We start from the raw sequence: 56,944 nt of genomic DNA, 5'->3' as shown, positions 1-56,944 counted from the left end.
CCACGTAGTTGCTAGCATTTTTGTAAACCCCACACAATTCAATAATGCAGCAGATTTGGAAAAATACCCCCGCACCGTGGATGCAGATTTAAAACTACTCGAAAGCCATGGCTGTCATGCCGTTTTTGCACCCTCAGAACAAGAGGTATACCCAGAAAAGCCATCCATTTCGATAAGGTTCGGATCACTTGAAAGCGAGTTGGAGGGAAAATTCAGACCGGGGCACTTTAGCGGAGTTGGCTTAGTGGTTTCTAAACTGCTAAACATTGTAAACCCAGATTTTGCCTTTTTCGGCCAAAAAGACTTACAGCAGTTCTTTGTAATAAAAGCATTGGTTGAGCAACTCAACTTCAAAACACAACTCCGAATGGTGCCAATTGAACGTGAAACTAGTGGGCTTGCCATGTCATCACGCAACATGCGCTTGTCTGAAGCAGATAGAGCAGAAGCATCACTTATTCATAAAGCGCTAACCCAATCTAAAAATCGGTTACTTCGGGGGGACTCAGTTCAGTCAGTCAAAAATCAAGTAACCGAACTATTTAAAAGTTCCGATCGTTTTACGCTTGAATATTTTGAAGTAATAGATACGAGCGATTTTAAGCCCTTAGAATCCATTAATTATAAGGAAAACACGGCTTTGTGCATAGCTGCAGAGATTGGTCAAGTACGATTGATAGACAACTTAATGTTAATTTCTTAGCTTTGCGCTCGTTTTGACGGAGGAGAAATGCAGATAGAGGTATTTAAATCGAAAATTCATAGAGCAAAGGTAACCCAAGCCGAATTGCACTATGTTGGTAGCATTACGCTTGATGAGGCACTTATGGAAGCCTCTAACATTATAGAAAACGAAAAAGTACAGATTGTAAACGTGAATAACGGTGAACGATTTGAGACTTACGTAATTAAAGGCGATAGAGGCAGCGGAACAGTTTGCCTAAATGGCCCAGCCGCCCGAAGAGTACAGGTAGGAGACATCGTCATTATTGTTTCTTATGGAATTATGGACTTTGAAGAAGCCAAAAATCACCAGCCAACCATTATCTTCCCTGATTCAAACAATCAGTTGACATAAGCACTTGAATCAGCAGTTACTTAAGGCCATAAAATTTATTATAATCCTCCTTATTACGGGAGGAATATTATGGTACTTGTTTAAAAACTTGTCCATTGAGCAAATTAAAGAAGCACTTGCTACTTACGATTACTCATGGATTCTTTTCAGTATATTCTTGTCGTTCTTTAGCCACTTTTTAAGGGCTTGGCGCTGGAAACTTTTGCTCGATTCGAGCGGCAATAAAATAACACTTTACAACAGCTACTTCGCGGTTATGATTGGCTATTTGGCCAACTCACTCTTTCCTCGGTTGGGAGAAGTAACCCGCTGCGGAATAGCCAACCGTACACACGGCATTTCTGTCCCCTATTCGCTAGGTACAGTTGTTACGGAGCGAATTATCGATCTCATTCTATTATTGCTCATTACTGCAGCCACCTTCCTATTGCAGTTCAACTTATTAGAACCCCATTGGAAGGCTGGCCTAGCCAGCTTCGAAACTATAGTAGCCGAAAAATGGTGGGTAGGCTTAGTTTTAATAGGATTGGCCATTGGCTTGTTCCTTTACCTTCGAAAGCAAAAAAAGAAAGAGCAAAAAGGTATATTAGGAAAAATCAATGAACTGATTATCCAGGGAATAGAAGGCGTAAAAAGTGTAAAGAAGGTAAAGAACCCCGTAGGTTTTTGGGCTGCTACTTTAGGCATATGGCTGCTCTACTTCTTAATGCTTTATGTCATCACATTTGCCTCTCCTTTAACCAAAGACCTAGGTGTTCTAGCTGGCTTATCCATACTTGTAGTAGGCAGTTTTGGCATGGCAGCACCCACCCCAAGTGGCTTCGGGGCGTTTCATGCCTTTGTGGCAGGAGTTTTAGTACTTTATGGCATTAAAGAAGATGACGGCAAAATTTTTGCGCTGGTTTTGCACACATCGCAGTACATCACCATATTGGTGTTCGGATCAATAAGTTTGATCTTAGTGAATGTGATGAACAAGTCGCAAAAGTGGAAAGAACAGCAAGCAAAATAAAAGATCGTCAAGGCCTAAAAAATTGGGTCGAACGAATGCATCAAAAAGGAGACAAAGTCGTATTTACCAACGGCTGTTTCGATATTCTTCATTTAGGACACATTGATTATCTGGAAAAAGCCAAAGCACTAGGCGATAAGCTGGTGGTTGGTCTGAACTCTGATGACTCAGTAAAAAGATTAAAAGGAGAAACCAGACCTATAAATGGAGAGTTTGCCAGAGCACGCATGTTAGCCGCATTAGGCTTTATTGACGCAGTTTGTGTTTTTGGAGAAGAAACTCCCAAAGAACTAATCGAATTTATTCTTCCTGACGTTTTAGTTAAAGGTGGAGATTACACCATTGACACAATCGTTGGGGCAAACGCAGTATTAAAAAACGGAGGCCATGTACAAACCATCGATTTGGTTGAAGGCTACTCCACAACAGGTATTATTGAAAAATTAAGCAAATAGATATGGGACTTATTCTTGTTATCGGAATCATGATTGTTAGCCTTATTGTTCAACAAAGGCTAAAACATAAATTTAAAAAGTATTCAAAGGTCGGGCTTCAAAATGGCCTATCTGGCAAAGAAGTAGCAGAGTTAATGCTACGCGATAATGGCATTACTGATGTTCAAATTCTATCGGTTCAAGGAAGGCTCACCGACCACTATAACCCAGCAGACAAAACAGTTAACCTAAGCCCTGACGTTTATAATGGCCGCTCGGTTATGGCTGCTGCAGTTGCCGCTCATGAATGTGGTCACGCTATACAGCACGCCACAGCTTATGGCCCATTAGAAATGAGGTCGACCTTGGTGCCAATACAGCAAGCCAGTGGCAAATTGATCAACTTTATGTTCATGGCGCTACTTATAGGCTCTTTTGGTTTGGCACTTTTCCCTGTGGAATGGGCTATGTTAGGCATTATTGCAGCTTACACTATTTTCACTTTGTTTGCTTTTATAACCCTTCCTGTCGAATACGATGCCTCAAAAAGAGCTTTAGCGTGGGTTGAGACACGAAACATTACGACAAGCGAAGAGCATGACATGGCAAAGGATGCACTGAATGCTGCCGCAAGAACTTACCTAGTTGCTGCACTTGGTTCGCTAGCCATGCTACTTTATTATGTAAGTCTATTCTTAGGTCGCGACTAGTATCTTTTATCAATTTGATTAAATTTGCCTAACAAACGTTAGTTAAGCATAGATATGAATTTCGAATTGACCGAGGAGCAACTGGCTGTACGCGATGCCGCCAGAGAATTCGCCCAAACGGAACTACTTCCGGGCGTAATTGAGCGTGATGAAAAGCAGCAATTCCCTGCCGAGCAAGTAAAAAAAATGGGCGAGCTAGGTTTTATGGGAATGATGGTAGACCCTAAGTATGGTGGTGGCGGAATGGACACTGTCTCTTATGTTTTGGCTATGGAAGAAATATCCAAAATCGATGCATCTGCCAGTGTTTGTATGTCGGTAAACAACAGCTTAGTTTGCTGGGGACTCGAAAAATTCGGGACAGAAGAACAGAAGCAAAAGTACCTTAAGCCGCTCGCTATGGGCGAGAAAATTGGTGCTTTTTGCCTTTCAGAACCTGAAGCAGGCTCAGACGCTACTTCACAAAAAACTACCGCGGAAGATAAAGGTGACCACTATTTGCTGAACGGCACCAAAAACTGGATTACCAATGGTAACAGTGCCTCTATTTACCTAGTAGTGGCTCAAACGGACAGGGAAAAAGGCCACAAAGGCATTAACTGCCTGATTGTTGAAAAGGACATGGAAGGCTTTGTGGTTGGCAAGAAGGAAGACAAATTGGGTATTCGTGGCTCAGACACACACTCACTAATGTTTACCGATGTAAAAGTACCAAAAGAGAACCGAATTGGTGAAGATGGCTTCGGTTTTAAGTTCGCTATGTCAACTCTAAACGGAGGTAGAATAGGAATTGCCTCTCAGGCTTTGGGAATTGCATCTGGCGCTTATGAGTTAGCTTTGGCTTACTCTAAAGAAAGAAAAGCCTTTGGCAAGCCAATTAGCCAACACCAAGCTATTCAGTTTAAACTAGCCGACATGGCTACCGAAATTGATGCGGCTAGGTTACTTTGCTTACAAGCAGCCTACCTTAAAGACCAAAAGAAAGACTTTGCTAAAGCAAGTGCGATGGCCAAGTTATACGCTTCAAAAACAGCCATGGACGTTACGGTAGAAGCTGTTCAGGTACATGGTGGCTACGGGTATGTGAAAGAATACCACGTTGAAAGATTAATGAGAGATGCTAAAATCACTCAGATATACGAAGGAACGTCTGAAATACAGAAAATAGTTATCTCAAGAGAGTTACTGAAATAATAAGTTTCGTCATATTATTATGTCCATTAGTATAGCCCATATTACTAATGGACATTTTTATTTGTGTTCATCTAAAAAAGTACTACTTTCACAACCCATTCTATAACTATTTTGAGACAAGACTATGGAAGATTACAATAAAATTGTAGAATCCCTTGGTGTTCGTTACATCAAGAGTAGAAATATGAAAGTGGTGAAGCCCGTAACCATCGACAACTTTTACGATGTTGAAAACACTATAATTGTTGTAAACAATGGCGATATCTACTTTGGCGAAGACCAAGAAAAAGTGGGAGAAGGCGATATGCTTTTCATCCCAGGTGGAAAGTCTTTGCAGATTTCATTCGGATCGCCAACAGCCCCGGTTATTGCGAATGACGAATTCATTTCGAACAAAAAGAAGTACCTAGCCAATGCTACAGATGCAGAGGTAAACGACTTTGATGTAGATGGCTTTAGCCAAGTAATGTTCGAAGCGAAAGTATTTGATTCAGTTAACTTCTTTGCTTCACTGAATATCACTCCGTTTGCCATAAGAAAAGCCAGTAAAATTGCTGACTTGATCAGGCTTATTATTGAGGAAGACAACAGCACAAAGGTTGGTAAAAGTCGAGTTATTAAGGTGAACACTGACTATTTAGTAACTGAGGTTATCCGTTACATCTTGGATAATCGTCTGTTTGTTGAGCTATTGGTTACAAACAGCACGTACTTTAAGGATCCACGACTCATCGATATTTTCAACTACATCAAGGAGAATCTTGGTGGTGACCTATCGAACAAAGTATTGGCAAGAGTAGCCAATGTTTCGGAAGATTACGTAGGCCAGTACTTCAAAATGCTAACAGGCATCAACCCGCAAGACTACATTGAATATCAAAGAATGGAGGCCGCGGTTGATCTACTGAGAACAACTAAGAAGAGCATTCGCGACATTGGTCATGAAGTAGGCTACAAAGACACTGCTTACTTCTGTAGAAGGTTTAAAATGATGTTCGGTATTCCTGCCGGAAAAATGAGGCGTAGAGAAACCTTAATTAACGTTTAAGGTCTCATTAGTCAACTGAACTAGTTCAGAAACCTCAGTCAACAGATTGAGGTTTTTTTGTACCCCATTACCTACAACCAACACATCGGCACCTGCAAGCAATGCCTCTTTGGCTTTGGCCGGGTGATTAATACCACCACCTACTATTAAAGGCAGACCCGAATTCTTTTTAACCGCCCTAATAACACGAGGTGAAATAGGATCCTGAGCCCCACTGCCGGCATCCATGTAAATAAGTTTAAGCCCGAGCATTTCTCCCGCCATTGCCGTACTTGCAGCAATACCTGGCTTATCGTTAGGGATTGGCTGCGTATTGCTCACATAAGATGCACTTGTTGGCCTACCAGAATTTACCAACATGTAACCCGTTGGCAGCACCTCTAAACCGCTTCGCTTTACTATTGGAGCCGCCACCACTTGTTGCCCAATTAATAATTCTGGGTTTCTTCCAGAAATTAAGGACAAGAATAGGATCGCATCTGCATTAGCATCAATTTGAATGGCATTACCCGGAAAAAGGATACAAGGTATATTGGAGTTTGACTTTACAAATCTAACCAGCTCAGACAAGTTGTCACTTGTAACTAAACTGCCCCCAACAAAAATAAAGTCAACCTTATTTTCGATAGCATTATTAAGAACACCCGGCAAAGCGGCAGCTTCCACATCATCAGGGTCCAACAACAAGGCGAGCGACTTTCTGCCCTCTGCCAAGTTGCGATCAAAAATTTGCTGGGTCCTATTTTTCTCCATTGTTGTCGCTCTCTTGCAAGAATTTTCTCAACTGATCTGCAGCCAATTTAAGTACAACCAACGCAGCTTGATTTTTCAATTCTCCCGTAAGCATATTCGCCCCCGAAGAGATTTTAGAAGATGCTTTGAACTTCTTCTTTTTAACCTTTTTCTTAGTTCCTTCGGCCTCTTCTCCCTCGTTATTACCACCAAAAATGGCATTAAAAATAACGTAAGCTGCCAAAGTACCTCCTCCCACAATTAAGGCGTATTTGAGCGTTCGCTCAGCACTAACTTTAATATCGTTAATCTGACTGTCAAGGTCATCTAAATAAGCCTTGCTTTCTTGCTGTAGTGCTTCTCTACTCTTCATCAGGCAATTGGTTTTCAGGTTCGTCTTTACCTTTCTTAGACTTAATATTGTCCAAAATCTTTGCATTAAGGCTTTCGCGCTTGGCATAAACAACTCCACCAATGGCCAAGTATATTACTGCTACCAACAAAAAGCCTAAAAAGCGACTATTGAAAAGTGCATTTAAAAACTGAGAAAGGCTGATAGAAATTAAAAAGAGCGCAAAAAAGACGCAAATCACCACAATAACCAAAATGATAGCCTTGGCTATTACCTTTTGAATTTCATCTTCTAAATCGAGCCTAAAAAGCTCAATCTTGGTTTCGAGGTAGCCCGTAAGCGACTCCAACAATCTATCGATATTGAATATTTTCAAGCCTTATATTTCCGGTTAATTTAACGATTAGGAATTAAGGAAACGCGATATAAATCAAACGATTCAAAACTTTTAGGTGCTGAACAAACCACCTGCTTCCGCTAACAAAAATAGTAAATGCTTATTACACCACAACCGTCAAGTGTGTGGCATTAAATATTACGATAGCTGAAACTGGTTTAGAGTGAAACCTCTACTTGAAACTCGAAAACCCAGCGATTGCTGGCCGTGGCAATTTCCCAGTAAGAAATATCGCTTTGTAGTTTTAAACTGTGGCCAACAATGTATTTAGAGAAACCCAATGTATACATCTGCTGGTTAATCAAACCAGAAAATTCTGCATTATCGGGCTTAGTTGAAGTATACCTTAGCGCAACTTCATAGTTATTTTTAAAAAGGTAACCGCTTTGCAAGTTGATAGAAGAGCCTGTTACATACTTTATTGTACCACCATCATCAAGCACTGCAAATTCATTACTTGCCCCATTTTTATTGCCATACTCACCCATAAAAGACCATCCTTGATACTTAAGCATGGCATCGATAAAAACAGTTGAAAGTGTATTTGTAAGTTGCGTACCATCCGACAGGCGCACGTAACGACCAAGTTGCCCACGCTGACGCACAGCATCTACATTTCTGTCGTAGGTAAAGCCAACTGCAAGTTTAGGCTTTGGCTCTCTTGCCAAGTCTGCACCAAAGTAGTCACCCTTGCCCTTAAAATCGCCAAAAGGAAGGTAGTCCATTCTAAAAGTAAAATCGTATCCTCCAGCGTTTGAGGCAATAATATCTCTACCCTCTCCCATCGACACTGAAAGGCCTTTCCTCAGAACCCCATCCTTACCTACATTATTAGTATGCCAAAACTGCACACCAATATCACGGTCCAGATTAAGCGTAGCATTAAGCAAACTACGATCTACAAATTGCATTTTCTGCGAAGAGATTACACGCTCACGGTTTCCGGGTAACTTGGTTTGCCCAAACCATATTGACCAGTGCTCGGTTGCCTGCCATTTTACTACGGCATCTAGAATTATTCTAGGTGTAAAGCCAGTTTCGGCAATGTTGCCGCCTCCATGATCCCTGTTAGAAATACCTAGCTCTATTTTATAGGTAAGCGAGGGGTCAGCTACAAAGCCATCGAACTTCAATCGCGCCCTCCTAATGAGCAACCTATCACTGTAATCTTTACTATCAATGGTGTAATCGCCCCTATAGAGCGTTTGAAACCTGGTGCTGAATTTTATAGAAAAGGATGAATCTGCAGGAGTAAATTTTATTCCCTTGCCAAAAGAAGCCTCCGTGTGGTGCTGAGCATTAACAACTAAACCACCAAACAAGAACACCAATAAAACAAGAACACGTATTTGTGTACTACTCCCCTTCGGATTTCCATTCCGACAATGTAACATCTTGCGCCTCTTTCAATTAAACAGGCGCAAAAGTAAATAATACTTTACGTTAAGTGGAAAGTTTTCCTTACTTCTTTGCTTCTTGAGCTAAAAGACTGATTTCCTGAGGCTCAGTAGCCTTTTCATTATTCGAACCACCTTGCTTATGAAAGGAGATAAGAATGAAAGGCAACAAAAAGAAGGTAACCAAAATATAAACCAAGCCAATCAACCTCCTTTGAGATACCATAAAGCTAAAACGCTTGGTAAAATTGACCATGCCATTTCTGAGTACTGCAGAAAACATAAATATGAACACTCCAGAAAGGTTGATAAGTAAGTGCGCAATTGCAATACTCATGGCCGTAGTAGAGCTAAAACTAGCTGCAATAAGTGCCGTAATTGTAGTACCCAAATTTGCACCAATGATAAACGGAAAAGCTGCATTCAACCGCACCTTGCCGGTTGCCACCAAAGGCACCAAAAGCGAAGTAGACACTGAACTAGATTGAATTGCTGCGGTAATTAACACCCCCCAACCAAATGACTTTCCAGGTTTATCGAATATGTAAGTCCTTAATTTGTCTTTCGACTTTCCGATTACAGTTTTCTGAATAATGCTGGTTAAGAGCTTAATAGAAAGAAACACAAGCACCAGCGACAGCAATAACTGAATTATACTGTTGTTGATGAACCCTGCAATTTGTTCGGTTACACCAAAATCAAAAACCCAATCCCACTTAGCGTCCGCATCGAAAGCACCCGAGCCAAACAAATATGCCTGCAGACTTTCGCACAACCCCGATAAGAACCCATAATAATACTCGAGAGGGAAGAGAATAACCACCAAAAGGATATTGTAAAAATCGTGTATTACACCCGCAGCAAGGGCTTTTCTGAATGCCACCCTGTCAGAAACAAAACCAAAAGCCACAATTGTACTCGTGAGTGTAGTACCAATGTTGGCCCCCATAATTACAGGTATAGCTTCGCCCAGAGTAAGGGCACCAGCAGCCACCATACCCACCACCATAGTACTGGTAGTTGAGCTACTTTGAATAATAGCAGTTATGAGCAAGCCAATAAAGAGCCCGATAAACGGATCTAGCGAAGAGGAAAGTATATTCTCCTGAAAGTAACCCGCAAACTCTCCCAACGATAGCACCATAAATTTGATGCAAAAAAGAAAGAATGTAAGCACTAGCGAGATATAAACTACCCTAATAGCCACAGATGTTCGTTTATCTTTGTCCCCTGCTATTAGTTTCATTAAGTTTATTTCAGACGTTTTTATGGCGTTAAATTAAAGTGCACAAACTTATGGAAAAGACTATTGACATTCTTGTCTTCAACATCAACCAATTATTAACAATTGGCAAACGCTAGTAAAGCATGCTTAACAAAAAGATAACGAACCCATTCAAAAAAGTATAGCTACTTTTACTGCGAAATTTTTCAGCTAACGACAAAAACTGTACTAACGCTCATCAGCAACTAAATTCAGCATATGGAATACGGAATATTGAATATCATAGAGCTTTTAGGAGCTCTCGGCTTTTTCATTTACGGTATGAAGGTGATGAGCGAGGGTATTCAGAAAGCTGCAGGCAATAAACTCCGCAACATTTTAGGAACAATGACATCAAACCGCTACACGGGAGTGCTCAGCGGTTTTTTAATTACTGCCATTGTACAATCATCTTCGGCCACCACAGTAATGACTGTGAGTTTTGTAAATGCGGGCTTAATTACGCTGGTGGAATCTGCCGGAGTTATGATGGGAGCCAACATTGGTACCACCATCACCGCATGGCTTGTCTCATTACTTGGTTTCAAGGTAAAAGTATCGGCTTTTGCCCTACCACTTTTGGCCTTTGCCGTGCCTATGATGTTCTCTAAGAAATCTAATCTTAAGAACTGGGCCGAATTTATGATTGGATTTTCGTTGCTCTTTATGGGACTAGATGCCCTAAAAGGCGCTGTTCCTGATTTAAAAAGCAACCCTGAAGTACTTAGCTTTTTGGCCGAATACAGCAACCCAGGCCTATTTACTAGGCTGCTATTTGTAGCTGCAGGTACGCTATTAACCATTATTGTTCAATCATCTAGTGCGGCCATGTCTTTAACCATTGTGCTTTGTGCGCAAGGTTTACCAATTGAAATTGGTGCTGCCATGGTTTTGGGAGAAAACATTGGAACAACCATTACAGCAGAGCTAGCTTCTTTGGTAGGTAATGTTCATGCGAAAAGATCTGCCAAGATTCACTCCATGTTCAACATCATAGGGGTTACTTGGATGGTTATTTTGCTGCCATACTTTATTGACATGATTCACTATGTGTGGCCTGCTCCAGATGTAGCCGAAGGTGCCGATAAATTTACACTAGCAACTTTCCATACGACATTCAACGCACTGAACGTGCTTATAATGATCTGGTTCGTGCCACAATTAGTGAGACTGGCCATCAAACTTGTTCCTTCTAAGAGTGAGGAAGATGAAGAATTCCACCTTACCTATTTGGGTAGCCAAGGGGCACCTCTTACTGCTGAGGTTTCTATTGTAGAGGCACAGCAAGAGGCTAACAAATTCAGCAAGATTACCATGAAAATGATGGATCTGCTGAAGCAGCAATTAGTGGAGCAAGACGAAGCAAAACGCGCCAAGCTAAGAGAGAAGATTGCTGAATATGAAGAGATGACCGATGAGGTAGAAGAGAACATTGCCAGCTTCTTGGTAAAAGTATCTGAGCAAAGCCTTACTCCTGAAGCTTCGGTTAAAGTACGTTCAATCTTGAGTATCACAACGGACCTTGAGCGTATTGCAGATATCATTTTGAGAATGTCTCGAGACATCTACCGTGGTAACAAGCAAAAGCTCAAATTCTCTAAAACACAGCACGAGAATATTGCTAAAATCTTTGAATTGATAGACCAAGCATTCGTTGTAATGACAAAACACTTGGAAGGCACTTATGGTAAAGTAGATATTTCTGACGCCATTGACATAGAAGAGTCTATTAACCGCATGAAATCGAAGTTGAGGAAGAAACACCTTAAGTCTACCGAGAAGAAAGAGTACGATGTAAAGAGTGGTATTATTTACAAAGACCTATTCTTTGGCGCTGAAAAGATCGGTGACCACATCATCAACATTAGCGAAGCCATTAGAGGCGATTTCGGTAAAGACGATGAGGATGATGAATAATCGCATCATCAGAGCATTAATAAGAATTTAAAAACGGGGGCAAATGCCCCCGCTTTCTTTTATCAATGTAAAGGCAATATTAACAATCACCTTTGTTTAAGATTTTTTGAAAAATTTTTATTAAACTGAATTACAACGAGTTACATCAATAAATAGTAAATCAGATTTTACTTTTGCTAGTAGCTGTAAATACCCTTAGGCCAGAAAATAGATGCAGAAATTATAGCTTTGTCATTCACAAAACGCGCGTGACACCGATTAGCCTTACTAAAGCAACATGTCTCAACTAGAATTCGTGATGTATGCTGGGTTTATTTTCTCGGCATATTCTGTTATCGGCAACGATGTAATTCAGACCCTAGGAACTTTTCTTTCATCCAATGAAAATAAAAAATGGTGGGTACTATGGATCTTCGCTGCTTCTATTCTTACCGCAGTATTGGTTTACGGTTGGTATGTAAATGATGGCGATGTAACCTATGGCCGACTTATTGGCGACCCGCCAGGCAATGGTTTCGACAACCCGAAATACCTAAACCCAGCAGATATTAAAAGCTTTGGATGGGCTTATTTGCTGCCTCCTATTGTACTGCTCTTAATTACAAGGTTTGGAATTCCGGTAAGCACCTCTTTCCTTATCCTCACCTTTTTCAACCCCAAAAACCTTTACGACATGGTGGTTAAGTCCATGTCGGGTTATTTGGTAGCTTTTGCAACAGGCGTATTGGTTTACCTAGCTATTGCCAAGCGTTTTGAAAGATACTTTATTGAACACCCACCAACCAAGAGCCAAATTAAGCTTTGGACGGTGCTTCAGTGGTGCTCTACAGGCTTCCTATGGTCACAGTGGCTAATTCAAGACTTTGCGAATATTTATGTTTACCTACCTCGCCAAGTTTCGGGCGAAACTTTAGTGTTTACACTGATTATCTTCCTAGTACTTTTAGGCTACATTTTCTATTCAAAAGGGGGCGCTATTCAGGGTATAGTAAAGGCCAAAACCAATACTGTAGACATACGCTCAGCCACAATTATTGACTTTTCGTATGCCATAATTCTTTACTTCTTTAAAGAACTGAATAACGTACCAATGAGTACCACTTGGGTTTTCTTAGGCTTATTGGCAGGTAGAGAACTAAGCATAAAATACTTTGCTTATGGCAGCGTACCGAATGAAACACTAAGAGACCTAGGCAAAGATTTAGGTAAAGTGTTCTTTGGTCTTGTGGTAAGTATAGGATTAGTTTTTGCCCTTAAGTTCTTAACCGAAGGGGCCGTTTCATTCTAAGTGAACTAATTAAAAATACAGCAAAAAAGGCTACCCTTCCGGTAGCCTTTTCTTTTACCCAAACTCACGAATTCAATGAATTCAGAGAGTACTTTTATTCACTAAGCTACTGCAACTTTTAACGCAGTCGCCAAGTGTTTAGCTCTTTCCTCAGTGCTCTGTTGCTCAACCAACAACGCCATCTCCTTAAACAACTCCATTTGCTCTTCGGTATGCCTTATGCCCCTTTGCTGAGCTATATCAAAGTGGTAAAACTTAGTCCATAGAACAGCCTTAATATGAGTTTCAGCCTCATTGGTCATAATCATTTCGGCTTGCACATAGCGATCGTTAAAATCAATCATGGCAGTTTTTACCTTTACTTTTTCCATAACGAGAGCCGGCCTCATATAAATCAGGTCGTTGTGCCCAACTACCCATGCCTTCTTTTGCACCTGTGCCATCTCAAAAATATTGATGTCATATTCATGGATTAAGTGGTCTTCGCGCACATTGATCATATAATCTAGATACTTCGAATTGTTCAGATGGCCATAAGGGTCGCAGTCCTGAAAGCGAATGGTTCTTTCTCCTATTGGTTGCTTATTCATAGTTAATGACTTTACAGACCAGTCGGTCTAATTATGGTTAAATTTTTTATGCGTTTAAAATCAATGAGATGTACTTCTTCTGTAGCAAAAGGTATTTCACATCTTTATGTGCTTTGCTCAAAACATAGGCTCCTTCGAACATGGCGTACAGTTCCTCTGCCTTCTCTAGTGCGTTGGTTACTCCCCTTCTCTCTAAATAGCCAGCCAAATCGTTTTGCCAACCTTTAAATACTTTGTCACAGGCCACACGAATTTCTTCCTCAATAATGCCGGCTGCCATAGCTACGGCAGCAATAGGACAAGCATCTTGAAAGTCAGATTTCTCCAGCTCCTCAGCCATCACATCCACCATTGCACTTAATCCTTCCAAGGCTGGCTTGCCTCTCAGCGCATCACCATATTTGCGCATTTGAATCTCTCCACCATAAAGAATCGCCTCGCGGATCAACTCATCCTTTCCCTTCGGAAAGTGGTGGTATAAACTACCCTTTGGCACCGCAACGGATTTTAGTATTTCATTGATGCCCGTACCATAATAGCCCTTCTTTCGAACAAGGTTTGAAGTAGTACTTACAAGGCGCTCACGAGTAGTCATAACACAAATGTATAAAATTAGACCAAAAGGTCTAGTACTTTAGTGTATTTCTGTTCTACCTCTGATACCGTCATTACAAATCTGCCTGTCAGCAAACAGGGAGCAAACTTTGCATCAGCAAAAGATCGATGCGAAGTAATCAGTCTGTTCTGTGCAGTCTGCCACGAACAAACAGATTGCCGCGTCATAAGCCCCTATTATCACAGGTTTCACTCCTCGCAATGACGATCTTCGCCCAGCAGTAGAAGTGGATCTTCAGAGTTTGGGCAGACAATGATCGTAGAGACAACAAAAAACCCTGGCTTCTTTCGAAACCAGGGTTTTCAATTTATTTCAATTACTCAGAGCTTATTTCACCTCTTCGTATTCTACGTCTGAAACATCGTCAGCACCGCCAGCATTTTCGCTTCCGGCATCAGCACCACCAGCGTTTGCATCAGCGCCAGGTTGAGCACCTTCGGCACCGCCTTGTGCAGCGTACATTTCCTGAGCAGCACCTTCCCAAGCTTTGTTCAATGCTTCAACCGCAGGGTCGATAGCATCCAAATCTTGTTTCTGGTGAACTTCCTTCAAGTGAGCCAAAGCATCTTCAATTGGCTTTTTGTTACCCTCTGAAAGCTTCTCACCGTACTCTTTCAATTGCTTTTCAGTTTGAAAAATCAATGAGTCAGCAGTGTTCAACTTCTCTACTTTCTCCTTCTCTTTCTTATCCGCATCAGCGTTCGCCTCAGCTTCCTGCTTCATCTTTTCGATTTCCTCATCTGTCAACCCAGAAGAAGCCTCGATTCTGATGTTTTGCTCTTTACCAGTTCCTTTATCTTTTGCAGAAACATTCATAATACCGTTTGCATCGATATCGAATGTTACTTCAATTTGAGGCACACCTCTTGGTGCTGGTGGAATATCGCTTAAGTGGAAACGACCGATGGTTCTGTTATCCTTAGCCATTGGACGCTCACCCTGCAATACGTGAATTTCTACTGAAGGCTGATTGTCGGCAGCTGTTGAGAACACCTCTGACTTTTTAGCCGGAATAGTAGTGTTTGACTCAATCAACTTAGTGAACACACCGCCCATAGTTTCGATACCCAATGAAAGTGGCGTAACGTCTAGCAGCAACACATCTTTAACCTCACCAGTTAACACACCACCTTGAATAGCCGCACCAATTGCAACTACTTCATCAGGGTTAACACCTTTGGAAGGTTTCTTTCCGAAGAAAGACTCTACTTCTTCCTGAATTTTAGGAATACGAGTAGAACCACCTACCAAGATCACTTCATCAATATCTGAAGTTGAATAACCAGCATCAGAAAGGGCCTTTTTAACTGGCTCCATAGACCTGCGTACTAGGTTATCTGCAAGCGATTCGAATTTTGCTCTTGAAAGCGTTCTTACCAAGTGCTTTGGCACACCATCAACCGGCATAATGTATGGCAAGTTGATTTCGGTAGAAGTTGAAGAAGAAAGCTCAATTTTAGCTTTTTCAGCAGCTTCTTTCAAACGCTGAAGCGCCATTGGATCTTTTCTCAAATCCAATCCTTCGTCTTTCTGGAATTCTTCAGCCAACCAATCGATGATTACTTGGTCAAAGTCGTCACCACCAAGGTGCACATCACCGTTAGTAGACTTTACTTCGAATACACCATCACCCAATTCAAGAATTGAGATATCGAAAGTACCACCACCAAGGTCATACACAGCGATTTTTTGGTCAGTATCTTTTTTATCAAGACCGTAAGCCAAAGCAGCTGCAGTAGGCTCGTTGATAATTCTTTTTACTTCAAGACCTGCAATTTGTCCGGCTTCTTTTGTTGCCTGACGTTCCGCATCGTTAAAGTAAGCCGGTACAGTAATTACTGCTTCGCTTACTTCTGTGCCCAAATAATCCTCAGCAGTAGACTTCATTTTCTGAAGAATCATTGCTGAAAGCTCCTGAGGCGTATAGTTTCTGTCGCCAATTTTTACGCGAACAGTGTCATTATTACCTTTTTCTACTTGATAAGAAATACCTCTCATTTCCTCAGAAACGTTGGTAAATTTCTTACCCATAAATCTTTTCACAGAACTAATAGTGTTCTGTGGGTTAGTGATTGCCTGACGCTTTGCAGGGTCACCTACTTTTCTCTCTCCGTTACCATTATCTAAAAATGCTACGATAGATGGAGTAGTTCTACGACCTTCGCTATTTGGGATAACGACAGGCTCATTACCTTCCATTACCGAAACACATGAGTTGGTAGTACCTAAGTCAATGCCAATAATTTTTCCCATGATCTATTTATAATCTTTTCTATGATTCAAATTCGACATGCTTTTAACAAGGGTTATGCCAATTGATATTTTCTGACACGGAGTGACACATTGACAGAAATGGAATAAAAAATGCCGCACCTTTCAGTGTGGCATTCAAATTCGTTGGCCGAAATGGCACTATGCACTCACTATATTTTCAAGTGTGAAAGTAAAAGGTGTAGCATTTGGTCCTACTCCCCCACCTGTCATTACTATGTCGGCAGAGGCAATACCAAACAAGTCAATCTCTGTATTGATATTACTCATTATGGCAGCATCAATCTTTTGCCCCTCCATAATTTGAGTTCCTACGCCTATATAAATTTGGCTATTGAACTGAAAGGCGGCGTTACTAGATGGTTCCAAACTTCTTTGAGAAGCACAAAGTTTTCCATCTCGATAAATTTCTGCAGAAATGGCACCTGTCGACAAGTTGTTCTCCAATTCTACTTCATTAGAACTCGAGGCAGCCCCTTTGTACCTCAATACATCGCCCGATTTCGCCAATACCATTTCGAAAGCTTGCCCCATGCTTGCCGAAAGCCTCGGGGTGTAATTTCCGTAACTGTCTACTGCCGACACAGAAAATACAGAGGAAAAGGTGAATGGATGATTATCGCCTATGCCACAGTTTTGAATTACCCGCCAGGCTACTGCGGAACCATCAGTCGCCAACTGATTCTTCTGAAAAATTATAATCTCGTTATTGCTAGCCTCATTCGACTTGTTAATAAAGTTTAGCTGTACTACACTCATATCTTACTGGTTTTGTGTGATTAAAGCCTCAAGTTAAACAAATCAAAATGCAAAATGAACGACAGCTACAAGGTTAAGCCATTCAAATGATTACCTTAGGCTTTGAGATAAACCGAACCATGCGATTTTTTTACTACCTAATTATCTACCCGCTATCGCGCCTGCCTTGGGCAATGGCCTACGCCCTGTCTACTTTTCTCTATTATACACTCTATAAAATACTCCGCTATCGTGTGGGCATTGTTAACAAGAACTTGCGCAACTCCTTTCCTGAAAAATCGAACGCAGAGATACGAGATATCAGAAGGAAGTTTTACCGTCACTTTTGCGATGTAATGGTAGAAAGCTTAAAAATGCAGTCCATTACCAAAGAAGAACTTGCTGAAAGACAAAAAGTAACGAACCCAGAAATTGTAGATCACATTTTTGAACAAGGTAGAGGTCTAATTGTCGCTAGTGGTCATTACAACAACTGGGAATATGTTGCCACAGGCATTAACCCTTGGTTTAAACACCAAACCTTGGGCATTTATCATCAATTCAAAAACAAGTGGCTAGAGAAGAAGATGCTTGAAACTCGCGGGGTTACAGGCATGGTACTAGTTTCTAGAAAAGCCGTTAGGGAAGGTTTTTTTGAAAAAAACAAAGCGCCATATGCCATCTTTTTTGGTGTAGACCAATCCCCTACCATTGCTAAAAAAGTTTACTGGACCACCTTTTTGAACCAAGAAACGGCCGTTGCCTTTGGTGCCGAAAAATACGCCAAGGAAAGAGACTATCCGGTAATATTTGCTGATACAAAAAAGGTGAAACGCGGCCATTATGAAATGACCATTAGAATACTCACCGAAAACCCTAAAGATTTGCCTCATGGTGCCATTACAGAGATGCACACCAAAGCGCTAGAAGAGCAAATTAAACGAGACCCCGTTTATTGGTTATGGTCGCATAAAAGGTGGAAAAGAAAGCGGAAAGCCGGGGAGTAAAGTCTCTAGTTTTTCCTCATTAGACTGGCGTAGGCCTTTTTCATGGAATACCATACATCCCCTAAAAAGCCATTCTTATTATAAGGATTATCTGGTATTCCTAAGTCCAATGTCTCATTAACAGGAGACTTAAAAGTCCCAAAGATTCTATCCCAAATAACCAACGTAACCCCATAGTTTCTACCATAGTGATGTTTGCTAACTGAATGATGTAGCTTATGTGCATCGGGAGAGATAAACAAGTTTCTTCCCAACCAACCAAAATTAGCTTTTACCCTAGAGTGAATAAACAACTGATGAAACTCTTCAATCCAAGTAATTATGAAAAATGTAAGCAAGGGAGCGCCAAAAACCGCATAAGGTATAGCGTTAATGAGTTTCCCTACAGCTATCTCCACAAAGTGCAGTCTATATCGAGTCATTACACTGAAGGATGAAGCTGAATGGTGAAATTCATGCAGTCTCCAAAGCGGCTTTACATTATGCATCATCCAATGCCCAACATAGTTGCTGAAGTCACTAATCAGGTAAAGGATAAAAAATTGCAAGTACAGGTTATCAATCTTCAGAGCCAACTGCAGGTTTGTGTTGTCGAATATCAATTTCGAAACCACCTGGAATAGCCCAAAGGACAAGATTAAAGAGATAAGGTTGGTAAGGTTAAAAACAGCCAAGGCTGTCATTATCAAATCAGTTTTTACAGACTTATCCTTTCCGAAAATCGCCTTAAACGAAGATTTTTTCCAACCAATAACAATGAGTTCGCTAGCCAAACAAACAATCACGATCCCCAAATTAATCGCTAGGTTTCCCTGATTAAGAATGGTTTTTAAAAACTCAATGGCTCGCTCTAGCATGAAATATAGGTGTGTATTTAAAAATGAAGATGTTAGACAATTCAATATCTAGGAATATTTCGAATTGATAAAATGAGAAACGCGAATTTAAGTACCTTTGCACCTTAATTTTGCAAGGAATGAGTTTAGCGAAGGAGATAGAAAAGCGAAGAACGCTTGAATGAAAAATTACAACAAATTTGAATAGTTTGAGCATGAACTTAGAGCAGAAAAGCATGAACATGGCTCAGTCAGTGGGCTTTTTTGGTATACCTTCAGAAAATTTTGATGAATCGGGCCGAGCACAGTTTATAGCCCTACTCGAGCTAGGTCTTCTTCCACAGTCCAGTATATTAGAAATTGGCTGCGGTGTTCTCAGAGCGGGCCATTGGTTAATCAACTTTTTAGAGCCAGAAAATTATTATGGCATAGAACCGTCAGAAAAGCGAGTACAACTTGGACTTGATCAATTGATCAGCAAGAGTGTACAAATCGAAAAAAAACCTCGATTCAATTTCAATGACGAGTTTGATTTAACAGTGTTCGACAAGAAGTTTGATTTCTTTTTAGCTGGTTCAATCTGGACTCATTGTAGCAAACTCGACATTTCAACAATGCTTGATGGCTTCAAAGAAACGGGCACAGACAACTCCGTTTTTTTAGTTTCCTATCTGCCTGCCTTTTTTCCATGGCAAGATTATAAGGGATCAGACTGGGTGGGCACAAGTCATAAATCTGAAAAACCCGGTTGTATACACCACAACAAGAAATGGATTAAGAGACAAGCAAAAAATAGAGGTTTACATATCTCATTTTTAAATAAAACTGCCTTTGACAATCAATACTGGATAGTTTTATCTAAGGCTCCACTAATAAAGGTTAAAACACTACTTAGCAAAAGATTACTTCGCTTTTACCATGCCTTGAAGAACTAACCTATCATCTAATGGTCTCAGATAATTTCAGTTGATTTATTGTGCTATTATTAACTACCATTCGCCTTTTATCGAAAAACCAACCATATTTATTAAAGTACTTAATTGCTGATTTAATATGATGCATGAGTAAGTCAATGCTATCATAAGATCCTCTTTGAAAGAAATGGTAGATTGATTCTTCTCCGTAATAAAGAGTAGACCACTTTTCATTTATTCTTCTAGATAAATCAACATCCTCGAAATACAAGAAGAACCTTTCATCAAAGCAACCCACTTCTTTCAAAGCATCCTTTCTAAGCAACATAAAGCAACCAGAAAGATAGGGAGCCTCAAAAACAAGGTCTGGGCTCACGCCTGCTAATTCATAACGCGACATATATTTTGAAAAAACTATTTTGGCCGGCTTGGGCATAAACCTCCTCAAAATGAGCTGCAATGGGTTTGGCAGCAATTTATAAAGTGGTTGATCGGAATTATCTGGATTTAAAACCCTCGGTAAAAGCAGCCCCACATCACTCCTTCGCTGCATTACCTTTAAGAGGTTTGACAAAACGCCTTTCTCAAAATACACATCTGGATTTAAACAAAGATGTATAGCTCCAAAGTCCATTACTTTATTCAAAATAATGTTATGTCCTTTGCCAAAGCCAATATTATCACCTACCCATATATATTTGAAATCAGAATAGTTGGACACAATAAAGTTCAAGCTTTTGTCTGGAGAATTATCAATAAAATAAACCTGCATATCAATATCCTCTGAACTCAAACAAGCACAAAGCTGAGTAATATGAGCGGGTTCATTCTTAAACAAAACGACAGAGATAGTCAGTACTTCGGCCTTGGTTTTATCCATAAAACGAAAAATTCTAGCCCTTAACGGCCTTATAAATTTTGGGATAGTTTAACTCAGTCCAGATGCTAAGCCAAATGCGAATTGTTTTCTTCCAAATTAAAAGAGTATGCTTGAAACTCGCAGAATATTTGTTTCTTAATCCACGCTTATGCCTGAGAATTGTATCTTGATAAAGATTAATCAATAAGTCAATTGATTTTTCCAAACTTGCATCCTCTCTTATTCTATCACATACTATTTGTGAATCTCTAGTTGAGAACTTGTCTAATTCTTCACAAAGGGTCTCTACGGTTGTAAGCCTCGTCATCAGCTTCATTCCAAAGTTATACTTTCTATAATGGTCAAAATTTTGAGGCTTAACCATTCCTGCTAACCCTGTGAAATCACAGACTATTACTGCACAACCAACAGCCATTGACTCCATTGCCGCCTTAGCCTTTCCAAAGACCAAATCAAAACCTCCAATTAGTTGCTCGGGTTTAGGGTGTTCTTTACCAACCCCTTTTCCAATTACTTGTAAGTTCACCCCTTTTATCTCACAAGCCTGCTTAATCAATTTTAAATAGTTGTGATTATTGGCATAATTAGAAAAGACTAGGGCCGTGTTTAAAGTGGCACTCCAAGTCTTCTTTTTTTCAAACCTCTCTAGATTCACCCAATTATAAACAACTTTAATATCAGCAGAGCTAATTGAATAATCTTGTATGTAGCGTTCAGCGCAGTTATAGTCTACGGCCGCATATTGAACTATATTCTTATGGAATAGAGGAATATCTAATGGACTGAGTCTATCGTGAATCCATGAAATACAGGGTGTTAATTTGAACTTGTTTAAAGCTAACCTGGTGACAATATTCTGATGCCCATGAATTAAATCTGGCCTACTTAACTCCGCAAGTTTGGTTGTAACAACAACTCCGGCATCGGCTATCTCCCTACTCACTTTTCCTAGCCTTAATGTAAACACCTCGACACCGACCCCTCTGCGCACAAGGCCTAACGCCAAGTCCTTAACATATAGCGTGGTGCCATTATAAGCATCCATCTCAATATTTGTTATGAGAATTTGCAAGGCCTACTGTAATAAAGCCTGAGCGAGAGGCTTCATGTTTTCATTAAACGAAATGAGCCTTTTATAAACTCCTTCTTTAACTCGCCTTCTTCCGTGTTCCTCATAAAACGGTACTTCAGTTTCCCAGTTACTGACCTTAGTAAGGTCTGTTATTTTTCGAAAGCATTCTTTTCTAAAGAAATCCAATCCGAATGAATCCATAAACCGATCTACTTCAAACTTTAACTCTGCGTAATCAACACAAGCTTTCAGTTTTTCTCTCATTTCATCCTCCGATAGATCAAAAACAATACTATTTTCATTTATTGAATCTTGACCTTTATGTAACTCATCTTGAAGGAAATCATAGTTCTCTACTTCTTTATTCTTAGATGTTAAACGAGACACCAATCCATTTATCAAATACCTGCATATGTCATGAGATGGATTGAACCCTTCCAAAGCGTCTCCTACAATACGTCCGTAACCTTCTGACCGCCACAAATCTTCTAAACTATCGAGTAAAACTAAAAAAGGCTTATGGTCACCCTCAAGAATTAAGTCATATATTTGCCTATCACTAAATGGCTCAAAAGGGGATAAAGCTTTTAGTCCTAAAGAGTTAACTAGCGCAATAGATTCATGAAGCCTTGACTGATTTCTATTACCTGAACCTGTGGTTAAATAAACTACATCTGGCTTTTCGGTTATTAACAGTTTATAAGCAAGTAATTCATGGCCCGGGTGACCAACAAAAAGTAGTGTTTTCATTTTTATGAGGTCTCTATTAAGAAGATCAGTCTTATTCTTAAGTCAAAAAAAAGGTGTTGAGAAGACAGCAGTAAGATACGCCTTTGGTGACTACACAAGCAAGATTATAACAGCATTTTCTTTCCCCATTATAGCATCAAATATGGGTTTTGAAAATACAGGAAAATATGATCTCATTCTGACTTCGTGTATTATTGCAGCTCCAGTATTTACATTACATATATCAGATGCTATTTACAGATGGTTAACTGACACAAACAGTTTCGAACAAAAAAAAGGCTATTCTAACGGACTAGCCTTTCTCATGGCAGTTTTGATATTTATTATTGGTACTTTTCCAATTACAAACCTCTTCTATTCTTCAACCTTACTTCTTCCTGCATATTCTCTTTTAATGTCTCTAATCATTTACAGAGCTTGTCAGCAAGTGATTAGAGGGTTGGGTTTGATCAACAAATATGCAATTGCTTCAATTTTTAATGCCTTAACATACGCGAGTATAGCCTTGGTCGGCCTAATTCTATTTAAAAAAGACCTTCGATTTGTCTTATTCGCAATGACCCTTGGCAACCTTCTTGCCTCAGTCTTATTAATAATCCCAATTACTAAACGGAGAATTTGGTCACCGTCAACAATAGGGTTTGATCAGATGTTTTCATTGATAAAATTCTCCTTCCCCCTATTAGTAAATAGCCTTGGATGGATGTTGGTCATTCAATTAAACAAGTATGTGATCGCCTACTTTTTCGGAAATGACGAAAATGGCATTTACGCCATAACTGAACGGCTCGCAAGTCCAATTTATTTGTTAGCATTTTATTATTACTTTTCCACGCAAGATCACTTTTTAAAATCATCTGAAGTCCGCAGAGATTCATCCTTTTTATTTAAAATAATAAAGAAGCTTGTTCTCATATCAGGTATAGGAACAATCATCTTACAGCTTCTATACATGGTGTTTCTACCTCATTTTTTTCCAGACCTAACCGTAGTACTTCGATACATTCCAGCAATGGCCGTAGCGAATATCCTACTCGCAATCACAACATTCTTGGGCATCCCATATATTCAAAGTAAGGACTCTAATATTTTAGCCCGCACAACCCTTTATGGTTTAGTAATTATGGCTTTAACGACCGCAATATCTATTAACCTACTCGGGCTATATGGAGTTTATTTAAGTATTTCGCTAGGAACACTACTAACAATAGTGATGAGGCTAAAGTATACCAAGCATTATTACCTTAAAAGCCTATAAATACACTGTACACTCGCAACCAGAATCTTTGAAAACTCAAATTATTGATATTAAACTTAGACTTGTAGACCTATTAAAGGAGGTTATTAAGTACCAATGTTTCCCCATTATCTTTCCACTCTATTATTACTTCAATCACAAAGACTACAGCTGGCTAAAGGAAAAAAACAGGCAGGCAAGAATTAATCAGGGGGTGAACAATAAAAAAATAATGGTAATTGATGACCGAATTCCCTATCCTGAAAATGGGTCTGGCTACCCTAGAACTCAACAAATTTTAAAAGGGCTATCATCTCTTGACTTTAAAATCAGTTATTACGCCTTCATACCCTTTGTAAATAAAGATAAGGTTGAACGGCATTTTAATTCAAACATAGAGTTTATCACCAGTCCTTTAATTGCAAAAAAAGGAGCTCTTAGAGCTATAAGAGAAAACTTATCAACTATTGATATTCTTTTAATCAGTCGGCCAATAACCCTTAAAAGACTTTATAGACACCTGCCAGAGTTTAAGCGACAAAACCCCAACATTAAGATATTTTATGATTCTGAAGCAATAAACGCTCTGCGTCTAAAGGGCTCCAGTCAAAGGGTAAACAGGTATTTAACCAAGGAATTACATATGGCCAGTTTCGCTGACAAGACAATAGCTATATCTCTAAGGGAGCGAAAAGTATTTGAACAATTACTCCAATTAGAGCGGCTGGAAGTTCTAGGTCATCAAACACAAGAGGTTAACATCTCTAATCCTATTGAAGAAAGGAGTGGCTTGTTATTTATGGGGCCACTCTACAGAAAAAGCACCGAAAACAGCCAAGCTTTCTTGTTCTTTCTGGAACGCATTTGGCCCTATATTTTAAAAAATTCCGTTACCACAACATTCACGCATATAGGTAGAAATCATCTAATAAAGAGTCACAAAAACCTAAAACCAAATATTAAGCTTGTTGGAGAAGTTAAAGACATTAGCATTTACCTAAATAAAAGCAGAGTATTTGTTGCCCCCACCTTAAGCTCATCAGGTATTCCCCTCAAACTAATAGAATCAGGAGCTCACGGCTTGCCTTCAGTATGTTCAACTATTTTAGCGAATCAATTAGGGTGGGAAACAGAAGTACATGCGCTTGTAGCAGACGACCCCGAGGAATTCGCCAATCAGTGCATACGTTTACTTACTGATGATGAGCTTTGGCACAAAATAAGCAAGAATGTACTTCAAAAGGTTAAATCGGAGTATTCCAAACTTCATTTCACCAATCAACTGAAAGCTATATTTGAGCCCAGCTAGGCAATTAAGCCCTCTATGAACAACCTATTAAATATGACCAAAAGACTAATCTGGAAATTATCTATTCGGATGTTTTCAGGCAATGAGGTCATACAGCTTTTTCGGATTCATTTTAATCACGAACCGAGCGCCTTAGAGCTCTTTAAATTAGCTATTAAGAACTACTATTCTGCACTAAATAAAGAGAAGTTAATAATTGATTTAAGAGAAAAAATTGAGCTAGCCGAGAAAAAGCATCAAATCCTATGGAGAAAGAAAATTCATGAATTAAAAGAAACAGTAAAAAACTATCACTTTGATAATGTGGCAAATCGGGCCGAAAATGCCGCTGTTATTGTTGAATCCAGAAAGCACGAGGATCTTGAGGTAATCGTTAAAAATGTTATGTCTTGTTTAGAGCTAGGATGGTCTCTCTACATTTTTCATGGAACAAATAATGAAACCTATGTGAAAAAGACCTTTTCAGAAGCTCCCCAGATAAATTTCATTTCCTTGGAAACCCCTACTATTGACAGAGAGCAATATAGTACACTTTTAAAAACACCTGAGTTTTGGAAAAAGATTGAAGCCAAAAAGGTACTCATATTCCAAACTGACTCTATTATGTTAAAAAGAGGTGCTGAAAGTTTTTTAAAATACGATTATATAGGTGCCCCGTGGAATAGTAAGCACTTTTTATCGAAAACAGATGTAGGCAATGGGGGCTTTTCAATTAGAACAAAACAAACTATGATCGAAATCTCCGAGAAGTATAAAGACGACAATCTGTCTGAAGATGTATTTTATTCAAAGTATTGCAAAATCAATGGATACGCGCTCCCAACAAAAAAGATAGCTGGCTCTTTCTGCCTAGAGAATACTATTACACACCCATCTCCAATTGCTGTTCATCATCCTTTACTAATACCTCAGCGTAAACTTTCAAAAATACTCTTTGGCCATGCATAGTAAAGACAACTAATACCCATTCTCAAACTGCCATTACCTCAAAACCCATCTCTTAATTTGCTTTCCACCACCATTGGAGCGCAACTAAGATATCTGTACTTTTGCACCTCAATTTCAACAACATGAGTTTAGCGAAGGAGATAGAAAAGCGAAGAACCTTTGGTATTATCAGTCACCCCGATGCCGGTAAAACCACTTTAACCGAAAAGCTGCTGCTTTTTGGTGGGGCTATTCAGAAAGCAGGAGCTGTAAAATCGAACAAAATCGATATGCATGCCCGTTCCGACTGGATGGAGATTGAAAAGCAAAGGGGTATCTCTGTAGCTACTTCGGTTATGGCTTTTGAGTACGAAGGCTCTAAAATCAACTTGCTCGATACGCCTGGTCACCAAGATTTTGCGGAAGATACTTACCGTACACTTACCGCTGTCGATTCTGTGATTATGGTAATTGACTGCGTGAAGGGTGTGGAGATTCAGACCGAAAAGCTGATGGAGGTTTGCCGTATGCGCAATACGCCTGTAATCTCTTTCATAAACAAGCTCGACCGTGAAGGCCGCGACCCTTACGATTTGCTTGACGATATTGAAGGAAAACTAGGTATTAACGTACATCCGCTCAGCTGGCCAATTGGCATGGGCAAAGACTTCAGAGGGGTTTACAGCCTTTATGACAAAAGTCTTCGCTTATTCAAAGCTGGCGGTCAACAATTGCACGAAGAGGCCTTCAAATTTGCCGACATCAACAGCCCTGAACTAGAAAAGTACGTGGGTGAAAGCTATGCCGCTCAGCTACGCGAAGATGTTGAAATGCTCGATGATCTTTACGGTCCACTCGATGTTGAGGCTTACCTAAATGGAGATGTTGCACCGGTTTTCTTTGGCTCTGCAGTAAACAACTTTGGGGTAAAAGAATTGCTCGACACCTTCTTAAAGATTTCTCCAGCACCAAAATCTAGGTTCTTAGACGAAACCAAAATAACACCCGAGCATAAAGAATTTACCGGTTTTGTGTTTAAGATTCACGCCAACATGGATCCTAAGCACCGCAACAGAATCGCCTTTTTGCGAATCTGTAGTGGCAAATTCGAAAGAGGGTCCAACTACTATCATACACGGCAAGAAAAGAAATTCCGAATCTCTCAGGCTACCGCCTTTATGGCTCAAGACAAAGAGACCGTAGACGAGGCTTACCCAGGCGACATCATCGGTTTGTACGACACTGGTAACTTCAAAATCGGTGACACGCTTACCGAAGGCGAAAAAGGTATGTACCGAGGCATCCCTAGCTTCTCTCCGGAAATTTTCCGCGAGGTAATTAATAAAGACGCCATGAAAACCAAGCAGCTAGAAAAGGGCTTAAACCAGTTAATGGATGAAGGTGTTGCCCAGCTCTTCAACTTTGAGCTTGGCTCAAGAAAAGCAGTTGGAGTTGTAGGCCAGCTTCAGTTTGAGGTGATTCAATACCGACTGAAGAATGAGTACGGTGCTACTGTTGATTTTGCCCCTATGCAGCTTTATAAGGCATGCTGGATTTCTTCCAACGACCAAAAGAAACTTAACGAATTTATAAGCTCTAAGCAGCGCCATATTGCCAGAGATAAAGACAATAAGCTGGTATTTATGGCCGAATCGAAAGCCTGGCTACAAATGGTTCAGGATAATTTTCCCGATATTGAGTTCCACTTTACAAGCGAGTTCTAATGGAAAAAATCGTTCAACCGCTATATGAAGACAATCACCTGCTGATAGTGAACAAGCCTGCCGGTGTTCTGGTACAAGGCGACAAAACTGGTGACAAAAACCTGACAGACTACTGTAAGGAGTATATCAAGAAGAAGTACAATAAGCCTGGCGCTGTATTTCTGCACCCCGTACACAGGCTCGATAGACCCGTGAGTGGTGTGCTTGTTTTTGCCCGCACCTCTAAAGGGCTTGAAAGAATGAATAAGCTTTTTGCCACGCGAAAAGTGCAAAAAACTTATTGGGCTGTGGTTAAAGATAGGCCAAGCCAGAAGAAAGGAAAGCTGATCAGTTGGTTGAAAAAAGATGGTAATAAGAACATTACCACTGCCTATGCCGAACCTGTTGATGGCGCTCAAAAAGCAGAAACCGACTTTAGAGTTTTGGGTAAGTTAAACGACCATTTCTTAATAGAAGTAGAACCAAAAACTGGTCGACCACACCAAATCCGCGTGCACATGGCCGAGTTTGGCTGCCCAATTAAAGGTGATTTGCGTTATGGTTTCCCTAAGCCAAATCCTGATAAAAGCATTAACCTGCATGCACGTAGACTCTTCTTTGAACACCCAATTAAAAAGGAGCCTGTAATTGTAACTGCTGGCCTACCAAACGATCAGTTCTGGGAGCAATTCCTAACACTGGAAAAGCAGAAAGTAAAAGACAAGAACATCGACAAAATGTATTGATTTTCAGAAATGAGTAAAAATCAGGTTAATATTTAAACCAGTTTTTACTCATTTCTCATAAATTCGCTAAGTAAAGACACCTTTTACTTATGCGTCAAGCCTTAGTAAGCCCCGGGGCTTCAGAACTCTCTTACGAAATCCGCGAAATCATCATTAAGGCTGATCAACTGGCGGAGTTGGGCCGCACCATCTACTTCGAAAATATTGGCGACCCGATACAGAAAAACTGGCAAATTCCTTCGTGGATAAAAGACATCATTTCTGAGCTAGCCCAAAACGATAAATCCTATGGCTACTCCCACTCTATGGGTGAAAAGTTTGTTCGCCAGTTTCTAGCCGAGGAAAACAATAAGCTACAAGGTGCTAAAATTTCAGCTGAGGACATTATTTTCTTCAACGGTCTGGGCGATGGAATTTCTACACTCTATCAGTTTATCAAGCCCACTTCAAGAATTATTGGTCCCTCACCGGCTTACTCCACACACTCTAGCGGTGAGGCCGCACACGCCAATGCCAACCCGATTACTTATCAGCTTAATCCGGCCAAAAAGTGGCTTCCTGAAATGGACGACCTGTACAACCAAGTACAGTACAACCCAAGCATTGTCGGTATTCTTATCATTAACCCAGACAACCCAACGGGTGCTGTTTACCCAAGAAAAGTACTGGAAGACATGGTGAAAATAGCACGAGAGTTCGATCTATTTCTGCTGTGTGACGAGATCTATGGGGCGATTACGTACAATGGCGCCAAACATTATCCGCTTAGCGAAGTAATCGAAGATTTGCCGGGCATCGCCATGAAAGGAATGTCTAAGGACATGCCGTGGCCTGGTAGCCGTTGCGGGTGGATGGAATTTTACAACCGTGGCTCCGATGCCCTGTTCAATAAACTATTTCACACATTACAGCGGGCTAAAATGTTGGAAGTATGTTCGACCACGTTACCACAAATGGCCATACCAAAAGTTTATGGTCACAAGAACTATCCGGCATACAGAAAGGCTACCAACGAGAAAATAGGCAAGCGAAGTTCTCAAATAGCAGCCCTGCTTCAAGATATCCCCTACCTCTACTTCAACGAGACTTTTGGGGCGTTTTACAACACCATAATATTCAAACCAGGCACCATCAATTCCTCCCAAAAACTAAAAATTGATAACCCTGAGGTTGAAAAATTACTGGATGGCTGGCTACAAGAAAGAAACCTAAAACCAGACAAGCGCTTTGTGTACTACCTACTAGCTGCAAAAGGTGTATGCGTAGTACCTATCTCATCGTTTTGCTCCGATCTCTTAGGGTTTCGGGTAACCTTACTCGAAGAAAACGAAGACTTACTAATTGAGACTTTTACGCATATTAAAGAAGCCGTAATAGAATACTGTGAGTCTTAAACAGTCGATGGCCAATGGTCAATAGTCAATGGCGAACAGATACTTCACGCTAAGTTTGTATTTTAGTAAGCATCTATGAAAAAGCTGCTTAAGATTATTGGTATTCTATTGTTAGCCATAGTACTCACAGGCTTTGTATTTGTTTGGGTGAAAAATGAGCCACTTCCCGAGGGTGGCCTTAGCGGAAAAGAAGCCGACAAACTAGCCCAGCAAATGATGACCTCACTGAACCACCAAGCTTGGCAGAATACAGCTACCGTAAGCTGGACGTTTAGAGGCAGCCATCATTATGAGTGGAATAAAGCCGAGGACATTGTAAAAGTGAAATGGGACAATCATGAAGTCATGCTCAATACCAAAACACAATCGGGTATTGTGGCCAATGGCCAAGACTATTCGGCTGCAGATATTGACAAGCTGACGCAAACAGCCACTGACTATTTTAATAACGATAGCTTTTGGCTATGCGCGCCATTCAAAGTTTTCGATCCCGGTACCAAAAGAAGTATAGTAACACTGGCCGATGGCCGTGCAGGCCTTAAAGTCACTTATAATGCGGGCGGCAGCACTCCTGGAGACTCTTATGTATGGATGCTCAATGAAAACTATCAACCCACAGCTGTAAAAATGTGGGTTTCAATTCTCCCAATTGGTGGTATGGAATTTACATGGGAAAATTACCAAACGCTGGAGTCTGGTGCGCTTGTAGCCCAAGACCACAAGGCATTTGATTTTTTGAATGTAGAACTCACTGACATTCAATAACCAAGCATATTCACTTGTCTAATATTTCCCTCACAAACCAAACAAACACCGATTTGGCAGCGTATTTGTAAGTCTCTAAACAAAATTAGACGCTTATGAAAAAATATATTTTGACACTCGTATTGGCTCTTTTTGCTTTCGCTACACAAGCGCAAAGCGGTAAAAATTTCTTAGATCAAAGTTATATTGAGGTAACTGGAGTAGCCTTTAAAGAGGTAACACCAGACGAGATTTACCTGAACGTTAGAATTGACGAAAAGGACAACAAAGGCAAAGAATCGCTGGAGCAGCTTGAAAGAAAAATGCTAAAGAAACTGGAGTCATTAGGAATCAACCTGGATGATCAAGTGACATTAAACGACCTAGCCAGCAACTTTCAGTTCTACTTTCTAAAACGTACCGATGTATTCGCCACCAAAGCGTACACCGTAAAAGTAAGTACTGGAAAAAAGGCTGGTGAAGTAATTGGCGAGTTGGCCGAACTTGGCATTTCCAATGTAACCCTCGACAGAGTGGAGTATTCTGACGAAGAGACGTTAAAAATGGAAGTAAAGGCTTTAGCCGTAAAAAATGCTAAAACAAAAGCTGCTGCCCTAGCCGGAGCACTAGACCAACAAGTCGGGAAGGCCATACATATTCAGGAGTTTGACAGCCCAAGAATGTATCGAGCTGATGCCATGGAAATAAAAGTTCGTGGTGTGGGAGGTTTGAACAAGCAAGAAGCACCAGAAATTGCATTCGATAAAATTCGAGTTGACGCTACCGTTCAGGTGAAGTTCTTAATGGACTAGAAGGCAATTCTCAAGAAAGGGAAGAATACCATAATGAAAAAGGGGAGCCAAATGGCTCCCCTTTTTACTATCGACTATAATTAAACCTAATTAATGTTCGTGATCATCGTGAGCTAAGCTACCCATTAGCGCCATTCTTGCCGGTTTACCAGGCAAAGCAAGTGTACCAACAAACTCAAGCGTCTCTAGCTCATACATTGCAATAGAGCCATTCATACCATCAGAGATATAAAGAAACTCTTCGCTAGCCGCATAGGTAGGTGCACCTGTACTTCCCTCTGCAGGAAAATTAATCTCTAATTGTTCTGAGGCTATAGTACCAAAACCGTGTCCATCCAAAACCTTTACAGTACCATCAGTATACACCAATATAAGGTGGTGACCTTCCCAATCGAAAGTAGCTGCCGATAGGTTTGCATTCTCTTCAATGGTATTAATGCTATTGGTAGCTATATCAATTTCGTAAACACCTCTACCACCATCAAAACCGATGAATGTCTCGCTCTCTTCACCATAAATTATAGTACCAATCCACTCATCTCCGAAAGACTCAGGGTTTTCAATTAGCAACTGGCTTCCATCTTGGTTAACTCTCAAAATTCCTTCTACCGAACCAAATAGTACAGTTTCGCCATTACCTGCTTCGCCATGAATACCGCTTGTCTGAATGGTAGACTCATGCAAAGTATTACCATTCATATCGATAATTTTTACACGCTCAGGTAATGTCCAAGCAGTGCTTCCATCTTTTTCCGTTACTGCAATTGTACCGTTGTTGAACAAGGCTGGAGCTCCGTGATGCGCATCACCAATATCAAAAACTCTGGCCTCCGCCTCTGTGTGCATTGTGCTCTCTTTAAAGTGAGAAATGCTTCCTTCCCCATCGTTAAAAACCAAAATGTTATCACCCTTACCATAGTAATGTACTGGTCGGCTGGCAGTGGCTTTGGACAATGCCCATTTAGGTGTGCCTTTAACGTGAGCATGGTCTCCATGCGCTTCAATTCCGCTATCGAAGAAAGTAGCCAGGTTATCATCTGTGTTAATTACCGAAACATATCGGCCGCTTGGGCTAGTATACAACCTGCCCGCAGCATACTGGCCAGCAACTGTCTCTACCGTTCCCTCATGCGGATTAACCACATAATAATTGGCCTGATCCTGATCAGAAACCAAAACGCGAACGAATTGACCTTCTTCATGATCGTGTGCTGGCGTTTCGCCATCATCATCGCTACATGCCGTTAATGCAAAAACTGCCAAAAACAGCAGCAACATCCCTCTTTTAATCATCTGTTTAGTTTATAGTTTGCAACAATGATGCAAACATAAAGACGGATTTCTTAAATGCAATACTGTTGCATTTATATTTTTATTAAAGGTGAATTAACCTGAATAGCGCTAATTAATCCCTTTCAAAAGCGCCCTCAAGTAGCAATGATACTCGCGCTTATTACCTATATGGAGGTCCACCGAGCCAAGCCACTATAGACTGCCTAACTCCTTTGGTAATTGGTGTAACCCGATGTAAAATAAAAGAAGGGAATATGATGACAGTACCCTTTTCGCGCGGCATTGTGTGTACTTTCTGGTTGATCATAAACTGAAAGTCACCGCCTTCATACTCATCAGGGTCAGATAGCTGGACGGAGATACTGAGCTTGCGCTGCGATATTTCTCCTGCGCCAAAATCTAAATGCCAATCAAAAAAATCCTGCGCTCCATATCTTGCCAACTGAAGCTGATGGTGAAAGCCTAATAAATCGAACCCATAACGTTCGTTGTTGCATTCAATGCCCAACCTACCCAAGCGTTCATATACCCAAGCATTTGCCTGACTATCGGGAATAAAGGCTAGCTTGGTTCTTCTTAGCTCATCATCCGTTGACTTTCCTTCTCCACTCACAGTGGCATCAAAGTGCTCTTCTTGGTCCCAAAGCGCTCTAATATTGTCTATCTCTTCAGCAGTGAATACATTGGAGTAAAAAGCGTACTGCGAAAAGTTAGGAAGTGTACGCTGACCAAATGGAAATACAATTGACATAGGAGTGTTTATACTTTCTGGAAAGTACTAAAGGAATAAACGCATTACAAATACCACGGAGGATTTAGACAAATCACAAAGGATATTGCCCTCCGGTTTAGTACAGCCGCATTTCTCTATTTATTGTTATTTTTATTCAGGCCTCAGTCCCTAGGCAATGTCAATAAGCTCCTATAAAAGGCCTTGTACCCACCCCTCCTTAGAAACTAAATATTTACAGAAGGCGTAAACAAACAAAAAATGAAACGGGCAGTATTAATCTTTGGGGTTATAATTTCAGCAGTCATGGTAGGCTACCTATTGGGGCTTTATGACCTCCTTAATGCTGCAATAGTTCTTTTTAGTACATTAATCGCAGGTGCGTTCAGTGAACCTATAGTTAATAGATTGATGAAAAAATACCCTGGGCTATTTTCTAAAAAAAGGAGTTAGAAATACCAAAACGCAAACAAAAAGCCCTGAGATCTAACACCTCAGGGCTTTTATATTGTCGAAACGAATTAACGTTTTACTCTTCTATTACAGATTCGGCCAGTACTACTACTTTGTTGTTAAGTACTTCTACCACACCACCATCAATAATCACAACTTCTTCTTGTCCTGATGCTTTGATGGTCATTTTGCCTTTACCCAAGGCGCTGATCATCGGTGCGTGACTGTTCAATACTTGAAACTCACCGTCACTACCAGGAAAAGTCACAGCTTGTGCCTCTCCTTCAAAAACTTTCTTGTCCGGTGTTACTACTTCTAAAAGCATGTTTCACATATTATTTGGTAGCCTCAGCCAATAATTTTTCACCCTTCGCTCTAGCCTCTTCAATAGTACCTACAAGGTTGAAAGCAGCTTCAGGAAGGTCATCGTGCTTACCATCAAGAATTTCGTTGAAACCTTTGATAGTGTCTTTAATGTCTACAAGCACACCTTTCAAACCAGTAAACTGCTCTGCCACGTGGAATGGCTGAGAAAGGAATCTTTGTACACGTCTTGCTCTAGATACAACCAATTTATCTTCATCAGACAATTCGTCCATACCAAGAATCGCAATAATATCTTGAAGTTCTTTGTAACGCTGAAGTGTTTCTTTTACACGCTGTGCACAATCGTAGTGCTCGTTACCAAGAATATCTGGAGTCAAAATTCTAGAAGTAGAATCCAATGGATCTACCGCTGGGTAAATACCAAGCTCAGCAATCTTTCTTGAAAGTACAGTGGTAGCATCCAAGTGAGCGAAAGTAGTTGCCGGAGCAGGGTCAGTCAAGTCATCCGCAGGTACGTAAACCGCCTGTACAGATGTAATTGAACCGTTTTTAGTTGATGTAATTCTTTCTTGCATCGCACCCATTTCCGTAGCCAAAGTTGGCTGATAACCTACTGCAGAAGGCATACGACCTAGAAGGGCTGATACCTCTGAACCTGCTTGGGTAAAACGGAAGATGTTATCGATAAAGAATAGGATATCTTTTCCTTGACCATCGCCTTCACCATCACGGAAGTACTCGGCAATAGTAAGACCAGAAAGAGCTACTCTTGCTCTTGCACCCGGAGGCTCGTTCATTTGACCGAAAACGAAGGTTGCTTTAGATTCTGCTAATTTTTCCTTGTCAACTTTAGAAAGGTCCCATCCGCCTGCTTCCATCGACTCGTTGAAATCTTCACCGTAAGTTACGATACCAGACTCAATCATTTCGCGAAGCAAGTCGTTACCTTCTCTTGTTCTTTCACCAACACCAGCAAATACTGAAAGACCAGAATATGCTTTTGCAATGTTGTTAATCAACTCCTGAATCAATACAGTTTTACCTACACCGGCACCACCGAACAAACCAATTTTACCACCTTTTGCATAAGGCTCAATTAGGTCGATTACTTTGATACCTGTGAAAAGTACTTCAGTTGAAGTGGAAAGATCTTCGAACTTAGGAGCTGGTCTGTGAATAGGAAGTTTCTTCTCTCCTTTTGGTTGGTCGATACCATCGATGGCTTGACCTACCACGTTGAATAGACGACCTTTAATATCGTCACCAATTGGCACAGAAATCGCAGAACCAGTATCTACAACATCCATTCCTCTAGTAAGACCTTCTGATGAATCCATCGCGATAGTTCTTACTCTGTCTTCACCAAGGTGCTGCTGACATTCCAGCACTACCACCTGACCGTTTTCTTTAGTTACTTCTAATGCATCTAAGATGTTCGGTAATTTAGCGCCTTCAGCGTCAAAGCTAACGTCTACAACAGGGCCAATTACCTGAGTGATCTTTCCAATGTTTGCCATTTCGTATTGTTTATGAAAGGAAAAATGCGGTTAATTTTTCTGGGTGCAAAGGTAAGTTTAATAACAATTAAACCAAAAGGTTAACCATAAAATAGAACCTAAGTTTATGGTTGAAACTAACTTGGCAATACTATTCGAAAAACGGTCCCTACATCTGCCTGAGAAGATTTAACAAAAATACGTCCCTGGTGATAGTTTTCAATGATTCTTTGTGCCAAAGCCAAGCCAAGGCCCCAGCCACGTTTTTTTGTTGTAAACCCCGGTTTAAACACATCTTTCGCCTTGCCTTTTATACCCTTGCCGTTATCGGCAATATCTACCAACACCTCATTATTGGCATTTTTGCTTAGGCGAATGTCAATCTTGCCAATGCCACTCATGGCATCTACTCCATTTTTAACAATGTTCTCTACCACCCAAATGAACAACGGCTTATTAAGCTTAGCCATTAAATTACCCGACTTGGCTTCAACCGAAAACACTACTTTAGAAGAAACCCGAGGCTTTAAGTAGTCCACACACTCATTCATGGTTTGCAGCACGTTCTCCGGTTTGAGCACAGGTAGCGAGCCTATATTAGAAAAGCGCGCAGTGATCATTTCCAACCGTTGTACATCCTTTTCGAGTTCGGCCGTAATATCGCCACGCCCCTGCATTTCGGGCATTGTCTTTATGTATTCTAACCAAGCCATAAGGCTAGAAAGCGGTGTGCCCAGCTGATGGGCAGTTTCTTTGGCCATACCTACCCAAACACGGTTTTGCTCGGCATTTCTTGAATAGCTAAAAGCCAAATAGGCGATAAATGCAAAAATCCCGATTACCGAGAGCTGAATGTACGGATAAGCCCCAAGCTGCCTTAGCAAATAAGAATTACGATAATAAACGTACTGAATTTCGCTTATTGAACCATCTTCAGTATTCCTTACTGGTATTGGAAAAGGTTCATTTTCACGTTGCATTTTCTCCAGTATGCTCTCCAGTTCTTGTTCGCGCTCTGCAATAGTCATGTCGTCTTCAAGCACATTCATTGAAAGCAGCACTTGCTGAGAAGCCGAATCGACAAGAATTACAGGCAGCGTATTATCTGGGGTTATAATGTTGGCACTTATGAATGTAAGCGCAGATTCGTCAACATCGGGACTACTGGAAAACTCAATGGCTTTTGCCCAAAGATTGATGTTGTTTCGCTCTCCTTCCTTAAGTTCGCTTACCAAGCGATTGGTATACACAATAGAGCCACCACCAATGATTACGGCCACCACCAAAATCACCCATTTAATTGTGGACTGATTAGAATAAAAGTCTATTGATAAAGATCCCTTGAAAGGATTTTGCATTCGGAAAATTTACGAAAATTATTGGGTAGATAACGCTCGAACCCTCGCTAAGGTATACGCACTACTTCGCTACCATTCTTTCCGCATCCAAATCCATTAAAAAACTATCGATTACCCCATGGCGCACATGGTCCATCACCACAATTTTCCACCACTTTACGTTTTTGTCGTGGGCATCGGGCACCAACATGTATTTGTGCGCCAGCTCTGGCGAAACGTATTTTGACTTAATGGTTACGATATTCATTTCCGGATTACGGAAGTATTCAATCCCTCGTTCATCTAAGTTACCACACAACTTGCTGGTTTTAGAAAGCAGCTGCTGAATCTTAGCCTTCCATCCATCGGAACCATATGTACGCATGATCATCCAAACCGCTATGGCATTGGCGCCAGAACGGCTGCCAATTAAGGTATAATCTTTCCCTTTTACATAGTTAGCCTCTTCGGTAAGCGCGTACTCCATAAAGTCCTTTCGGGTAAGGTAAATACCTGTTCCGTAAGGCGATTGTAGCATCTTGTGTCCATCTAGTGTGAAAGAGTTGATCTTTGGATTCTGGAAAGTATAGGCCATGCTTTTAGTGGCAAAAGGGTAAATATACCCGCCAAAAGCACCATCTACATGCACCTTGTAGTCAACTTCCAAGGCATCTAACCAACCTGTGATTTCATCAATATCATCTACCGAACCAAACATGGTGGTAGACATATTCATGATCACCACAAAGTGCTTTACTCCGACTTCGCGAGCCTCTGCCACGCACTGTCCAATGCTCGCTTTTGTTACCCTGCGGTTATCCTCTTCTACCTTAGAAACGTAAGATTTTAGGCTAAGCAGTTTGCACGCCTTTGGCATGGAATAGTGTGCATCTTCCGAATAGATCACCCCAATTTCTTCTGGCTTAGCATTAAACTCAACTTCGTAGTAACGCTTTAGAATCCAAATAGCCTGAATATTTGCCTCAGTACCGCCAGATGCAACGTAGCCATCAAAGTGCTCATCGCCACCTTCAAAAATCTGCTGCGCACAAAGGTCAATCAGTTCCTTTTCAATTTTGTGGGTGCCAGTAAAAGCGGCCTCGGACTCATTCAAAGTATGACAACCGATATGGTTTGGGTTGGCAATTAATGCGGAAAGGAAGGGTGCATCTTTAAGAAATGGTGCGTCATTGTAAAAAACCTCGGTATCTAAATAAGATGCCGGCAAACCGAGCACTGGCCGCTCACGATAATCCAAGTTTTGCTTTAGTGCGTCTCTTACAATCTCCTTAATCTGCTGATGCGAATAACTCTCCCAATACATGCGCTAAAATTTTCGACTGCTAATTTCCGGCTTTTTTGGCGGCTAGCCGAATTTCGGGGAGAAAAAGTAATATAATACAAACCCAACTTTGACAAACTTATACCTCCAATTGAATCAAAAGTGTTTTTGTGCTGCTGATGTTCGAAACAAAAAGTTTGTCAAAGCTTTCTTCGGGTCGAAAACCAAAAGAATCTGTCGCTAAGTGCATTGCAATTAACAAACAGATTCTTTCGGTCGACTATTTCTCTAAGGAGAAATTTTCTCCCTCAGAATGACGAAAACAGTTAGGTTTTGAGACAATCTCTAAAAACTACTCTATCAAACCTTCATAGTGAACCACTTGCTGATGGTTTTCCAATTTACTTTGGCACCGTACATTAAAATACCGATGCGATAAACACGGCCCGCCATCCAAATTGTACCTATAAAACCGGCAATCAATAGCACCATAGAAAGCGCCAATTGCCAATCGGGCACACCAAATGGAATACGCGCCATCATAATAATTGGCGAGGTAAATGGAATCAATGAAAGTGTTACTGCCAAGCCACCGTTCGGGTCTTCCAGCACAAAGAACATAGACATTATTGCAGCTAGAATTGGCAAAATAATCGGGAACATAAACTGCTGTGCATCTTGAATACTATCTACAGCCGAACCAATAGCCGCATAAAGCGCTCCGTACAAAAAGTAAGCCCCGAGGAAGAAGAATAGGAAACAAGCCAATATCTTAACCACTGGCACCGAAGCAATCATTTCTTGAATTTCTGCAGCGGCTACTTGCTGCTGGGTCATCTCTACAGCTTCTGCAGGTACCTGCTGCGAGGCAGCCTCCATAATGGCATCGCTACCCCCGCCCGACATAATCGTAAGGCCGGCAGTCGACAGCACCCCAATAAGCACAAACCAAATAAGAAGCTGTGTAAAACCTACTGCACCCACACCCAAAACCTTACCAAGCATAAGGTTGAAAGGACGCACCGAAGAAACAATTACCTCTACGATACGGCTGGTCTTTTCGTCCAAAACAGACTGCATAATTTGCGATCCGTATACAAAAATGAACATGTAGATTAAGAAGCCTGTGCCATAACCAATAGCAAAACTAAGTTTGGAGTTGCTCTTTTTCGATTCGCCAGCATCTGTAATATTGAACGAGTTCAGGCTTACGCTCACTTTTAAGTTGTCGATTACCTCTTTATCCAAACCAGAACGATCGAGCTTTAAATCTTCCAGTCTACCGCGAATGGCACGCTCCATACTGCTGAGTGAACCCATGCTGGCATTGGTTTTAGAGTAAAACTCAAAACCATCGAACTGGATTTTATCAGGCTGAACATCTACATTAGGCAAATACAACAGACCAAAAGCGCCTTTGTCTCCAAAGTTCTTTTTGGCTTCCGCTACATCTTCATCAATGTATGTAAACTGAAAACTCGTAATGTCGAAAGCATTGCTAAACAAACCACTTTCATCAATCACCAAAATCTCATCGCTCCTCGATTCCTTTTCGCGTGTAGCAAAGTACACAATGGTAAAAATGATGGCCGGAAAAATAAGGGGTGTTAAAATAGTGGTAAGCAAGAACGACTTCTTCTTAACCCTTGTAAGGTACTCTCTTTTTAATACTAGGAATATTGAATTCATGACTTGCCTCCTTCCACAATTTCGATGAAAATATCATTGATTGAAGGCACCACTTCAACAAAAGAGTGTACCTCTACAGTTTGTATTAGATCTTTCAAAAGCTCGTTCGGGCTTTCACCATTTCTAGCCTGAATTAGCGATTCGCTCAACCCATCGTTTTGCTGAGATTCCAGCACATTAAACATAGTACTTAAGCCATTCAACTCGCCCTTGTAGCTTACTGAATATTTGTGCGCCTTAAAGGAGTTTTTAATGTCCTTTTTGGTGCCATCCAATATCTTTTGCGACTTGTTGATCAGCGCGATGTCATCGCAAAGCTGCTCAACTGACTCCATTCGGTGAGTAGAAAAAATCACAGTCGCTCCTTTCTCTCTCAGTTCGAATATTTCGTCTTTAATAAGATTGGCATTCACTGGGTCGAAACCTGAAAATGGTTCATCAAGAATTAGTAATTCCGGCTCGTGAAGAACGGTGGCAATAAACTGAATTTTTTGCGCCATACCTTTCGATAGGTCCTCCACCTTTTTGCCTGCCCAATCGGTAAGTCCGAGCTTTTCAAGCCAGTGCTTAATGCGCTTTCTGGCCTCTCCGGTAGAAAGACCCTTTAACTGCGCAAGGTACATTAGCTGCTCGCCAACCTTCATTTTTTTGTAAAGGCCTCTTTCTTCTGGCAAATAGCCTATTACCTGAATATGTTTGGGATGAAGTTTCTCACCATTAATCACTATATCGCCTTCATCGGCCATAATGATTTGGTTAATAATTCTAATCAGTGTTGTTTTTCCTGCACCATTCGGCCCCAGCAAGCCAAAAATTGACTGCTTCGGGATACTGATGCTAACGTCATTTAGCGCTTTGTGGGCAGCATAGTTTTTAGTGACGTTCGATGCTTCGAGTATATTCACCTGTAGTTGTTTTTGATTGATTTGATAAGTTAATGGATTTTAGTCCGTCAACGGTAATCAAAAATGAAAAACAACTATTAGAAATAAGACTACTCTCCCACGAGCGGAATATTTTGTCGGGCGGTGGAAATCTAAAGGGTCGGAATGTTATCTACCTCCAAAAACCACGCTTCCCATTGAAAGGTCTATGTTAAAAGTAAGCAGATTCTCGGCACTCTCGTTGTAGTTTTGACTTACGTAAACATTGTCTCTTACCTTTTTGTAGCCTTCTGGAATTTTGTATTTAGAATAAGAAGTACCCTTCATGCGAATAATCACGGGGGTGTTTTCCAATGGCAATGTTACATATAAGGAACCAGCCCCCACGTTTACCCAAATATCGCTGGGCATTTGCGGCTCGTTGTTAAAGTCGAGGCGCAATGTACCAAAACCCACTTCGGCCAAAATATTTTTTGCGTGCGCCTTATCTAAATTTACAATTTCAACATCGCCCATATCCATAGAAACCACCATGGTATCCATAATTATTCTATTGGCAATGTTTGATAGGTAGCCCACTTTAACGTGCGCGTTTCCTGAGTTAATACGGCAAGTTTTCACGGCTACATCCGAAAGATCTACATAACCCTTACCAACTCCGTAGTTCAAATCCAGTTTGTATGGTTTCTGATCGGTAAGGTAAATGTTCCAGTAGTTCTCGTCATCAGTGGTTTTCTTACCAAAAATCTTCGAGATGGTAGAACTGAATCCTTCCTTACCATTATTCTTAAGTGTTAACCAGGCAGATTGAACCTCTCCGTTGATCTCTTGACCAAAGTTTGAGGCGATGAATTCTTCATTAGAATTACCCAATATATTGATAGGGGCGTCTCCTTTGCGCGTGCGGATTTCGCACGTACCTGAAGATGCTTTCAGATAGAATTTAATAATATCGACTGAGGCTTCATCTTTAACAATGAAGTGCTTCTTTGTCTGCGCCCATGACTCCAACCCTGCAATTCCAACAATGGCGAGCAGTACAATTACTTTTTGCATGTGATACAGTACGGTTTGTTAAGCGTAAGGGTTACGGCTTACCTTTTCAAACCGAATGCTAACGAAATCAGGGCAGTTCACCTAGCCCAAAACAAAAAAAGCTGTCCGAAGACAGCCTTTAATTTTGATTCTATTACTATTAGAAGAATTCTTTGATTTTTTCGAAAAATCCTTTTTCTCCTTTACCTGGTTTAGGCTGAAAGTTATCTGACTCACGAAGCTTCTCTAAGATTGCTTCTTCTTCGCTACTTAGCTTCTTAGGCGTCCACACATTTACGTGAATTAACTGGTCGCCTTTGCCGTAACCATTTAGGTCTTTAATTCCTTTTCCGCGCAAGCGCAAAATCTTACCGCTTTGTGTACCCGGCTCTACTTTAATGCGCACTTTGCCGTCAATAGTTGGCACTTCCATGCTACCACCAAGGGCCGCATCAATAAAGCTCACATATAAATCGTAAACTATATTGTTACCATCACGCTTCAGGTCTTCGTGCTCAATTTCTTCAATTACAATCAACAAGTCGCCAGGAATACCGCCACCAGGAGCCATATTACCTTTGCCCGACATTGAAAGCTGAATACCATCTGATACACCTGCAGGAATTTTGATAGGAATGATTTCCTCGCTCATTTCCAGACCTGTGCTATCGACACCTGGAGGACGCTTATCAATGGTTTTACCGGCACCGTTACAGGTAGAACAAGTGCTTGCAGAAACCATTTGACCTAGCATGGTATTCACAACCTTTTTCTGCTGGCCCGAGCCACCACAAGTAGGACATGTTTTGTAGGTAACGCCAGCCGCTTCTACCAAGCGGTTTACTTTTATCTTTTTCTCAACCCCATTGGCAATTTCATCGAGGTTAAGCTTGAGTTTAATACGAAGGTTAGAGCCTTTGCGCTGTCTGCGGCCACCACCGCCTCCACCAAAGAAACTCTCGAACGGACTACCGCCACCGCCAAAGATATCGCCAAACTGAGAGAAGATGTCGTCCATATTCATGCCGCCACCTTGGCCGCCAAAGCCACCGCGCATACCGTCATGGCCAAAGCGATCGTATTGGGCACGCTTGTCTTTGTTGCTCAATACCTCGTAAGCTTCGGCTGCCTCTTTAAACTTGTCTTCAGCTGTTGGGTCGTCAGGGTTTTTATCGGGGTGAAATTTAATGGCCAACTTACGATAAGCCTTTTTCAGCTCCTCTTCAGTAGCACCCTTGCTAACCCCTAATATTTCGTAATAATCTCTCTTTGCCATATTATGCTCCAATCACCACTTTCGCGAAACGGATCACTTTGTCATCCAAGTAATATCCTTTCTCAAGTGTATCTATGATTTTACCTTTCAACTCTTCTTCGGCCGGAAACTGCGTAACTGCCTCATGCAAATCTGCATCAAAAGCAGTCCCTTTTTCTGTTTCCATTACCTTAAGGCCTTTGGCCTGAAGTGTTTTGAAAAGTTTATTGCTAATTAGGTCGAAACCTTCTTTTACTGCCTCAATATCTTCTTGCTTTTCATTGGCTTGTTTAGCCCTTTCAAAGTCATCAACAATAGGCAAAAGTTCTTTCATTAGGTCAGAAGAAGCCGTTTTAATCAAATCGATACGCTCTTTGGCGTTTCTTCTTCTAAAGTTTTCAAACTCAGAATACAAGCGAAGGTATTTATCCTTAGCCTCTGCTACTTCTACCGCTAACTTTTCCTCTTCAGAAAGCTCTATTTCCTCAACTTCTTCCTCTTGGTTTTCCTCAGTTTCCTGAGCTTCTTTTTCTTCTACCAAAGTATCTTCAGTTGCTTGCGCTTCCTGATTTTCTATTTCCTCTTTTTGATCTTTCTTCTTTGCCATTTTGACTATTTCAAAAAACACTGACTGCTTAACAATTTTATTGCCAAGCTAATTTCCGTGTCATATTGACATGTATTTAATATCGTTGCTTGATTTTACTGACAGGCTCTTTATAGCAATGCCCCATCAATAAGCTGGCTGCCTCTATTCGTTTGCGGCTGTCATTCTGCGCCAAAGTGCGTCTTTCAGCTCCTGAAGCCCCATTTGCGCTACTGAAGAAATGAACAGTGTTTCTACATCTGTAGGCAGTAGTGCCTTCATTTCTTCTATCAGCTCTTCGTCTAGCATGTCGCATTTAGAAATAGCCAAAAGCCTGTCTTTATCCAGCAGCTCGGGGTTGAATTTGGTGAGTTCACCCAACAGTATTTCATATTCTTTGGCGATATCTTCCGCATCGGCCGGCACTAGGAAAAGCAGAATGGAGTTACGCTCGATATGGCGTAAAAACCGCAGTCCTAAACCTTTTCCTTCTGAAGCACCCTCTATAATTCCCGGAATATCGGCCATTACGAAAGACTTGTGGTCTCTGTAAGGCACCACACCCAAATTCGGCACTAAAGTGGTAAAGGGGTAATCTGCAATCTCTGGCTTAGCAGCCGAAACCACCGAAAGCAAGGTAGATTTACCGGCATTTGGAAAACCTACCAAACCAACATCGGCCAACAGTTTAAGCTCCAAAATACAGAGGTATTCCTGACCCGGCTCACCAGGTTGGGCAAAGCGCGGTGTTTGGTTGGTAGCTGTTTTAAAGTTTTCGTTACCCAAACCGCCTCTACCACCCGGAAGCAAGATTTTCTCTTCTCCATCTTCGGTAATTTCGATTGGGTCTAGCGGTTCGCCCTCCTCACTTTCAAATCTGGCAACGGTACCCAGCGGCACTTCCAGAATGATGTCCTTACCATCGGCACCGCTACTTCCGTGTCCACTTCCGTTTACACCATTTTCGGCAATTACGTGCTTTTGGTAGCGCAAGTGCAGCAAAGTCCACAACTGGCTATTACCTCTTAAAATAAGGTGACCACCTCGGCCGCCATTACCGCCATCAGGGCCGCCTTTTGGTACGTGTTTTTCTCTACGAAAAGACACAGCACCAGCTCCTCCGTTTCCGGAACGACAATAAAGCCTTACGTGATCGATGAAGTTGGTGTTGGCCATGGATTTAGATATTTAGGTGCAAAAGCACCGGATTTTTAAGCGTGAGCGTCAATAGCTTTGGAAATGTTACCGAAGATTTCTTCGATAGAACCAACGCCATTCACTTTTTCAGTTTTGTCTTGCTTATCGTAAAATGCAGCAACAGGCAATGTTTTGTTCAGGTATTCTTGAATACGAACATTAATTTTTTCTTCATTCTGGTCGTCTGCTCTACCAGAAGTTTTGCCACGCTCGAGCAGCCTTCTTTTTAACTCATCTTCAGGCACATCAAGCATCACCATACAATTAATTTTGGTGTCGTGCTTTGCCAAAAGCTCATCCAATGCCTCGGCTTGCGCTACAGTACGCGGAAAACCATCGAAAATAAATCCTTTGGCATCGGTATTTGCGTTCAAAAAATCGTCTACCATTCCGATTACTACTTCGTCTGGTACCAATTTTCCGTTATCCATATACGACTGCGCCTTCTTTCCTAAGTCGGTGCCTTCGCCTAAATGCTTTCTAAATAAATCTCCTGTAGATATATGTTTAAGCCCGTATTTGTTAATGATATTCTCACTTTGAGTGCCTTTTCCAGCACCCGGAGGGCCAAATAATACGATGTTATTCATTGAATCGAATATTAATGAGGGCACAAATATAAGGATTAAACTTACTCCTCTTTTAGTTGATAGATATCTTTGAGGTTTCTGCCCTGTTTATCATAATCAAGACCATAGCCTACCACAAAGGCATCAGGTATCTCGAAACCACAATATTTAATCTCTACTTTGTTTTTGATGCTGCCCGGTTTAACCAAAAGCGAGGCCACTTCTACCGACTTTGCACCACGTTCTTTAAAGTGGCTCAAGATGTTTTTCATTGTTAGGCCCGAATCGATAATGTCTTCAACAATTATGATATCGCGCTTAAAAACATTGTCGCTAAGCCCGAGTATTTGCTTTACGTTACCAGAACTGCTGGTGCCTTCGTAAGAGGCCATTCTAATAAAAGAGACTTCTGCTGGCACAGTTAATTCACGAAATAGGTCGGCACAAAAGATGAATGAACCATTGAGCACCCCGATAATAAGTGGGTTTTTGTTGGCGTAATCTGCATTAATTGCATCGGCTAGCGCCTTTACTTTGGTTTGAATTTCTTCGGAGGAAATATAAACGCCAAAGCGCTTATCTTTTATTTGTACGGTTTCCACTACGGCTGATTGAATTATAAAAATAATATTTTAAAGCTTTTCGAGAAGCCTTTGGTAAAGTTCTATCATGCAAACGATGTCTTTTTTGTGCACTATCTCATCTGGGCTATGCACATTGTCTTCAGGAGCACCAATAAAACACCAATCAAAAGGGTATGGACTTACCTGCAATTCGCGGCCATCGCTTGAGCCGGCACCTTCTACTTCCAACTGATATGGGACACCCGATGCTTCGGCAATTTGAATGATTTTATTGACGAAGCTCCTTCTTGGCACATTTCTGTCTCGCATAGAAATGGCAACCCCTTCTCCGTGCACAACACCTTCCGTTACCCAAGTAATGTCAGAAATCAACGCTTGATGAACTCCCCATTTTTCGGAAATAAATTTAGCAATGTAAGGTACCGAACCACCTCCGTGTTCTTCCCAACAAGTAAAAGCAATCACCCCATTTTCGAGGGTTTCGGCTACTTTCAAGGCATTAAAAACACCTAAGCGATTGTCTAAATAGCAAGATTGCACATAGTCTTCGGTTTCGCGAAAGTCGCATTTAAAGACCAAATCTGTGCCACGCTGAATCCCTCTGGCAAATTTGTAACTTAGGTCTCCATCGTCTTCCAAAAGTTCGCACTCAATTGGTCCAAGCGCATCTTCTCCCGTAAGCACGTAACCTGTTTCGGCCTGCGGACCGCCAATGGCCACCAACTGGTTTTGGTAGCGCACGGTAAAACCAATGCTATCCATATGGGCAAAAACCGCTGTACGAGGCGTTCCAAACTTTAACACGATACAGTCCTGAAAACCATCGCCATGATAGACCTCTGGCTGAACAGCCCAGCTTGCTTTATTTTTTTCTATATAGGCTAATAGAAACTCTTTCATCGCTCCTTCGTTTCCGCTAGGAGCATGAATGCCACACATGGTTTTCAACAACTCGAAATTCATTCGCACAGATTTTGCGCAAATTTAACAGAGACTTTGGGTTTGGTTATTCGGGTTGGAAGGAAAAATATAAATTGCGGCCAAAATGAAGCCAACAATCGTATTGAATGAAACGCCCTCGGTGCTAAATAACTATTTAGCAGAAATTCGCTCCGTAGAAATACAGAAAGATTCGATGCGTTTTAGACAAAACCTAAGACGAATTGGCTGGATTACAGCTCAAGAAATTTCGAAAGCCATGGCTTTTGAGCAAAAAACTGTAACCACACCATTAGCCGAAGCCCACGTGCACACTGTGGCCGAAGATGTGGTAATCATTTCGATTTTAAGAGCGGCAATTCCTTTTGGAGAAGGCCTGCTCGATGTTTTTGACAAAGCAGAAAGTGGCTTTGTGGGCGCATGGCGAGAAGAAGAAATAGAAGGAGAAGAAGTGCGCGTTTCGCTTGGTTATACTGCCCTACCCGACCTAACCGGAAAAACATTGATTTTGGCTGACCCAATGCTGGCCACCGGTAAGTCTTTGGTGAAAACCGTTAATCAAATATTGAAATCCAGTACCCCTTCTAAGTTACATCTTGCCACGGTAATTAGCGCTCCTGAAGGAATTTCGTATATCAGTAAAAACATGCCGATGGCGTTTCAGCTATGGACCTCGGCAATAGACGAAAAACTAAACGAAAAAGCCTACATAGTGCCTGGGCTTGGAGATGCCGGAGACTTGGCCTTCGGACAGAAAAAATAAGAATACTATGGTAATGAATGTGGTTTTGCTGGTATTAGGGCTGGTTGCGCTAATTTTGGGTGGCGATGTTTTGGTACGTGGCGCATCAAGGCTGGCATTAAGATTCAATATTAGCCCTATGATTGTTGGGCTTACAATTGTAGCCTTTAGCACCTCTGCCCCAGAACTGCTGGTGAGTTTGAAAGCCGCTTTTAAAGAAGCTCCCGACTTTTCAATGGGTAATGTCGTGGGGTCCAATATTTCCAACATTTCCTTAGTACTTGGTGCTGCCTGTTTGTTTGGCTTTATTCCTATAAATAAAACTACTGCCGCCCGCGACTGGGTGGTTACGCTACTTTCGTCCGTATTACTTTTCATTTTTGCTTCAGACAATGAGCTCTCTTCGGTTGAAGGTGGCGTGCTGTTTACCTGCCTTATCGTTTATTTGGTAATGCTCATTCGAGTAACTAAAAAGGAGCATGTACAACTGGAGTTTTCTGTAGACAAATCGAAAGATGGCCAAATGGAAATGGCTAAAGATGCTGGTTACTTAGGGTTGGGCGGAGCGCTGCTTTACTTCGGCTCTGACTGGTTTGTTGATGGTGCCGAAGAACTAGCCGAATCCTTTGGAGTTTCGCAACGCATAATTGGCCTTACAGTGTTGGCTGTAGGCACCAGCTTACCTGAACTAGTAACCTCAATAATTGCGGCCAAAAAGGGTGAAACCGATTTAGCGATTGGCAACCTGCTGGGTTCAAACATTTTTAATGTGCTTTCCATTCTGGGTATTACCGCCCTGGTACATCCACTGAGTGTTAATGAAGATATTTTAAACAGTGATATGTGGTGGATGATCGGCATTACAATTGGTTTGCTACCACTTATGCTAATCCGCAAACGACTAGGAACACCTTCAGGCATAATTCTGTTAAGCGTGTACGCGTTGTATATCTACATGATTTTAAAGTAGTGTTTGAAGAGGTTTTAAAATATTTAAGCATCTATTTACTGGCATGCCTAAAATCTATATTTCCGCCTTTACTAGGGCCTGCCGCAGGCATGAGCAACTTCGAAATAATCGCTATAACAGTGGCCGGACTCATGACTTCCGTGCTCATTTTCAATTTCCTAGGTGAAAAAATCCGAACAGACATTATTCCCTTCTTTATAAAGAAGCCAAAAAAGTTTTCTCCAAAAACCCGTAGAATGGTAAGAATCTGGAGAAAGTATGGTGTTGTTGGCGTTTGCTTTCTAACACCATTAATTCTTTCGCCTCCGGGCGGAGCGTTGTTAGTTGCTGCTGTAGGGGCACCCCGCAAACAGGTTTTTCTCTACATGTTGCTATTCGGGCTTATGTGGGCCACTATTTGGACTTACTCGGTAGACTGGCTAATAGAAAGTGGCTTGGTAAGAAGATAAATTTTAAATAGTGAGTGATGAATTGACAATTGAACATTAACAATTCATCCTTACAAACTACTCTTCGGTATCCTCGTCTGGCAGCATTTCAATGTCTTGAATAAGCACGCGCTTTGATATGGCCTGCCCCATTTTTGTCATAGCCAAACCACCTTGAGCCGTTTCTTTGTAGCGGGTTTCCATGCTTTGGCCTACTTCACCCATTGCATCAACGCACTCATCAACTGGAATTACTGCACTTACATCTGCCAGAGCAATTTGTGCCGAACTGTTGGCAATAGCCGCGGCACTTGCATTGCGCACAACACAAGGCACCTCTACCAAGCCTGCTACAGGATCGCAAATAAGACCCAACATGCACTGAATGGTAATGGCCACCGCATTGAAAACCTGATTGATATTACCGCCCAAGCAGTACACCATAGCTCCTGCCGCCATAGCTGCAGCACTACCCGTTTCGGCCTGACAGCCGCCAACCGCACCCGCAAGCGAAGCGCGCTTTTCTAAGATTAAGGCAATACCTGCACTCACTAAAAGGCCTTCTGCAACCTTTCTATCAGAAAGCCCATGCAACTCTTGCAGCGTAACCATTACCCCCGGAATTATACCCGATGCACCTGCGGTTGGTGCAGCTACAACGCGCCCCATACAAGAGTTTACCTCTTTGGCCGCCAATGCACGCGACACCAAGAGCTGAAACTCTTTTGACAGTACCGCTTTCGGATAATTGTACACCTTCTTTGCACCGTTGTTAATCATTCCTGAGCGGGAAGTCATTTCTTCGGTAAGTCCGGTTTTCACAGCGTCCTTCATTACGGAATATGCATTTTCCAAACCAGCCCAAATAGTATCCTCCTTGGCATCACGCTGGCTCACCTCATACTCCATCACTACCTCAAAAAGCTCCATTTGGTGCGATTCGCTGTAGTTTTTCCATCCCTCAAAATCTTCGAACAAGTAGCACATATCCATCAATTTGCTGCAAAGCTAATGCTTATTACAATCGATTGAAACCGTAGTCGATAAGATTATTCAGGAATGCTCATTGCACGCTTAAAAGCCAGCTTATAACTCTGACTTACAGGCAAAAACTGAGCGTTCACCTCCACTTTATCATTGGAAAAGCTCTGGATTTGCAGTTTGTTTATAATGTAAGATTGATGAATTCGAATAAAGCCCTTTTCTGACAGCTCCGATTCAAGCTCTTTCAGGGTCATTAAGCTCATAAGCTTGCCTTCCTCAAAATGAAAGGTCACGTAGTCTTTTGCCCCTTGTATGTAGTAGATTGATTGCAGCATTAGCTTGCGCCAAACACGCCCATCTTTAACAAATAGGAAGTCTTCCTCTTTAGTAGAAGCCAGAGTGCTTTGCTCAACTTTCTGAACTGCCCGTAAGAAGCGAGCAAAATCAAAGGGCTTTAACAAATAGTCAACTGCATTTAATTCAAAGCCTTCTAAAGCATACTCGGCAAAGGCAGTCGTGAAAATGAACCGACACTCTTGCTTCAAAAGTTTAGCTAATTCTAAACCAGAAAGATCAGGCATTTTTATATCTAAAAATACTAGGTCAGCTTCAGCAGTTTTTAGAAAATCTAGCGCACCCAAACCATTGCTAAAACTCCCTAATAGTTCTAATGAAGAGAGTTTTCCGCAATATTCTTCCAGTAATTTTCTGGCCAAAGGTTCGTCTTCTACTATTATGCACCGGATCATTCTGTGTGTACTATATTAAGTGATACTTCAAAGACATCATCACCCGAAGTTATATTCAGGGCATGCTTGTTCGGGTACATTAAAGCTAGTCTTCTCTCTAAATTTTTCAGCCCTAGCCCTGATTGTTTCTCATTGAACCCATTAGTTTTTAGCACTGAATTCTTCACCTTAAAAGTCAGCTCGTCTTTATTCGACTCTACCGATATCTTCAACCAACAATCTTCTTCTTTATCACTTATTCCGTGCTTAAAAGCATTTTCTACAAAAGGAAAAAGAATGAGAGGTGCAATAGATAATTGCTCATCAGCACTAATCTCGAACGATAAGTTGAAAGGCCTATTGAGCCTTATTTTTTCCAAGTCTAAGTAATCATTAATATAGTCAAGCTCTTGCCCCAAGGCCACTTCTTTTCCTCCGGCATCATAGATCATGTAACGCATTATGTTCGAAAGCTTAATAATCACCTGAGATGTTTCGTCCCGTTTAGCTTGTGCCAAATAATTAAGATTATGGAGCGTATTGAAAAGGAAGTGAGGGTTTATCTGTGCTTTGAGGTAATTCAGCTCAGCATTGAGTTTTTCATTCTCTATTTCCTTTTTCTGTGCCTCGAATAAGAACCTATCAATCGTGAACTTGATCAGCGATATAAAAACAATGAATGAAGCAAGCGTCCAAACCATACTCATACCCCTAGCAAAAGTCCACTGGCTATAATAGTCCGTTTGAAAAAGACCACTTATAAAAGCTGATTCCAACAAAAACCTTCCAGCAATACAGCAAGCAAAAAGCACTATTAATCCTAAAAAATAAGCAGGCAACTTCTTTCTTTTAAAAAGCAGTGGAAGCAGCCAAAAATAGTGCGCATAAGCCCCAACGACACTAAACATATGCTGACATACCACTAATTTAACCGCCATAGCAGTGGGTATGTCATTGGCATAGTCGAACACTTTGAACAAGAAAAAAAGCACCCAAAAGGAAACATGTAGAATGATAATATTGCGCTTATCTGCCCATTTCATAAGTTACAATTAACGCAATTGAACAATAAAGTATTCAGAACTTCTACATCCACCCTATTTTAATCGACAATTGACACATAAGGAACCTAGCCAATGAACTGTCGATTTGTACTCCCTCTACATCGATTAAATCCACACATTTAAGATTAACTGCATTTCTTGCCACCATGCAAAAACTCAAAATATCACTAATCATGCTGCTCACAATTGTGGTCTATGGGCAAGCACAAGACACCATTAGGGTTGGTCATCGGTTTAAGCAGTTCGAAAACCTAGAACTGGGCACGGTTACCGATATCGTTTACAATGAATACAGCGGTAAGCTGAATGGATCTTTGAAAACTAGGACCACCGAAATGGTCGAGTTAAATGGTAAAGACTATATAAAGATCACTCACACATGGCGATCGCCAAACGCACAGAGTTCGGGCAGGTTCGAATATTATTGTGAACCCTACACCCTAAAACCAGTGCAGCATATAAGATACACCGACAGCAAAGGCAAAGAAGCCTTTCGCTTTACCGAACAGCTTATATCTGGGCTCGACAGCGCCAGCGAAAACCAACAAGCTGATTTCAAACTAGTGCTCACCGAACCAACTTATAATTGGGAGATTGACTTAGAAACTTATGCGCTTATTCCTATGAGCAAGGGAAAGAAAGTGGTTATGTCATTCTACCACCCGGGAAGTTCAACAAAACCTGACTTTTACACACTTGAAGTAACGGGTACTGAAAGCATAAAATTAGCCAACGGAAAAGCCATGGAATGCTGGGTGATTTTCACCGATTACCACGGCACTCAACCCACCAAGTTTTGGTACACAAAAGTTGGTCAGAACTTTGTAAAAATGGAAGGGGAATATAAAGGCATGAAGATTTACAAAACCAGACTTTACTAGGCGAAACAATTACTATCTTTGCCGCATGGAATTACAGAACGATCTACTGATTCGTGCCGCCAAAGGCGAAAAAACAGAACGAACTCCTGTTTGGTTAATGCGTCAAGCGGGGCGTATTTTACCTGAATACAGAGCTGTACGCAACAAATTGAGCGGATTTATTGAATTAGCTCAAACGCCTGAATTGGCTGCTGAGGTAACCATTCAACCAGTGGATATTTTGGGAGTCGATGCGGCAATTATCTTTTCCGATATTCTGGTAATTCCTGAAGCAATGGGCTTGCCTTACGAGATGATCGAAAAGAAAGGCCCTAATTTCCCTTCCGTAATTTCTTCTGAAGAAGATGTACGCAAACTAAAAGTTGCCGATGCCGAAAGTGATTTGGGCTACGTTTTAGAGGCCATTAAAATCACTAAAAAAGAATTGAATGGCCGCGTGCCATTGATCGGTTTTGCAGGAGCTCCATGGACTATTTTCTGCTATATGGTGGAAGGCCACGGAAGCAAAACATTCTCTAAGGCTAGAAGAATGCTTTACAATAACCCTGTATTAGCAGATGAACTAATGCAGATGATTACGGATAGCACTATTGCTTACCTGAAAGCACAAATTGCTGCCGGTGCCAACATTGTTCAGGTGTTCGACTCTTGGGCAGGCATTCTTTCGCCAGAACATTACACCAAATATAGCATGAAGTACATCTCGCAGATTTGCGATGCGATTGACGAAGTGCCGGTAACCGTATTTGCAAAAGGGGCTTTCTTTGCCAGAAGCGAAATGCGTCACCTTAACTGCGAAACCATAGGTTTGGACTGGAACATGGACATTGCTGAATCTCGCAGACTGATTGGCGAAGGCAAAACCCTGCAAGGAAACCTCGATCCGTGTACGCTTTATGCATCCAACAAAGAAGTAGAAAATGCTACCAAAAAGATGCTTGACCAATTCGGTACGCATCGCCATATCGCTAACCTTGGCCATGGTGTTTACCCAGATACCGACCCTGAAAAGGTGAAAGTATTTATCAACACCGTGAAGGAGTACAGCGCGCAAATGCGCAGCGCAGCGGTTTAGGTCTTATTCTAGTTTCATAACACTGCTTTTTTCTTCAAGTGGATTGATGTATTTTATGCATTCAATCCAAAAAACTATGAAGAGACTAGTATCTATTTTGTGTCTGTTGGTGCTCCTCACCGGCTTAAGCGCGTTCAATAATCCAACCGACCCCAAGGCTAAACTGAAAGATCAGGTTTTGGAATTGGCCAAAACGGTTGAACCAAAAGTGATCGAATGGAGGCATTGGGTGCATGAAAATGCGGAGCTTTCAAACAGAGAATTTAAAACAGCCAAATACGTAGCCGACCATTTAAGAAGCCTCGGTATAGAGGTAGAAGAAGGCATTGCTCATACCGGTGTGGTTGGCACACTGAAAGGCGGCAAACCTGGGCCGGTAATTGGTCTGCGTGCCGATATGGACGGCCTACCGGTAAAAGAACGTGTAGACTTGCCGTGGGCATCCAAACAAATGGGCGAATATGATGGCAACCCTGTGCCTGTAATGCATGCCTGCGGTCACGATACGCACGTGGCCATTCTTATGGGCGTTGCCGAAGTTTTAGCCGAAGTAAAAGATGACATTAGAGGAACTGTAAAGTTCGTGTTTCAGCCTGCCGAAGAAGGCGCACCAACTGGTGAAGAAGGTGGTGCAAAACTGATGGTTGAAGAAGGCGTTACCGATGGCATGGACGTAATGTTCGGCCTGCACATTAACTCACAAACCGAAGCCGGACAAGTGCGCTACAGAAAAGAGGGCATTATGGCTGCGGTTAACAGCTTCGATATTAAAATTGAAGGCGTGCAAACCCACGGCTCTGCCCCATGGTCTGGTGTTGATCCGATTGTAACTGCCGCTCAGATCATTAACAATGCGCAGACCATTGTGAGTAGAAATCTACAGCTCACCAAGGCTGCTGCCGTGCTTACTTTTGGTAAAATAGAAGGTGGAGTTCGAAGCAATATTATCCCTGAAGAAGTGAACATGGTCGGCACCATTAGAACCTTGGATGCCGGCATGCGCGAAACACTTTTTAAGCGTTTTAAAGAAGTGGTAGAAAACACAGCAGCAAGCAATGGCGCTAAAGCAACTTTGACCATTAACGAGGGTTACCCAATTACTTACAACGACCCGGAGTTAACCGCTATGATGGGACCAACTTTTATTGAAGTATCGGGTGCAGCAAATGTGCAAAGCGATATTGATGCAGTAACTGGAGCGGAAGATTTCTCATTCTTTCAAGAGAAAATACCTGGGCTTTACTTCTTTATTGGTGGTATGCCAAAAGGCCAAAACCCTGCCGATGCTGCCCCTCACCATACCCCAGACTTCTATGTGGATGATTCAGGAATGCTTAACGGTATTCGCCTAATGAGCCGCATGGTGGTTGATTATGGAGAGTTGAGTAAATAGTATGCTAGTATTGGGTAGTGAGTATTGAGACTTGCTGCTCTTGAATAAACTGAAGCTATCTCAAAAGCTAAACGTCATTCCCGACAACGATCGGGAATCTCTTTAAATCTCGCATAAGCCTCAAAAAGATTCCCAGTCAAGCTGAGAATGACGAAAACAATTGGCTTTTGAGATAGCTTCAGTTTTTCCGTCTAGCTACTAGCACTTCAATACTAGGTACTATTTATAATCTTCCCGAACAGGTGCAAATACATCCATTAGCTGGCAGTCGGTAATGGCTTCGCCAGAGTGCACGACATTGGATGGAATTACGGCTACATCGCCAGCTTTTAGAAGTTTTGTTTCTCCCTCCAGTGTCATTTCGAATTCTCCTGAGATCACTTGTGCGGCTACTTGCTCATGCTGGTGGCTGTGTTCTGGCAGAATGCTTCCGGCCGCAATATTCCAATAAGCGATGGTTATTTTTTCGGTGTGAATAAAACGGCCTTTGAAACCGGGAATCAATTCTCTTTGCTCCAAAGCGGATAACTCAACAAATGGCATAGGTTAATTTTTATGGAGTTATAAAACCAACGACTATTTATACTCACTGCAATAGAAAGTCATCCTGAACGAATGCAGTTCCGTTCTCTCCCTTTTTTGAAAAGGGGGTAAAAGGATTCGATGCTCCATATTGATGTATTTGAAGCAAGAACCTCAGCTCTAAAGATTCCCCCTAATTAAGGGGCTGCTATTTATGTTCTGTATTAGTTTTCTTTACCCTATTACAACACACTGGTCGGGAGCTCCGCCCAGCCATCCTTAGGGGGAACTAAATCACCTCCCACCGGCAAATCCAACCTCATTAAACCATGTTTTCCATTAAATTTTTCTGGAAACTGAACTATGTATTTTTCTCCTACTTCTGGTTTTTGACCTTCTTGAATGCTTACCTGATTTTCAAAAGCATTCCCCTTAACTTTATATATAAATACGGCCTGTTTATTACCCTTTCCGGGATGATATATTTCAGTAACTTCTCCAACTGTATAATCCTGTGGCATTTTTTTCAACCAACCTTTATATAGGATAATGACCGAGGCAATTATGATTAATATGCTTGCGAAAAGCCATTTTTTCGCAAGACTCGTTCTAGTTGTCATATTCATTTTTGAATTGAATATTAAAGTTTTTTATAAACTTAAAATACTTATGAACACTGCATTATTACCACTAGCCCCTAGTTAATGACATGGGAAGTTGATCGCTTCCACCAAACCAAAATCCAACATTGTATCATTATCTTTCTTGTAAATTCCCAAGCCCATGATAGAAACACTTTTAAAAGTTAAGGCCCATTCCTTGGTCAATGTAAGCACTAGTAGATTAATTATTATTGTGTGGTTAAACTAACAACTGTTAAAACTCGCTGTACCTCCTCCGCCCTAAAGGGCACCTCCTCCCAAGGAGGACAAAGTGTGCTCGAAATGACTTGCTAATTGGGGTTTTATAATGGAGTAAAACCCCAACCCTGAAGGATGCAAAAGCGATAGAGATTCCCGCCTTCGCGGGAATGACGTGCTAGAAGCAGGCTAATTACTGTTACCCTAAAATCTGCTGCTTGGCAGCTTCTTCACCCAAACGAGTTTTATCGATTGGTACTACGCCAACGTGC

At 41.3% G+C, this 56,944-nt stretch carries 60 protein-coding genes (2 of these 60 cut by a window edge); 26 read left to right on the top strand and 34 right to left on the bottom strand.

Translation table 11 applies throughout. The features are described from left to right. The 7 genes from panC to BMW98_RS05875 form a co-directional block, all read left to right on the top strand. Positions 1-703 carry the 3' portion of a pantoate--beta-alanine ligase gene (gene panC, locus BMW98_RS05905; protein ID WP_090258227.1) on the top strand. It extends 146 nt beyond the left edge of the window, so 703 of the gene's 849 nt are visible here — the last part of the coding sequence; its start codon lies beyond the left edge, outside the window; it ends in the stop codon at positions 701-703. A gap of 27 nt (positions 704-730) precedes the next feature. Continuing rightward, entirely contained in the window at positions 731-1,078 is a 348-nt protein-coding gene (gene panD, locus BMW98_RS05900; RefSeq protein WP_090257588.1) for an aspartate 1-decarboxylase, read from the top strand. 4 nt (positions 1,079-1,082) lie between these two features. Further along, positions 1,083-2,090, top strand: coding sequence for a lysylphosphatidylglycerol synthase transmembrane domain-containing protein (locus tag BMW98_RS05895; protein WP_090257587.1), 1,008 nt, complete (start codon positions 1,083-1,085; stop codon positions 2,088-2,090). A 35-nt stretch (positions 2,091-2,125) separates the two neighbouring features. Beyond that, positions 2,126-2,545 carry a D-glycero-beta-D-manno-heptose 1-phosphate adenylyltransferase gene (gene rfaE2, locus BMW98_RS05890; RefSeq protein WP_090258226.1) on the top strand — a complete coding sequence of 140 codons (420 nt, stop codon included), beginning with the start codon at positions 2,126-2,128 and terminating at the stop codon, positions 2,543-2,545. Positions 2,546-2,547: 2 nt separating this feature from the next. Next, a complete protein-coding gene (locus BMW98_RS05885; protein ID WP_090257586.1) occupies positions 2,548-3,234 on the top strand; it encodes a zinc metallopeptidase in 687 nt (228 codons plus the stop codon). A 54-nt stretch (positions 3,235-3,288) separates the two neighbouring features. After that, positions 3,289-4,428: an acyl-CoA dehydrogenase gene (locus BMW98_RS05880; RefSeq protein ID WP_090257585.1), complete on the top strand. Its 1,140-nt coding sequence runs from the start codon at positions 3,289-3,291 to the stop codon at positions 4,426-4,428. A gap of 124 nt (positions 4,429-4,552) precedes the next feature. After that, on the top strand, positions 4,553-5,476 hold the full coding sequence (locus BMW98_RS05875) for a helix-turn-helix domain-containing protein (RefSeq protein WP_090257584.1): 924 nt from the start codon (positions 4,553-4,555) through the stop codon (positions 5,474-5,476). Here BMW98_RS05875 and BMW98_RS05870 read toward each other — a convergent pair. The 5 genes from BMW98_RS05870 to BMW98_RS05850 all read right to left on the bottom strand — a co-directional run bounded on the left by BMW98_RS05870 (position 5,462) and on the right by BMW98_RS05850 (position 9,600). Beyond that, positions 5,462-6,229, bottom strand: coding sequence for a phosphoglycerol geranylgeranyltransferase (locus tag BMW98_RS05870; RefSeq protein WP_090257583.1), 768 nt, complete (start codon positions 6,227-6,229; stop codon positions 5,462-5,464). The genes BMW98_RS05875 and BMW98_RS05870 overlap by 15 nt on opposite strands. Then, the gene (locus tag BMW98_RS05865; protein WP_090257582.1) at positions 6,216-6,581 is read right to left on the bottom strand and encodes a hypothetical protein; all 366 of its coding nucleotides are present in this window, start codon (positions 6,579-6,581) and stop codon (positions 6,216-6,218) included. The genes BMW98_RS05870 and BMW98_RS05865 overlap by 14 nt, the downstream gene beginning before the upstream one ends. Continuing rightward, entirely contained in the window at positions 6,571-6,936 is a 366-nt protein-coding gene (locus tag BMW98_RS05860; RefSeq protein ID WP_090257581.1) for a phage holin family protein, read from the bottom strand. The genes BMW98_RS05865 and BMW98_RS05860 overlap by 11 nt, the downstream gene beginning before the upstream one ends. Before the next feature lie 179 nt (positions 6,937-7,115). Then, on the bottom strand, positions 7,116-8,351 hold the full coding sequence (locus tag BMW98_RS05855) for a porin (protein ID WP_090257580.1): 1,236 nt from the start codon (positions 8,349-8,351) through the stop codon (positions 7,116-7,118). A 67-nt stretch (positions 8,352-8,418) separates the two neighbouring features. Then, positions 8,419-9,600: a Na/Pi symporter gene (locus tag BMW98_RS05850; RefSeq protein WP_090257579.1), complete on the bottom strand. Its 1,182-nt coding sequence runs from the start codon at positions 9,598-9,600 to the stop codon at positions 8,419-8,421. 237 nt (positions 9,601-9,837) lie between these two features. Between BMW98_RS05850 and BMW98_RS05845 the strand changes: the two genes are divergently transcribed. Further along, positions 9,838-11,535: a Na/Pi cotransporter family protein gene (locus tag BMW98_RS05845; protein WP_090257578.1), complete on the top strand. Its 1,698-nt coding sequence runs from the start codon at positions 9,838-9,840 to the stop codon at positions 11,533-11,535. 277 nt (positions 11,536-11,812) lie between these two features. Continuing rightward, positions 11,813-12,823, top strand: coding sequence for a hypothetical protein (locus BMW98_RS05840; RefSeq protein ID WP_090257577.1), 1,011 nt, complete (start codon positions 11,813-11,815; stop codon positions 12,821-12,823). Between the two features lie 101 nt (positions 12,824-12,924). On the opposite strand, the gene BMW98_RS05835 is transcribed toward BMW98_RS05840, so the two are convergent. The 4 genes from BMW98_RS05835 to BMW98_RS05820 all read right to left on the bottom strand — a co-directional run bounded on the left by BMW98_RS05835 (position 12,925) and on the right by BMW98_RS05820 (position 17,059). After that, positions 12,925-13,413, bottom strand: a complete 489-nt coding sequence (locus BMW98_RS05835) for an acyl-CoA thioesterase (protein WP_090257576.1) — start codon at positions 13,411-13,413, stop codon at positions 12,925-12,927. 46 nt (positions 13,414-13,459) lie between these two features. Further along, the gene (locus tag BMW98_RS05830; RefSeq protein WP_090257575.1) at positions 13,460-14,008 is read right to left on the bottom strand and encodes a TetR/AcrR family transcriptional regulator; all 549 of its coding nucleotides are present in this window, start codon (positions 14,006-14,008) and stop codon (positions 13,460-13,462) included. Positions 14,009-14,356: 348 nt separating this feature from the next. Continuing rightward, entirely contained in the window at positions 14,357-16,282 is a 1,926-nt protein-coding gene (gene dnaK, locus BMW98_RS05825; RefSeq protein ID WP_090257574.1) for a molecular chaperone DnaK, read from the bottom strand. 159 nt (positions 16,283-16,441) lie between these two features. Beyond that, a complete protein-coding gene (locus BMW98_RS05820) occupies positions 16,442-17,059 on the bottom strand; it encodes a hypothetical protein (RefSeq protein WP_090257573.1) in 618 nt (205 codons plus the stop codon). 86 nt (positions 17,060-17,145) lie between these two features. Here BMW98_RS05820 and BMW98_RS05815 point away from each other — a divergent pair, with 86 nt between their 5' ends. Next, entirely contained in the window at positions 17,146-18,045 is a 900-nt protein-coding gene (locus BMW98_RS05815) for a lysophospholipid acyltransferase family protein (RefSeq protein ID WP_090257572.1), read from the top strand. A 5-nt stretch (positions 18,046-18,050) separates the two neighbouring features. Here BMW98_RS05815 and BMW98_RS05810 read toward each other — a convergent pair whose 3' ends face one another. Further along, complete coding sequence (locus tag BMW98_RS05810; protein ID WP_090257571.1) at positions 18,051-18,902, bottom strand: sterol desaturase family protein; 852 nt, start codon at positions 18,900-18,902, stop codon at positions 18,051-18,053. Positions 18,903-19,096: 194 nt separating this feature from the next. Here BMW98_RS05810 and BMW98_RS05805 point away from each other — a divergent pair, with 194 nt between their 5' ends. After that, a complete protein-coding gene (locus BMW98_RS05805) occupies positions 19,097-19,816 on the top strand; it encodes a class I SAM-dependent methyltransferase (RefSeq protein WP_090257570.1) in 720 nt (239 codons plus the stop codon). 4 nt (positions 19,817-19,820) lie between these two features. Here BMW98_RS05805 and BMW98_RS05800 read toward each other — a convergent pair whose 3' ends face one another. From BMW98_RS05800 to BMW98_RS05790, 3 genes are read right to left on the bottom strand one after another with little or no spacing between them, the layout of a single operon-like run. Beyond that, the gene (locus BMW98_RS05800) at positions 19,821-20,675 is read right to left on the bottom strand and encodes a glycosyltransferase family protein (RefSeq protein ID WP_090257569.1); all 855 of its coding nucleotides are present in this window, start codon (positions 20,673-20,675) and stop codon (positions 19,821-19,823) included. 13 nt (positions 20,676-20,688) lie between these two features. Further along, the gene (locus BMW98_RS05795; protein WP_121505233.1) at positions 20,689-21,720 is read right to left on the bottom strand and encodes a glycosyltransferase family protein; all 1,032 of its coding nucleotides are present in this window, start codon (positions 21,718-21,720) and stop codon (positions 20,689-20,691) included. A gap of 30 nt (positions 21,721-21,750) precedes the next feature. Next, positions 21,751-22,497: a hypothetical protein gene (locus BMW98_RS05790; protein ID WP_090257567.1), complete on the bottom strand. Its 747-nt coding sequence runs from the start codon at positions 22,495-22,497 to the stop codon at positions 21,751-21,753. A 4-nt stretch (positions 22,498-22,501) separates the two neighbouring features. Between BMW98_RS05790 and BMW98_RS05785 the strand changes: the two genes are divergently transcribed. The 8 genes from BMW98_RS05785 (at position 22,502) to BMW98_RS05750 (ending at position 31,369) form a co-directional block, all read left to right on the top strand. Further along, positions 22,502-23,755, top strand: coding sequence for a lipopolysaccharide biosynthesis protein (locus BMW98_RS05785; RefSeq protein WP_090257566.1), 1,254 nt, complete (start codon positions 22,502-22,504; stop codon positions 23,753-23,755). Between the two features lie 28 nt (positions 23,756-23,783). Next, positions 23,784-25,043 carry a glycosyltransferase gene (locus tag BMW98_RS05780; protein ID WP_090257565.1) on the top strand — a complete coding sequence of 420 codons (1,260 nt, stop codon included), beginning with the start codon at positions 23,784-23,786 and terminating at the stop codon, positions 25,041-25,043. A gap of 33 nt (positions 25,044-25,076) precedes the next feature. Then, on the top strand, positions 25,077-25,991 hold the full coding sequence (locus BMW98_RS05775; RefSeq protein WP_139177426.1) for a DUF5672 family protein: 915 nt from the start codon (positions 25,077-25,079) through the stop codon (positions 25,989-25,991). Between the two features lie 122 nt (positions 25,992-26,113). Beyond that, on the top strand, positions 26,114-27,694 hold the full coding sequence (locus BMW98_RS05770) for a peptide chain release factor 3 (protein WP_090257563.1): 1,581 nt from the start codon (positions 26,114-26,116) through the stop codon (positions 27,692-27,694). Then, complete coding sequence (locus BMW98_RS05765) at positions 27,694-28,419, top strand: RluA family pseudouridine synthase (RefSeq protein ID WP_090257562.1); 726 nt, start codon at positions 27,694-27,696, stop codon at positions 28,417-28,419. Before BMW98_RS05770 ends, BMW98_RS05765 begins: the two co-directional genes overlap by 1 nt. Before the next feature lie 89 nt (positions 28,420-28,508). After that, a complete protein-coding gene (locus tag BMW98_RS05760) occupies positions 28,509-29,813 on the top strand; it encodes a pyridoxal phosphate-dependent aminotransferase (RefSeq protein WP_090257561.1) in 1,305 nt (434 codons plus the stop codon). 75 nt (positions 29,814-29,888) lie between these two features. After that, positions 29,889-30,578, top strand: coding sequence for a hypothetical protein (locus BMW98_RS05755; RefSeq protein WP_090257560.1), 690 nt, complete (start codon positions 29,889-29,891; stop codon positions 30,576-30,578). A gap of 95 nt (positions 30,579-30,673) precedes the next feature. Further along, a complete protein-coding gene (locus tag BMW98_RS05750) occupies positions 30,674-31,369 on the top strand; it encodes an SIMPL domain-containing protein (protein WP_090257559.1) in 696 nt (231 codons plus the stop codon). A 90-nt stretch (positions 31,370-31,459) separates the two neighbouring features. Here the strand turns inward: BMW98_RS05750 and BMW98_RS05745 are convergent, their stop codons facing one another. Both BMW98_RS05745 and BMW98_RS05740 read right to left on the bottom strand, forming a co-directional pair. After that, positions 31,460-32,662, bottom strand: coding sequence for a YncE family protein (locus BMW98_RS05745; RefSeq protein WP_090257558.1), 1,203 nt, complete (start codon positions 32,660-32,662; stop codon positions 31,460-31,462). Between the two features lie 160 nt (positions 32,663-32,822). Continuing rightward, positions 32,823-33,413, bottom strand: a complete 591-nt coding sequence (locus BMW98_RS05740; protein WP_090257557.1) for a 2OG-Fe(II) oxygenase — start codon at positions 33,411-33,413, stop codon at positions 32,823-32,825. 240 nt (positions 33,414-33,653) lie between these two features. On the opposite strand from BMW98_RS05740, the gene BMW98_RS05735 reads away from it, so the two are divergent. Beyond that, a complete protein-coding gene (locus BMW98_RS05735; protein WP_090257556.1) occupies positions 33,654-33,845 on the top strand; it encodes a hypothetical protein in 192 nt (63 codons plus the stop codon). Between the two features lie 76 nt (positions 33,846-33,921). Here BMW98_RS05735 and atpC read toward each other — a convergent pair whose 3' ends face one another. From atpC to BMW98_RS05670, 13 genes are all read right to left on the bottom strand, one after another. After that, the gene (gene atpC / locus BMW98_RS05730; protein ID WP_090257555.1) at positions 33,922-34,170 is read right to left on the bottom strand and encodes an ATP synthase F1 subunit epsilon; all 249 of its coding nucleotides are present in this window, start codon (positions 34,168-34,170) and stop codon (positions 33,922-33,924) included. 10 nt (positions 34,171-34,180) lie between these two features. Beyond that, entirely contained in the window at positions 34,181-35,689 is a 1,509-nt protein-coding gene (gene atpD, locus BMW98_RS05725) for a F0F1 ATP synthase subunit beta (protein WP_090257554.1), read from the bottom strand. Between the two features lie 116 nt (positions 35,690-35,805). Beyond that, the gene (locus BMW98_RS05720; protein WP_090257553.1) at positions 35,806-37,026 is read right to left on the bottom strand and encodes a sensor histidine kinase; all 1,221 of its coding nucleotides are present in this window, start codon (positions 37,024-37,026) and stop codon (positions 35,806-35,808) included. A 61-nt stretch (positions 37,027-37,087) separates the two neighbouring features. Beyond that, positions 37,088-38,329, bottom strand: a complete 1,242-nt coding sequence (locus BMW98_RS05715) for a pyridoxal-dependent decarboxylase (protein WP_090257552.1) — start codon at positions 38,327-38,329, stop codon at positions 37,088-37,090. Positions 38,330-38,647: 318 nt separating this feature from the next. Continuing rightward, positions 38,648-39,976, bottom strand: coding sequence for an ABC transporter permease (locus tag BMW98_RS05710; RefSeq protein WP_090257551.1), 1,329 nt, complete (start codon positions 39,974-39,976; stop codon positions 38,648-38,650). Then, a complete protein-coding gene (locus BMW98_RS05705) occupies positions 39,973-40,881 on the bottom strand; it encodes an ABC transporter ATP-binding protein (protein WP_090257550.1) in 909 nt (302 codons plus the stop codon). The genes BMW98_RS05710 and BMW98_RS05705 overlap by 4 nt, the downstream gene beginning before the upstream one ends. Positions 40,882-41,028: 147 nt before the next feature. Then, positions 41,029-41,916, bottom strand: a complete 888-nt coding sequence (locus tag BMW98_RS05700) for a hypothetical protein (RefSeq protein WP_090257549.1) — start codon at positions 41,914-41,916, stop codon at positions 41,029-41,031. Positions 41,917-42,055: 139 nt separating this feature from the next. Beyond that, positions 42,056-43,171, bottom strand: a complete 1,116-nt coding sequence (gene dnaJ, locus BMW98_RS05695) for a molecular chaperone DnaJ (RefSeq protein WP_090257548.1) — start codon at positions 43,169-43,171, stop codon at positions 42,056-42,058. 1 nt (position 43,172) lies between these two features. Next, positions 43,173-43,757, bottom strand: coding sequence for a nucleotide exchange factor GrpE (locus BMW98_RS05690; protein WP_090257547.1), 585 nt, complete (start codon positions 43,755-43,757; stop codon positions 43,173-43,175). 144 nt (positions 43,758-43,901) lie between these two features. Continuing rightward, on the bottom strand, positions 43,902-44,912 hold the full coding sequence (gene obgE, locus BMW98_RS05685) for a GTPase ObgE (protein ID WP_090257546.1): 1,011 nt from the start codon (positions 44,910-44,912) through the stop codon (positions 43,902-43,904). A gap of 35 nt (positions 44,913-44,947) precedes the next feature. Next, positions 44,948-45,523 carry an adenylate kinase gene (locus BMW98_RS05680; RefSeq protein WP_090257545.1) on the bottom strand — a complete coding sequence of 192 codons (576 nt, stop codon included), beginning with the start codon at positions 45,521-45,523 and terminating at the stop codon, positions 44,948-44,950. A 41-nt stretch (positions 45,524-45,564) separates the two neighbouring features. Further along, positions 45,565-46,104 (bottom strand): hypoxanthine phosphoribosyltransferase, encoded by a 540-nt coding sequence (gene hpt / locus BMW98_RS05675; RefSeq protein ID WP_090257544.1) that lies wholly within the window; start codon positions 46,102-46,104, stop codon positions 45,565-45,567. Between the two features lie 30 nt (positions 46,105-46,134). Then, complete coding sequence (locus tag BMW98_RS05670; protein ID WP_090257543.1) at positions 46,135-47,049, bottom strand: M20/M25/M40 family metallo-hydrolase; 915 nt, start codon at positions 47,047-47,049, stop codon at positions 46,135-46,137. Positions 47,050-47,131: 82 nt separating this feature from the next. On the opposite strand from BMW98_RS05670, the gene upp reads away from it, so the two are divergent. From upp to BMW98_RS05655, 3 genes are all read left to right on the top strand, one after another. Next, the gene (upp, locus tag BMW98_RS05665; RefSeq protein ID WP_090257542.1) at positions 47,132-47,788 is read left to right on the top strand and encodes a uracil phosphoribosyltransferase; all 657 of its coding nucleotides are present in this window, start codon (positions 47,132-47,134) and stop codon (positions 47,786-47,788) included. Continuing rightward, positions 47,754-48,737: a calcium/sodium antiporter gene (locus tag BMW98_RS05660; RefSeq protein ID WP_245733528.1), complete on the top strand. Its 984-nt coding sequence runs from the start codon at positions 47,754-47,756 to the stop codon at positions 48,735-48,737. Before upp ends, BMW98_RS05660 begins: the two co-directional genes overlap by 35 nt. Positions 48,738-48,826: 89 nt before the next feature. After that, on the top strand, positions 48,827-49,186 hold the full coding sequence (locus BMW98_RS05655; RefSeq protein WP_139177424.1) for a hypothetical protein: 360 nt from the start codon (positions 48,827-48,829) through the stop codon (positions 49,184-49,186). A 57-nt stretch (positions 49,187-49,243) separates the two neighbouring features. Here the strand turns inward: BMW98_RS05655 and sdaAA are convergent, their stop codons facing one another. The 3 genes from sdaAA to BMW98_RS05640 form a co-directional block, all read right to left on the bottom strand. Next, positions 49,244-50,152: an L-serine ammonia-lyase, iron-sulfur-dependent, subunit alpha gene (gene sdaAA, locus BMW98_RS05650; RefSeq protein ID WP_090258225.1), complete on the bottom strand. Its 909-nt coding sequence runs from the start codon at positions 50,150-50,152 to the stop codon at positions 49,244-49,246. A 62-nt stretch (positions 50,153-50,214) separates the two neighbouring features. Then, positions 50,215-50,898, bottom strand: a complete 684-nt coding sequence (locus BMW98_RS05645; protein ID WP_090257539.1) for a LytR/AlgR family response regulator transcription factor — start codon at positions 50,896-50,898, stop codon at positions 50,215-50,217. After that, positions 50,895-51,920: a sensor histidine kinase gene (locus BMW98_RS05640; RefSeq protein WP_090257538.1), complete on the bottom strand. Its 1,026-nt coding sequence runs from the start codon at positions 51,918-51,920 to the stop codon at positions 50,895-50,897. Before BMW98_RS05640 ends, BMW98_RS05645 begins: the two co-directional genes overlap by 4 nt. Positions 51,921-52,114: 194 nt before the next feature. Here BMW98_RS05640 and BMW98_RS05635 point away from each other — a divergent pair, with 194 nt between their 5' ends. The 3 genes from BMW98_RS05635 to BMW98_RS05625 all read left to right on the top strand — a co-directional run bounded on the left by BMW98_RS05635 (position 52,115) and on the right by BMW98_RS05625 (position 55,290). Further along, entirely contained in the window at positions 52,115-52,822 is a 708-nt protein-coding gene (locus BMW98_RS05635) for a DUF3108 domain-containing protein (RefSeq protein WP_139177422.1), read from the top strand. Between the two features lie 25 nt (positions 52,823-52,847). After that, positions 52,848-53,897 carry a uroporphyrinogen decarboxylase gene (hemE, locus tag BMW98_RS05630; RefSeq protein WP_090257536.1) on the top strand — a complete coding sequence of 350 codons (1,050 nt, stop codon included), beginning with the start codon at positions 52,848-52,850 and terminating at the stop codon, positions 53,895-53,897. 76 nt (positions 53,898-53,973) lie between these two features. Beyond that, a complete protein-coding gene (locus BMW98_RS05625) occupies positions 53,974-55,290 on the top strand; it encodes an amidohydrolase (RefSeq protein ID WP_090257535.1) in 1,317 nt (438 codons plus the stop codon). A gap of 219 nt (positions 55,291-55,509) precedes the next feature. Here BMW98_RS05625 and BMW98_RS05620 read toward each other — a convergent pair whose 3' ends face one another. The 3 genes from BMW98_RS05620 to BMW98_RS05610 all read right to left on the bottom strand — a co-directional run. Beyond that, positions 55,510-55,833 (bottom strand): cupin domain-containing protein, encoded by a 324-nt coding sequence (locus BMW98_RS05620; protein ID WP_090257534.1) that lies wholly within the window; start codon positions 55,831-55,833, stop codon positions 55,510-55,512. A gap of 221 nt (positions 55,834-56,054) precedes the next feature. Continuing rightward, positions 56,055-56,432: a hypothetical protein gene (locus BMW98_RS05615; protein WP_139177420.1), complete on the bottom strand. Its 378-nt coding sequence runs from the start codon at positions 56,430-56,432 to the stop codon at positions 56,055-56,057. 439 nt (positions 56,433-56,871) lie between these two features. Beyond that, a protein-coding gene (locus BMW98_RS05610) for a bifunctional heptose 7-phosphate kinase/heptose 1-phosphate adenyltransferase (RefSeq protein ID WP_090257532.1) crosses the window boundary here: on the bottom strand, positions 56,872-56,944 show its end. Its footprint extends 923 nt past the window's final position; 73 of the gene's 996 nt are visible here — the last part of the coding sequence; the start codon falls outside the window, past its right edge; its stop codon occupies positions 56,872-56,874.

The organism is Roseivirga pacifica (assembly GCF_900111145.1).
Taxonomy (GTDB): domain Bacteria; phylum Bacteroidota; class Bacteroidia; order Cytophagales; family Cyclobacteriaceae; genus Roseivirga; species Roseivirga pacifica.
The sequence above is the reverse complement of the archived record's forward strand: the minus strand, read 5'-3'. Positions and strand labels throughout refer to the sequence as shown.

What these genes read in the sequence shown, in the direction of transcription:
- panD (WP_090257588.1), top strand. Translation starts at nt 731, where the DNA reads ATGCAGATAGAGGTATTTAAATCGAAAATTCATAGAGCAAAGGTAACC.
- rfaE2 (WP_090258226.1), top strand. Translation starts at nt 2,126, where the DNA reads ATGCATCAAAAAGGAGACAAAGTCGTATTTACCAACGGCTGTTTCGAT.
- BMW98_RS05885 (WP_090257586.1), top strand. Translation starts at nt 2,548, where the DNA reads ATGGGACTTATTCTTGTTATCGGAATCATGATTGTTAGCCTTATTGTT.
- BMW98_RS05880 (WP_090257585.1), top strand. Translation starts at nt 3,289, where the DNA reads ATGAATTTCGAATTGACCGAGGAGCAACTGGCTGTACGCGATGCCGCC.
- BMW98_RS05875 (WP_090257584.1), top strand. Translation starts at nt 4,553, where the DNA reads ATGGAAGATTACAATAAAATTGTAGAATCCCTTGGTGTTCGTTACATC.
- BMW98_RS05870 (WP_090257583.1), bottom strand. Translation starts at nt 6,229, where the DNA reads ATGGAGAAAAATAGGACCCAGCAAATTTTTGATCGCAACTTGGCAGAG.
- BMW98_RS05865 (WP_090257582.1), bottom strand. Translation starts at nt 6,581, where the DNA reads ATGAAGAGTAGAGAAGCACTACAGCAAGAAAGCAAGGCTTATTTAGAT.
- BMW98_RS05855 (WP_090257580.1), bottom strand. Translation starts at nt 8,351, where the DNA reads ATGTTACATTGTCGGAATGGAAATCCGAAGGGGAGTAGTACACAAATA.
- BMW98_RS05850 (WP_090257579.1), bottom strand. Translation starts at nt 9,600, where the DNA reads ATGAAACTAATAGCAGGGGACAAAGATAAACGAACATCTGTGGCTATT.
- BMW98_RS05845 (WP_090257578.1), top strand. Translation starts at nt 9,838, where the DNA reads ATGGAATACGGAATATTGAATATCATAGAGCTTTTAGGAGCTCTCGGC.
- BMW98_RS05840 (WP_090257577.1), top strand. Translation starts at nt 11,813, where the DNA reads ATGTCTCAACTAGAATTCGTGATGTATGCTGGGTTTATTTTCTCGGCA.
- BMW98_RS05835 (WP_090257576.1), bottom strand. Translation starts at nt 13,413, where the DNA reads ATGAATAAGCAACCAATAGGAGAAAGAACCATTCGCTTTCAGGACTGC.
- BMW98_RS05830 (WP_090257575.1), bottom strand. Translation starts at nt 14,008, where the DNA reads ATGACTACTCGTGAGCGCCTTGTAAGTACTACTTCAAACCTTGTTCGA.
- dnaK (WP_090257574.1), bottom strand. Translation starts at nt 16,282, where the DNA reads ATGGGAAAAATTATTGGCATTGACTTAGGTACTACCAACTCATGTGTT.
- BMW98_RS05820 (WP_090257573.1), bottom strand. Translation starts at nt 17,059, where the DNA reads ATGAGTGTAGTACAGCTAAACTTTATTAACAAGTCGAATGAGGCTAGC.
- BMW98_RS05815 (WP_090257572.1), top strand. Translation starts at nt 17,146, where the DNA reads ATGATTACCTTAGGCTTTGAGATAAACCGAACCATGCGATTTTTTTAC.
- BMW98_RS05810 (WP_090257571.1), bottom strand. Translation starts at nt 18,902, where the DNA reads ATGCTAGAGCGAGCCATTGAGTTTTTAAAAACCATTCTTAATCAGGGA.
- BMW98_RS05805 (WP_090257570.1), top strand. Translation starts at nt 19,097, where the DNA reads ATGAACTTAGAGCAGAAAAGCATGAACATGGCTCAGTCAGTGGGCTTT.
- BMW98_RS05800 (WP_090257569.1), bottom strand. Translation starts at nt 20,675, where the DNA reads ATGGATAAAACCAAGGCCGAAGTACTGACTATCTCTGTCGTTTTGTTT.
- BMW98_RS05795 (WP_121505233.1), bottom strand. Translation starts at nt 21,720, where the DNA reads ATGGATGCTTATAATGGCACCACGCTATATGTTAAGGACTTGGCGTTA.
- BMW98_RS05790 (WP_090257567.1), bottom strand. Translation starts at nt 22,497, where the DNA reads ATGAAAACACTACTTTTTGTTGGTCACCCGGGCCATGAATTACTTGCT.
- BMW98_RS05785 (WP_090257566.1), top strand. Translation starts at nt 22,502, where the DNA reads ATGAGGTCTCTATTAAGAAGATCAGTCTTATTCTTAAGTCAAAAAAAA.
- BMW98_RS05775 (WP_139177426.1), top strand. Translation starts at nt 25,077, where the DNA reads ATGACCAAAAGACTAATCTGGAAATTATCTATTCGGATGTTTTCAGGC.
- BMW98_RS05770 (WP_090257563.1), top strand. Translation starts at nt 26,114, where the DNA reads ATGAGTTTAGCGAAGGAGATAGAAAAGCGAAGAACCTTTGGTATTATC.
- BMW98_RS05765 (WP_090257562.1), top strand. Translation starts at nt 27,694, where the DNA reads ATGGAAAAAATCGTTCAACCGCTATATGAAGACAATCACCTGCTGATA.
- BMW98_RS05760 (WP_090257561.1), top strand. Translation starts at nt 28,509, where the DNA reads ATGCGTCAAGCCTTAGTAAGCCCCGGGGCTTCAGAACTCTCTTACGAA.
- BMW98_RS05755 (WP_090257560.1), top strand. Translation starts at nt 29,889, where the DNA reads ATGAAAAAGCTGCTTAAGATTATTGGTATTCTATTGTTAGCCATAGTA.
- BMW98_RS05750 (WP_090257559.1), top strand. Translation starts at nt 30,674, where the DNA reads ATGAAAAAATATATTTTGACACTCGTATTGGCTCTTTTTGCTTTCGCT.
- BMW98_RS05745 (WP_090257558.1), bottom strand. Translation starts at nt 32,662, where the DNA reads ATGATTAAAAGAGGGATGTTGCTGCTGTTTTTGGCAGTTTTTGCATTA.
- BMW98_RS05740 (WP_090257557.1), bottom strand. Translation starts at nt 33,413, where the DNA reads ATGTCAATTGTATTTCCATTTGGTCAGCGTACACTTCCTAACTTTTCG.
- BMW98_RS05735 (WP_090257556.1), top strand. Translation starts at nt 33,654, where the DNA reads ATGAAACGGGCAGTATTAATCTTTGGGGTTATAATTTCAGCAGTCATG.
- atpC (WP_090257555.1), bottom strand. Translation starts at nt 34,170, where the DNA reads ATGCTTTTAGAAGTAGTAACACCGGACAAGAAAGTTTTTGAAGGAGAG.
- atpD (WP_090257554.1), bottom strand. Translation starts at nt 35,689, where the DNA reads ATGGCAAACATTGGAAAGATCACTCAGGTAATTGGCCCTGTTGTAGAC.
- BMW98_RS05720 (WP_090257553.1), bottom strand. Translation starts at nt 37,026, where the DNA reads ATGCAAAATCCTTTCAAGGGATCTTTATCAATAGACTTTTATTCTAAT.
- BMW98_RS05715 (WP_090257552.1), bottom strand. Translation starts at nt 38,329, where the DNA reads ATGTATTGGGAGAGTTATTCGCATCAGCAGATTAAGGAGATTGTAAGA.
- BMW98_RS05710 (WP_090257551.1), bottom strand. Translation starts at nt 39,976, where the DNA reads ATGAATTCAATATTCCTAGTATTAAAAAGAGAGTACCTTACAAGGGTT.
- BMW98_RS05700 (WP_090257549.1), bottom strand. Translation starts at nt 41,916, where the DNA reads ATGCAAAAAGTAATTGTACTGCTCGCCATTGTTGGAATTGCAGGGTTG.
- dnaJ (WP_090257548.1), bottom strand. Translation starts at nt 43,171, where the DNA reads ATGGCAAAGAGAGATTATTACGAAATATTAGGGGTTAGCAAGGGTGCT.
- BMW98_RS05690 (WP_090257547.1), bottom strand. Translation starts at nt 43,757, where the DNA reads ATGGCAAAGAAGAAAGATCAAAAAGAGGAAATAGAAAATCAGGAAGCG.
- obgE (WP_090257546.1), bottom strand. Translation starts at nt 44,912, where the DNA reads ATGGCCAACACCAACTTCATCGATCACGTAAGGCTTTATTGTCGTTCC.
- BMW98_RS05680 (WP_090257545.1), bottom strand. Translation starts at nt 45,523, where the DNA reads ATGAATAACATCGTATTATTTGGCCCTCCGGGTGCTGGAAAAGGCACT.
- BMW98_RS05670 (WP_090257543.1), bottom strand. Translation starts at nt 47,049, where the DNA reads ATGAATTTCGAGTTGTTGAAAACCATGTGTGGCATTCATGCTCCTAGC.
- upp (WP_090257542.1), top strand. Translation starts at nt 47,132, where the DNA reads ATGAAGCCAACAATCGTATTGAATGAAACGCCCTCGGTGCTAAATAAC.
- BMW98_RS05660 (WP_245733528.1), top strand. Translation starts at nt 47,754, where the DNA reads ATGCCGGAGACTTGGCCTTCGGACAGAAAAAATAAGAATACTATGGTA.
- BMW98_RS05655 (WP_139177424.1), top strand. Translation starts at nt 48,827, where the DNA reads ATGAGCAACTTCGAAATAATCGCTATAACAGTGGCCGGACTCATGACT.
- sdaAA (WP_090258225.1), bottom strand. Translation starts at nt 50,152, where the DNA reads ATGTGCTACTTGTTCGAAGATTTTGAGGGATGGAAAAACTACAGCGAA.
- BMW98_RS05645 (WP_090257539.1), bottom strand. Translation starts at nt 50,898, where the DNA reads ATGATCCGGTGCATAATAGTAGAAGACGAACCTTTGGCCAGAAAATTA.
- BMW98_RS05640 (WP_090257538.1), bottom strand. Translation starts at nt 51,920, where the DNA reads ATGAAATGGGCAGATAAGCGCAATATTATCATTCTACATGTTTCCTTT.
- BMW98_RS05635 (WP_139177422.1), top strand. Translation starts at nt 52,115, where the DNA reads ATGCTGCTCACAATTGTGGTCTATGGGCAAGCACAAGACACCATTAGG.
- hemE (WP_090257536.1), top strand. Translation starts at nt 52,848, where the DNA reads ATGGAATTACAGAACGATCTACTGATTCGTGCCGCCAAAGGCGAAAAA.
- BMW98_RS05625 (WP_090257535.1), top strand. Translation starts at nt 53,974, where the DNA reads ATGAAGAGACTAGTATCTATTTTGTGTCTGTTGGTGCTCCTCACCGGC.
- BMW98_RS05620 (WP_090257534.1), bottom strand. Translation starts at nt 55,833, where the DNA reads ATGCCATTTGTTGAGTTATCCGCTTTGGAGCAAAGAGAATTGATTCCC.
- BMW98_RS05615 (WP_139177420.1), bottom strand. Translation starts at nt 56,432, where the DNA reads ATGACAACTAGAACGAGTCTTGCGAAAAAATGGCTTTTCGCAAGCATA.